At 35.0% G+C, this 57,671-nt stretch carries 55 protein-coding genes and 4 tRNA genes (1 of these 59 running past the window's edge); 23 read left to right on the top strand and 36 right to left on the bottom strand.

The window, feature by feature from the left end; translation table 11 throughout:
• A protein-coding gene (traF, locus tag CQA66_RS00295) for a conjugal transfer protein TraF (protein WP_104762503.1) crosses the window boundary here: on the bottom strand, positions 1–1,255 show its 5' portion. It extends 380 nt beyond the left edge of the window; 1,255 of the gene's 1,635 nt are visible here — the first part of the coding sequence; its start codon is at positions 1,253–1,255; the stop codon falls past the left edge of the window.
• Positions 1,256–1,539: 284 nt separating this feature from the next.
• Here traF and clpP point away from each other — a divergent pair, with 284 nt between their 5' ends.
• Positions 1,540–2,127, top strand: a complete 588-nt coding sequence (gene clpP / locus CQA66_RS00290) for an ATP-dependent Clp endopeptidase proteolytic subunit ClpP (RefSeq protein WP_104762502.1) — start codon at positions 1,540–1,542, stop codon at positions 2,125–2,127.
• Positions 2,128–2,189: 62 nt separating this feature from the next.
• On the top strand, positions 2,190–3,281 hold the full coding sequence (locus CQA66_RS00285; protein ID WP_104762501.1) for a hypothetical protein: 1,092 nt from the start codon (positions 2,190–2,192) through the stop codon (positions 3,279–3,281).
• 43 nt (positions 3,282–3,324) lie between these two features.
• On the opposite strand, the gene rnc is transcribed toward CQA66_RS00285, so the two are convergent.
• Positions 3,325–4,023 carry a ribonuclease III gene (rnc, locus tag CQA66_RS00280; RefSeq protein ID WP_411698549.1) on the bottom strand — a complete coding sequence of 233 codons (699 nt, stop codon included), beginning with the start codon at positions 4,021–4,023 and terminating at the stop codon, positions 3,325–3,327.
• Positions 4,024–4,154: 131 nt separating this feature from the next.
• Between rnc and pyrH the strand changes: the two genes are divergently transcribed.
• Positions 4,155–4,898: a UMP kinase gene (pyrH, locus tag CQA66_RS00275; RefSeq protein ID WP_104762499.1), complete on the top strand. Its 744-nt coding sequence runs from the start codon at positions 4,155–4,157 to the stop codon at positions 4,896–4,898.
• A 109-nt stretch (positions 4,899–5,007) separates the two neighbouring features.
• Here the strand turns inward: pyrH and CQA66_RS00270 are convergent, their stop codons facing one another.
• The 7 genes from CQA66_RS00270 to recR all read right to left on the bottom strand — a co-directional run bounded on the left by CQA66_RS00270 (position 5,008) and on the right by recR (position 10,222).
• Positions 5,008–6,318 carry a hypothetical protein gene (locus tag CQA66_RS00270; RefSeq protein WP_104762498.1) on the bottom strand — a complete coding sequence of 437 codons (1,311 nt, stop codon included), beginning with the start codon at positions 6,316–6,318 and terminating at the stop codon, positions 5,008–5,010.
• Positions 6,319–6,587: 269 nt separating this feature from the next.
• Positions 6,588–6,899: a thioredoxin family protein gene (locus CQA66_RS00265; RefSeq protein WP_104763685.1), complete on the bottom strand. Its 312-nt coding sequence runs from the start codon at positions 6,897–6,899 to the stop codon at positions 6,588–6,590.
• Between the two features lie 223 nt (positions 6,900–7,122).
• A tRNA-Arg gene (locus CQA66_RS00260) sits at positions 7,123–7,199 on the bottom strand.
• A 173-nt stretch (positions 7,200–7,372) separates the two neighbouring features.
• On the bottom strand, positions 7,373–7,765 hold the full coding sequence (gene rpsI, locus CQA66_RS00255; RefSeq protein ID WP_104763686.1) for a 30S ribosomal protein S9: 393 nt from the start codon (positions 7,763–7,765) through the stop codon (positions 7,373–7,375).
• On the bottom strand, positions 7,758–8,225 hold the full coding sequence (gene rplM, locus CQA66_RS00250) for a 50S ribosomal protein L13 (protein ID WP_104763687.1): 468 nt from the start codon (positions 8,223–8,225) through the stop codon (positions 7,758–7,760). The genes rpsI and rplM overlap by 8 nt, the downstream gene beginning before the upstream one ends.
• Positions 8,226–8,315: 90 nt before the next feature.
• Positions 8,316–9,569 (bottom strand): chorismate-binding protein, encoded by a 1,254-nt coding sequence (locus CQA66_RS00245; protein WP_104763688.1) that lies wholly within the window; start codon positions 9,567–9,569, stop codon positions 8,316–8,318.
• A 71-nt stretch (positions 9,570–9,640) separates the two neighbouring features.
• Positions 9,641–10,222, bottom strand: coding sequence for a recombination mediator RecR (gene recR / locus CQA66_RS00240; protein WP_104763689.1), 582 nt, complete (start codon positions 10,220–10,222; stop codon positions 9,641–9,643).
• A 94-nt stretch (positions 10,223–10,316) separates the two neighbouring features.
• On the opposite strand from recR, the gene dnaJ reads away from it, so the two are divergent.
• On the top strand, positions 10,317–11,438 hold the full coding sequence (gene dnaJ / locus CQA66_RS00235) for a molecular chaperone DnaJ (RefSeq protein ID WP_104763690.1): 1,122 nt from the start codon (positions 10,317–10,319) through the stop codon (positions 11,436–11,438).
• A gap of 43 nt (positions 11,439–11,481) precedes the next feature.
• On the opposite strand, the gene CQA66_RS00230 is transcribed toward dnaJ, so the two are convergent.
• Entirely contained in the window at positions 11,482–12,156 is a 675-nt protein-coding gene (locus CQA66_RS00230; protein WP_104763691.1) for a lysophospholipid acyltransferase family protein, read from the bottom strand.
• Between the two features lie 235 nt (positions 12,157–12,391).
• Between CQA66_RS00230 and CQA66_RS00225 the strand changes: the two genes are divergently transcribed.
• Entirely contained in the window at positions 12,392–13,837 is a 1,446-nt protein-coding gene (locus CQA66_RS00225) for a glutamate synthase subunit beta (RefSeq protein WP_104763692.1), read from the top strand.
• A 104-nt stretch (positions 13,838–13,941) separates the two neighbouring features.
• Here the strand turns inward: CQA66_RS00225 and atpC are convergent, their stop codons facing one another.
• The 7 genes from atpC to CQA66_RS00190 are packed head-to-tail and all read right to left on the bottom strand — an operon-like array spanning position 13,942 to position 19,741.
• Entirely contained in the window at positions 13,942–14,322 is a 381-nt protein-coding gene (gene atpC, locus CQA66_RS00220; RefSeq protein WP_104763693.1) for an ATP synthase F1 subunit epsilon, read from the bottom strand.
• 9 nt (positions 14,323–14,331) lie between these two features.
• Entirely contained in the window at positions 14,332–15,741 is a 1,410-nt protein-coding gene (atpD, locus tag CQA66_RS00215) for a F0F1 ATP synthase subunit beta (RefSeq protein ID WP_104763694.1), read from the bottom strand.
• Between the two features lie 29 nt (positions 15,742–15,770).
• Entirely contained in the window at positions 15,771–16,676 is a 906-nt protein-coding gene (gene atpG, locus CQA66_RS00210; RefSeq protein ID WP_104763695.1) for an ATP synthase F1 subunit gamma, read from the bottom strand.
• A gap of 11 nt (positions 16,677–16,687) precedes the next feature.
• Positions 16,688–18,205, bottom strand: a complete 1,518-nt coding sequence (gene atpA, locus CQA66_RS00205; protein WP_104763696.1) for a F0F1 ATP synthase subunit alpha — start codon at positions 18,203–18,205, stop codon at positions 16,688–16,690.
• A gap of 10 nt (positions 18,206–18,215) precedes the next feature.
• Positions 18,216–18,764 carry a F0F1 ATP synthase subunit delta gene (locus tag CQA66_RS00200; RefSeq protein ID WP_104763697.1) on the bottom strand — a complete coding sequence of 183 codons (549 nt, stop codon included), beginning with the start codon at positions 18,762–18,764 and terminating at the stop codon, positions 18,216–18,218.
• Complete coding sequence (locus CQA66_RS00195; RefSeq protein WP_104763732.1) at positions 18,765–19,295, bottom strand: F0F1 ATP synthase subunit B family protein; 531 nt, start codon at positions 19,293–19,295, stop codon at positions 18,765–18,767.
• A 20-nt stretch (positions 19,296–19,315) separates the two neighbouring features.
• On the bottom strand, positions 19,316–19,741 hold the full coding sequence (locus CQA66_RS00190; protein ID WP_104763698.1) for a F0F1 ATP synthase subunit B family protein: 426 nt from the start codon (positions 19,739–19,741) through the stop codon (positions 19,316–19,318).
• Between the two features lie 332 nt (positions 19,742–20,073).
• On the opposite strand from CQA66_RS00190, the gene CQA66_RS00185 reads away from it, so the two are divergent.
• The gene (locus CQA66_RS00185; protein WP_104763699.1) at positions 20,074–21,045 is read left to right on the top strand and encodes a hypothetical protein; all 972 of its coding nucleotides are present in this window, start codon (positions 20,074–20,076) and stop codon (positions 21,043–21,045) included.
• Between the two features lie 12 nt (positions 21,046–21,057).
• Here CQA66_RS00185 and carB read toward each other — a convergent pair whose 3' ends face one another.
• Positions 21,058–24,543, bottom strand: coding sequence for a carbamoyl-phosphate synthase large subunit (gene carB, locus CQA66_RS00180; protein ID WP_104763700.1), 3,486 nt, complete (start codon positions 24,541–24,543; stop codon positions 21,058–21,060).
• Between the two features lie 78 nt (positions 24,544–24,621).
• Positions 24,622–25,032 carry a hypothetical protein gene (locus tag CQA66_RS00175; RefSeq protein ID WP_104763701.1) on the bottom strand — a complete coding sequence of 137 codons (411 nt, stop codon included), beginning with the start codon at positions 25,030–25,032 and terminating at the stop codon, positions 24,622–24,624.
• Positions 25,033–25,200: 168 nt separating this feature from the next.
• On the opposite strand from CQA66_RS00175, the gene CQA66_RS00170 reads away from it, so the two are divergent.
• Positions 25,201–26,271 carry a hypothetical protein gene (locus CQA66_RS00170; RefSeq protein ID WP_104763702.1) on the top strand — a complete coding sequence of 357 codons (1,071 nt, stop codon included), beginning with the start codon at positions 25,201–25,203 and terminating at the stop codon, positions 26,269–26,271.
• Positions 26,272–26,313: 42 nt separating this feature from the next.
• On the opposite strand, the gene murI is transcribed toward CQA66_RS00170, so the two are convergent.
• Positions 26,314–27,081: a glutamate racemase gene (gene murI / locus CQA66_RS00165; RefSeq protein WP_104763703.1), complete on the bottom strand. Its 768-nt coding sequence runs from the start codon at positions 27,079–27,081 to the stop codon at positions 26,314–26,316.
• A 347-nt stretch (positions 27,082–27,428) separates the two neighbouring features.
• On the opposite strand from murI, the gene dnaE reads away from it, so the two are divergent.
• The 6 genes from dnaE (at position 27,429) to CQA66_RS00135 (ending at position 33,540) form a co-directional block, all read left to right on the top strand.
• Positions 27,429–31,211 (top strand): DNA polymerase III subunit alpha, encoded by a 3,783-nt coding sequence (gene dnaE, locus CQA66_RS00160; RefSeq protein WP_411698882.1) that lies wholly within the window; start codon positions 27,429–27,431, stop codon positions 31,209–31,211.
• A 152-nt stretch (positions 31,212–31,363) separates the two neighbouring features.
• A complete protein-coding gene (locus CQA66_RS00155; protein WP_104763705.1) occupies positions 31,364–32,596 on the top strand; it encodes an epoxyqueuosine reductase QueH in 1,233 nt (410 codons plus the stop codon).
• Positions 32,597–32,802: 206 nt separating this feature from the next.
• Positions 32,803–33,141 carry a F0F1 ATP synthase subunit C gene (locus tag CQA66_RS00150; RefSeq protein ID WP_104763706.1) on the top strand — a complete coding sequence of 113 codons (339 nt, stop codon included), beginning with the start codon at positions 32,803–32,805 and terminating at the stop codon, positions 33,139–33,141.
• A gap of 62 nt (positions 33,142–33,203) precedes the next feature.
• Positions 33,204–33,287 (top strand) — tRNA-Leu (locus CQA66_RS00145).
• Between the two features lie 29 nt (positions 33,288–33,316).
• Positions 33,317–33,403: transfer RNA gene (locus CQA66_RS00140), tRNA-Leu, on the top strand.
• A 60-nt stretch (positions 33,404–33,463) separates the two neighbouring features.
• A tRNA-Arg gene (locus CQA66_RS00135) sits at positions 33,464–33,540 on the top strand.
• A 27-nt stretch (positions 33,541–33,567) separates the two neighbouring features.
• Here the strand turns inward: CQA66_RS00135 and CQA66_RS00130 are convergent.
• The 16 genes from CQA66_RS00130 to CQA66_RS00055 form a co-directional block, all read right to left on the bottom strand.
• Entirely contained in the window at positions 33,568–36,051 is a 2,484-nt protein-coding gene (locus CQA66_RS00130; protein WP_104763707.1) for an MMPL family transporter, read from the bottom strand.
• 43 nt (positions 36,052–36,094) lie between these two features.
• On the bottom strand, positions 36,095–36,649 hold the full coding sequence (locus CQA66_RS00125) for a LolA family protein (RefSeq protein WP_104763708.1): 555 nt from the start codon (positions 36,647–36,649) through the stop codon (positions 36,095–36,097).
• Complete coding sequence (locus CQA66_RS00120) at positions 36,639–37,121, bottom strand: acyl-CoA thioesterase (RefSeq protein WP_104763709.1); 483 nt, start codon at positions 37,119–37,121, stop codon at positions 36,639–36,641. Before CQA66_RS00120 ends, CQA66_RS00125 begins: the two co-directional genes overlap by 11 nt.
• On the bottom strand, positions 37,102–38,901 hold the full coding sequence (locus CQA66_RS00115) for a glycosyltransferase family 2 protein (protein WP_104763710.1): 1,800 nt from the start codon (positions 38,899–38,901) through the stop codon (positions 37,102–37,104). Before CQA66_RS00115 ends, CQA66_RS00120 begins: the two co-directional genes overlap by 20 nt.
• Positions 38,898–40,634 carry an AMP-binding protein gene (locus tag CQA66_RS00110; RefSeq protein ID WP_104763711.1) on the bottom strand — a complete coding sequence of 579 codons (1,737 nt, stop codon included), beginning with the start codon at positions 40,632–40,634 and terminating at the stop codon, positions 38,898–38,900. The genes CQA66_RS00115 and CQA66_RS00110 overlap by 4 nt, the downstream gene beginning before the upstream one ends.
• The gene (locus CQA66_RS00105; protein WP_104763712.1) at positions 40,622–41,182 is read right to left on the bottom strand and encodes a COG4648 family protein; all 561 of its coding nucleotides are present in this window, start codon (positions 41,180–41,182) and stop codon (positions 40,622–40,624) included. The genes CQA66_RS00110 and CQA66_RS00105 overlap by 13 nt, the downstream gene beginning before the upstream one ends.
• Before the next feature lie 87 nt (positions 41,183–41,269).
• Complete coding sequence (locus CQA66_RS00100; protein WP_104763713.1) at positions 41,270–41,527, bottom strand: acyl carrier protein; 258 nt, start codon at positions 41,525–41,527, stop codon at positions 41,270–41,272.
• On the bottom strand, positions 41,520–41,783 hold the full coding sequence (locus CQA66_RS00095; RefSeq protein ID WP_104763714.1) for a phosphopantetheine-binding protein: 264 nt from the start codon (positions 41,781–41,783) through the stop codon (positions 41,520–41,522). Before CQA66_RS00095 ends, CQA66_RS00100 begins: the two co-directional genes overlap by 8 nt.
• Positions 41,780–42,535 carry a lysophospholipid acyltransferase family protein gene (locus tag CQA66_RS00090; protein WP_233707794.1) on the bottom strand — a complete coding sequence of 252 codons (756 nt, stop codon included), beginning with the start codon at positions 42,533–42,535 and terminating at the stop codon, positions 41,780–41,782. The genes CQA66_RS00095 and CQA66_RS00090 overlap by 4 nt, the downstream gene beginning before the upstream one ends.
• A 19-nt stretch (positions 42,536–42,554) precedes the next feature.
• Positions 42,555–43,358, bottom strand: coding sequence for a beta-ketoacyl synthase chain length factor (locus tag CQA66_RS00085; RefSeq protein WP_104763715.1), 804 nt, complete (start codon positions 43,356–43,358; stop codon positions 42,555–42,557).
• Positions 43,359–43,420: 62 nt separating this feature from the next.
• Positions 43,421–44,638: a beta-ketoacyl-ACP synthase gene (locus CQA66_RS00080; RefSeq protein WP_324843352.1), complete on the bottom strand. Its 1,218-nt coding sequence runs from the start codon at positions 44,636–44,638 to the stop codon at positions 43,421–43,423.
• Positions 44,632–45,363 (bottom strand): 3-oxoacyl-ACP reductase FabG, encoded by a 732-nt coding sequence (gene fabG / locus CQA66_RS00075; RefSeq protein WP_104763717.1) that lies wholly within the window; start codon positions 45,361–45,363, stop codon positions 44,632–44,634. The genes CQA66_RS00080 and fabG overlap by 7 nt, the downstream gene beginning before the upstream one ends.
• 79 nt (positions 45,364–45,442) lie before the next feature.
• A complete protein-coding gene (locus tag CQA66_RS00070) occupies positions 45,443–45,973 on the bottom strand; it encodes a hotdog family protein (protein ID WP_104763718.1) in 531 nt (176 codons plus the stop codon).
• Positions 45,973–47,232, bottom strand: coding sequence for a beta-ketoacyl synthase N-terminal-like domain-containing protein (locus CQA66_RS00065; protein WP_104763719.1), 1,260 nt, complete (start codon positions 47,230–47,232; stop codon positions 45,973–45,975). Before CQA66_RS00065 ends, CQA66_RS00070 begins: the two co-directional genes overlap by 1 nt.
• Positions 47,225–47,740: a hypothetical protein gene (locus CQA66_RS00060; protein WP_104763720.1), complete on the bottom strand. Its 516-nt coding sequence runs from the start codon at positions 47,738–47,740 to the stop codon at positions 47,225–47,227. Before CQA66_RS00060 ends, CQA66_RS00065 begins: the two co-directional genes overlap by 8 nt.
• The gene (locus CQA66_RS00055; protein WP_199770436.1) at positions 47,728–48,975 is read right to left on the bottom strand and encodes an NAD(P)/FAD-dependent oxidoreductase; all 1,248 of its coding nucleotides are present in this window, start codon (positions 48,973–48,975) and stop codon (positions 47,728–47,730) included. The genes CQA66_RS00060 and CQA66_RS00055 overlap by 13 nt, the downstream gene beginning before the upstream one ends.
• 283 nt (positions 48,976–49,258) lie before the next feature.
• Here CQA66_RS00055 and CQA66_RS00050 point away from each other — a divergent pair, with 283 nt between their 5' ends.
• From CQA66_RS00050 to CQA66_RS00005, 10 genes are all read left to right on the top strand, one after another.
• Positions 49,259–50,632 (top strand): CCA tRNA nucleotidyltransferase, encoded by a 1,374-nt coding sequence (locus CQA66_RS00050; protein ID WP_104763722.1) that lies wholly within the window; start codon positions 49,259–49,261, stop codon positions 50,630–50,632.
• A gap of 81 nt (positions 50,633–50,713) precedes the next feature.
• Positions 50,714–51,748 (top strand): hypothetical protein, encoded by a 1,035-nt coding sequence (locus CQA66_RS00045; RefSeq protein WP_115582511.1) that lies wholly within the window; start codon positions 50,714–50,716, stop codon positions 51,746–51,748.
• Positions 51,749–51,763: 15 nt separating this feature from the next.
• Positions 51,764–52,690: a formyltransferase family protein gene (locus CQA66_RS00040; protein WP_104763724.1), complete on the top strand. Its 927-nt coding sequence runs from the start codon at positions 51,764–51,766 to the stop codon at positions 52,688–52,690.
• 99 nt (positions 52,691–52,789) lie between these two features.
• On the top strand, positions 52,790–53,638 hold the full coding sequence (locus CQA66_RS00035; RefSeq protein WP_104763725.1) for a hypothetical protein: 849 nt from the start codon (positions 52,790–52,792) through the stop codon (positions 53,636–53,638).
• A 10-nt stretch (positions 53,639–53,648) separates the two neighbouring features.
• Positions 53,649–53,942, top strand: coding sequence for a hypothetical protein (locus CQA66_RS00030; protein ID WP_104763726.1), 294 nt, complete (start codon positions 53,649–53,651; stop codon positions 53,940–53,942).
• Positions 53,943–53,953: 11 nt separating this feature from the next.
• A complete protein-coding gene (locus tag CQA66_RS00025; RefSeq protein WP_104763727.1) occupies positions 53,954–54,754 on the top strand; it encodes an SDR family NAD(P)-dependent oxidoreductase in 801 nt (266 codons plus the stop codon).
• Positions 54,747–56,300, top strand: coding sequence for an ANL family adenylate-forming protein (locus CQA66_RS00020; RefSeq protein ID WP_104763728.1), 1,554 nt, complete (start codon positions 54,747–54,749; stop codon positions 56,298–56,300). The genes CQA66_RS00025 and CQA66_RS00020 overlap by 8 nt, the downstream gene beginning before the upstream one ends.
• Entirely contained in the window at positions 56,293–56,940 is a 648-nt protein-coding gene (locus tag CQA66_RS00015; RefSeq protein WP_115582510.1) for an acyltransferase, read from the top strand. Before CQA66_RS00020 ends, CQA66_RS00015 begins: the two co-directional genes overlap by 8 nt.
• Before the next feature lie 137 nt (positions 56,941–57,077).
• A complete protein-coding gene (locus tag CQA66_RS00010; RefSeq protein WP_104763730.1) occupies positions 57,078–57,296 on the top strand; it encodes a hypothetical protein in 219 nt (72 codons plus the stop codon).
• The gene (locus tag CQA66_RS00005) at positions 57,293–57,568 is read left to right on the top strand and encodes a type II toxin-antitoxin system YafQ family toxin (RefSeq protein ID WP_104763731.1); all 276 of its coding nucleotides are present in this window, start codon (positions 57,293–57,295) and stop codon (positions 57,566–57,568) included. Before CQA66_RS00010 ends, CQA66_RS00005 begins: the two co-directional genes overlap by 4 nt.
• The last annotated feature ends 103 nt before the right edge of the window (positions 57,569–57,671 follow it).

The following is a 57,671-nucleotide window of genomic DNA, read 5'->3' as shown; positions in this document are numbered from 1 at the left end:
AATTAATATTTTTAACAACAAACCCCAATGAAAACTCTTTATCTTCTGCTATTTTATATCCGTAAAGTGCCCCTATGTCAAATCCTATATTGGTATCATATTGAATATTATTAGCAAAGTCTCCAAATTTAAATGCTAATTTTTTACCCAAATATTGTTCATGATAAAGACTTGTGCCTAGCATTACTTTAAAGGCTACACCAATACTTAGATTTGATTTATTGATTGTATTTCTATAAGCGTAGCCTATCGGTAGTTCTGTAACACTAAATATTGAACTTGCAATTTTATGCGCATTACCATCTTCGATTGATTGTAAAAGGGAATATTTCTCATATTCATCTTTTGAAGAGGTTTTTATAGTGTAGCCATCATTGCTGATTGCTAATTCATAGTAATCATTTGAATCGCCAAAGATAAGTCGCATTTTATTTGTGTCGCCGACCAATGAAACACCAGCTTGGGCAGTATTAAAAAGTCCTAAGGCAATACTACCAAATTTTTCATTCATAATTTTGTTTGAAAATTGGAACACAATGCCATTTTGACTTCGTACGTTCATATTATTGTTTTTCAAAACTTCAAAAAGAGTATTTAAGTCTTTCATAGCCGAATCGAGTGCTCCGTTACTGCCAGATTTAATAGTCGCTTGTGTAATTTTGCCATTTGCAATATCAAAGTTATTCCAATCTACTGATTTTGCAAAATCATTAAAAAGATCTTTTTGTTCTTGAGACATGTTCGAATGTTGAATTGCATTGTTAAGCTCGTTTGCAAGCTGTGAGTGGTTTGTATTTCCTTGATGTTGCGCTTGATATTGTGTCCATAGCTTGTCTAAGTTTGTTTCATTGTTTTGTTTGGTTACGTTTTGTAGTGCCTGAACAAGAGAGGACTTAAGATTGTCTGTTTGTGCAGCATTTGGTTGATTGGTGGTTGTCTTAGAGCCACCAGCTAGTTGACTACCAACACTTGCAAGCGAATCGAATATTTTTGCAAAATCAAGATTTGTGAGTTTGTCCAGATTGGATTGCTCGATACCTATACCAACACTATATCCGATTCTAGTTTTAGAATCTGCAGCAATCAAAGCAGGATTATAGTAAAGTCCAAAAGGACTTTTAAGAGCGACTCCAGCACCGCCCATCGATGCGGATAAATTCCCCATTGTACCAAACTCCATAGCATGGACTATTGTAAGACTACTCAACAAACCAATAATGAACGGTAATCTAACCTTATAACCCGAGACTTTCATTTATGCGTATCTTTTGTTTATTTTTCATAATAATGCCTTCAAACACTAATGTAATATTATGTAGTATTGTAGCGAGATAATAAAATAACAGGCTACTTTATTATACAAGATTCTAAATATCGAGTCAAGGAATAATTTTATAAAGATTTTTATTATAAATTATTGATTTTTAAATCCAAACCATTCCTAATATTTTCTTGGTATTTGGTTATAATTATAACTTTAGCTTATTTTCAAGACTACAGAAAAGAGTCTTTATTATTTTATTTCAAAGGAGATAATTTATGAATTATATTCCCTATGTTATCGAAAAAACTGGCCGCGGGGAACGTAGCTATGATATTTATTCAAGGCTATTAAAAGATAGAATCATCATGCTTAGTGGCGAGATTGATGATGGGATTGCTAGTTCAATTGTAGCGCAACTCTTGTTTTTAGAATCAGAGGATTCTCAAAAAGACGTTTTTCTTTATATCAATTCACCAGGCGGAAGCGTTACTAGCGGCTTTAGTATTTATGACACCATGAATTATATTAAGGCGGATGTTTGTACAATATGTGTAGGGCAAGCAGCATCTATGGGAGCATTTTTGTTGAGTTGCGGAGCAAAAGGCAAGAGATACGCTTTACCTCACTCACGAATTATGATACATCAACCATTAGGAGGGGCAAAAGGGCAGGCAACAGATATTGAAATTCAAGCAAAAGAAATTTTGCGATTAAAGGAGATTATTAATGATATTTTGGCAAAAAATACAGGACAAAGTATCAAAAGAATTTCGCAAGATTGTGAGAGGGATTTTTATATGAGTGCCGATGAGGCAGCGAAATATGGAATTATTGATGAAGTAATGATTAGACAACCACATTAGTGATTTGAGCTGATATTTTGGTGAGTTTGCTCATAGATTTAAAATAGAGTAAGGATAGTTTTATGTCACGATTTAGTATCACAAAAATAGTTCTGATGGGTATTTTTTATGTTGTTAGCAGTGCTGTAGCCCTTACAAAAAGCAATGCTTTGAATTTTATGGAAAGAAGTTTAAAACAAACATTCGGGAAATATAAATATATGAATTATCATTGTCAAGGGGATTCTGTTGTTGCAGCCTGCATGTTTCAGCCTATAGGCAATGAAGAATTGCAAATTAATAATTTAGTTTTAGAAACAACATTTCTAGGAGAAGATAAAGCCCTACAAAAAATTTCAGGTACATTCCAATCATCTTGGATTTCACGTACTAATTTATTTCAGATTCTTCCTGGGACTTCATCTTTTGCCTGTGAAATGTCTCGTTCATTGCATAATGAGAGTTTAGACTTTATAGATCATTGCACTATTAAAACAGCTAGGGCAACGATAATAGTTCAAGCGAAGTATTTTATAACTTCACCTGCTTATCGCTATGGTGGCGTTGACGTGGCAATGTCGCATTATGAAAAAGATTTTGATAATGTTTTGAACCGTTTAGAAATCTTAAACAATACAAGTGAATATGAAGAAAAGATAGATGAATATTCTCTTGTAAATGATTTACAAAAACAGCAAAAGGTCTTTAATGATTTGAGACAATATAATTTTGGAATCAAAGAAATTAGAATCGACATACGTACTTCTAAGTTAGCAGAATCTGTCTTTGATGTGTTTAGTAGGGGATATTATGATCCGCATTCTTTCAATTTTGATGATAGTGCGCATAAAAATACTGGACTTTCTCAATTATATTATGCGCAATTAGAGAGTCTTATAGCTGCAATTATCCGAGATATAGCAGAGAACCCTTCTCTTAGCAATGAACTTAAAAAAAATCTGTATAAGATAGTAACTGATACAGGTAAAATGTTTGATATTTACTCACATAAGAGAAGTATCAAATTGCTTATACGTCCTATTAATAGTCGCCCTATTAACATTGGTGAAAAGTTTTTTATGTTTCGGGATTTGTTAGAAGATAATTATAGAGATAAATATCTCTATAATTTTATTAACGAATATGATATACGTCTTGTTCCAACTTGGGAGTGATTCCTTTTGCTTTTGTTATTTACCCATTAAATGAAATGTAGCTTCATATTTTAGTTTGGTTGTTAGTGAAAATTTCTAAGGCAATTTTTGCCGCTCTTTGTTGCGCATTTTTTTTACTATGTCCACTTGCTTTAGCCATGCTCTCCCCATTGATTATTACTTCAACCATAAATGTTTTTTCGTGGTCTGGTCCTTCTTCATTGATAATACGATAATCTGGAATACATGTTAAAACTTCTTGTGTGTATTCTTGTAGAGCAGATTTGTAGTCCTCAAACAGCATTTTTTCATTGATTTCAAATTCTTGCTGCATAAGTGGGTAAAAAACACGTTTTAATTCTTCTATACCAGATTCTAAATAAATAACACCCATAATCGCTTCGAAAGTATCACTAAGAATACTTGGTCTATTTCTGCCACCATTATTTTCTTGAGAAGTAGAAAGTAGAACGTATTCGCCTAAATTAATAGCACGTGCTAGTTTAAAAAATGCCACTTCACTTACCAAACTGGCGCGCATTTTAGAAAGACTACCTTCTGATTTATCCTTGAAATGATGGAATAAAAATTCTCCCACAATTAAGTCTAAAACTGCATCTCCTAAAAATTCTAATCTTTCATTATTGTAGGGCTTTTTTAATGATTTATGTGTTAGAGATTCTTTCAATAAGCTGGTATTTTTGAAAATGTAATTAAGTTTTTTTTGCAATTTATCTATATTGCGTTGATAGGAATCCAAAATTATCTCCTTAGCTATAAATGAATCTATTGAAATTCTCAAATTGTAGCAAAAAATATAAAATTACTTTTTTGTTATAAATTTATATAAATAAAAAAATTATAATTTGTTAAATTAATAGTGAGGTTTAGATAATGCAGATTGATAATTATCAAGATATAGAATCAAGCAAGAGGAGACGAGTATTAATTAAATTTTCAGGTGAAGCATTATCTGGCGAGAATGGTTTCGGAATCGATTTGGATATTCTTAAGTTTATCGCCCAAGAGATTAAGGGACTTTATGATAAGGGGCTAGAGATTGGTATAGTGGTCGGTGGCGGCAATATTATTCGCGGTGTAACTGCGGCACAAGGCGGATTAATCAAAAGAACAAGCGGAGATTATATGGGAATGCTTGCTACAGTAATTAACGCTGTTGCGATTCAAGAGGCATTGGAAAGTTTAGGATTGGACGTTCGTGTGCAAAGTGGTATAGATATTACAGAAGTATGCGAGAGCTATATTTACAGGCGAGCAATGAGACATTTGGAAAAAGGAAGGATTGTTATTTTTGGTGCTGGCACAGGGAATCCGTATTTCACTACAGATACAGCAGCGGTGTTACGTGCTATTGAAATTGAAGCAGAGGTTATTGTGAAAGCTACTAAAGTGAATGGAGTATACGATAGGGATCCTTGTAAATTTCAAGATGCTAAATTACTTGATAAACTAAGTTATGATGATGCGTTGAGAGAACATATTAGTGTTATGGATGATACAGCCATAGCGTTAGCAAAAGATAATAAGTTGCCAATTATAGTTTGCAATATGTTTAAAGCTGGACATTTGATAGATGTTTTAGTGTATAAAAAAGGCGAATTTTCTCTTGTAAAATAACTATTATCTTTATATAATGAAACGTGTCTGCAAACCTCAATATAAGAAGCTTGCATTTTGCGCTAGATCCCAATTTTATTTTTAGTGATTTTTTAATTAACTAATGGAATTAGTAAGAGAGCTTGCCAAATAACATAAAGCCATGATTGCCTGCGATAGGTGCTACACTAGAGGAAGCAAACGAATACCCCGCACCTATATCAAAACCTAGTGATGAACTTGCATTATCGAGTCTTTTTTGTCTATATGCTTTATATAGTCCAACCAAGCTTACTTCACTATATGTGCCAGCACCAAGCAATACATGAGCTTCAAATAGTCTATGCTCCATTTTGCTAAAAATATACATAGTTAAAGTGTTGCCTACACCATACTGTGCGCCATTAAGGAATTTACCATAAAATCTAATTCTATCATTGATAGTAAAGAATCTTGCATTAGTATTACCAAATATGCCTCTAAATCCGATTCCCATAGAGATGGAATAATCTATATATCTTTTTCCTTCATTATTGGTGCGCCATCGCGTGTATTTAATCTCTTCATCGATGATAAAAAATCCCAAGAAGTCATCGGCTAGTGTATTTGGCATTGTTCCGTTTCCATATTGGAATATCGCATTTCCTCCAGTAATAGATTGCCATGCCTCATTGATGTTAAAGCCAAATCTCGCTTTGATTCCTGCTTGAAGAAGTGGGTCGAATTTTATTGTGGTTGTTGGATTTGTTGCTGGGGCTTTAGTATTTAGGAGTATCCATGGAGCAAAGAAGATTCTGTGTTCACCTTTACCTATTGCTTTATCATAATCTGCTCCGAAGACAAACACTTCTCCCCCTAATTTAACTTTCCCGCTACTAAAGTAGGGTGCTAGTTGTGCTAAATCAGAGCCTATTCTACCTGGTAAAAAGCCATTATCTAAAAATGAATTAATATAACTAAACCACATGCGGAATGGTGAGCTATTATTTGGAATCCATTGTATGCTTATACCTTGTAATGGTCCATTAATAAAATCAGTAGATCTAATAATGGTTTTTCCCATATCTATATTATAACGTCCTGCAACTAATTTAAAGCCCCCCTTATGATAGGATATATAAATGTCGGATACGTCTCCATTGGAATTTATTCCTGCGTTTTGAAATGGAAAAAGAGTCCAGACATTCCAAATACCCACCGCACCCATTCCTACATTCCAATGAGTACCTAATTCAAAGTCTGCCATGATATGTGCATTGAGTCCAAAAAGTCCGGGCGCATTGCTATTGCCTATAAATTGTCCATTATTACCAAAATATCCTAGACTTAACCTCCCATGTGTTGTTAAATTAACCTTATCGTCTGCAGCTAGAGCTTGCTGTAAGTAGGTTGCCATACCTATGGCTGTTGTAATAAGTAGTTTGCGTATTGTATATGACATGCTAGCTCCTAATAATATAAATATATAACCGTAAAAATTTTCTAATTCTAAAATTGTTATAAGATTTATTGTTGTTTTATCAAGTCAATAACATTTAAATTTAGAATTTAATAGAGATAATAAAAATATAATTATAATGATATTTTTATGAATTTTGTCAAAAATATACAATTTAACCTTTTAATAGGTTATATAAGATTATATATTTCAGTATATAATCATTTGATTTATGCAAGTAGCTATGGAGTTTGAGTGGTAGATAAAAGATTCTATCCAAGAAGTCCTTGGATCTCTTTTTCAATGATCGCACGAGTATGTGGTTCAACTAACCGTTGCCCGACTTCTTCACCGTTCTTGTAAAAGATAAGGGTAGGAATTCTCTGTATGTTGAGAGTGTCTTTTAATTGTTCTTCTTTACTAAAATCCACAGTAAAAAATTGAATATCCTTATACTCATTTTCTAACGCGTTCATAATGGGTTCGATACGTCTGCAATCTGGACACCAAGCTGCGCCTATATCCACTACCGCTATACCTGTTGCTATGGAATCGAAATATGTTCCTTGTGTTAGTTCTCTCATTATTATCCTTTTTGTTTTTATGGTTGAGAGATTCTAAGCTATTTTTATAAATAACTAAGCAATATTGAGTTCGGTGTTTAATATATTTGACTTTTAAATCTGTAAGAAAGGAATATACTATTGCAAGCGCGTAAAGATATTTTATATTTTAGAAATTATAAATAATCCAATCAAATTAAATAATCGATTAAGGAGTTAATAGGAATTGTCAGATAAATGAGAATGGCGTGCTCGGAGGGACTCAAACCCCCGACCTACAGGACCGCAACCTGTTGCTCTATTCAACTGAGCTACGAGCACAACGATGATATAGTATAACTAAAAAATGTTAATTATCGTTAAATGTCTGGAATTCCCATCAGGACAGCAAGTGTACCTAAATAGAAACTTTTGACGTTTTGTTGTGTGATAAAAAATCGAAAAATCTATATAATATTCCCTGAAAATTAGAATAAATACCATCAAAGATCTGATTATCGTTTTGAAAATTGAGGACTACGTCTTGCCTTTCTTTTACCATATTTCTTACGTTCTACGATTCTTGAATCTCGAGTGAGCAATCCAGCATCTTTTAATGTTTTTCTGAAAGATTCTCTATCGAGATTATTTAAGGCTTTTGCAATACCATTTCTTAATGCTTCTGCTTGTGCAGAATATCCTCCTCCAAGAGTTGTAGCATGAATATCAACAGACTTATCTTGATTAGTTAACATTAACGGCTGCATAACTTTCATTTTAATAGAATCGTGTCCGCCTAACCATTCATTTAAACTTAAACCGTTTATAATAAGTTTCCCTGTACCTATATTCAAATAAACCTTTGCTATGGCTGTTTTTCTTTTGCCTGTTGCATAAACTCTATTCATTATTATCCTTTATTGAATCTTTATTTAAGGCAGCGTTAGAATCTGCTACTTGTGCTGTATGAGGATGGTTCTCACTAACATAAACTTTGAGTTTTTTAAGCATTGCTTTACCTAATTTTGTTTTGGGTAACATACCCCTAACTGCAAGTCTATAAAGCTTTTCAGGTTGTTTTTCCAACATTTCACTTAATGTTTTAGATTTTGTACTACCAAAGTAACCAGAATGCGTAAAATATTTTTTATCTTCTAGTTTATTGTTGCCATTGAAAATTGCCGCTTTAGCATTGACAATAATGACAAAATCACCACAATCTAAGTGTGGGGTAAAGCAAGGTTTATGTTTACCTCGCAGTAAAATGGCTATTTCTGCTATGAGTCTACCAAACACCTTGTCTTTGGCATCAATTACAATCCAATCACGTGTTATTTCACTCTGTTTTGGCGTTTTTGTTATTTCCATAATAAAACCTTAATTGTTTTTTTAAAAAACGAGATTATAGACATTTATTTATTAAACTTAGCTGAAATTAAGCTATATTTTATATTGGCGTCATACTTTTGTGAGAAAAGCACATTTGAGTTGTAGCTCTTGTATTTCTTGTTCTAATTTAGAATCCCAGATTATTCCGCTTCCTACACCATATCGATAGTATTTTTCATTTGTATATTTTATGAGTGTGCGGATTGGAATACTAAAGATAATTTTTTTATTAGACACGACTCCCATGGCACCACAATAAATTCCTCTATTACGTTGTTCTAGTCTCTGTATAATCTCTAACGTTTTTAGTTTTGGAGCACCAGTAATAGAGCCGCAAGGAAAAAGTGAAAGAAAAATATCTAAGAGTTGAAAGGATCTTGGTAATTTTGCTTGTATTGTAGAAATCATCTGGTGTAATGTAGTGTAACTATGGATCGCAAAAAGCTTTTTTACTTTCACTTTTTTGATATTGTTGATACGACTTAAATCATTACGTAACAAATCAACAATCATAACATTTTCGCTGCGATTTTTACTATCTTGTTGTAGTTGTTTTTTGAGTTTTTTATCACTCTTTTTGTTGATTCGAAAGCTGTGTTTTGAATCTTTTTTTGTTCCTCTTTGTATAGTGCCTTTCATGGGTTGCGTTGTGATATGCCGCCGTTTAATGGAGAAGAAAAGTTCAGGAGAAAAAGAAAGCAAGGTGAGAAACTCATTATGGAAAAATGCTTTGTAGGGAGCATTTTGTTTGCTACAAAGAGATTGAAAGAGTCTTAAGTCAGAATGAATATTTGTATGCAATTGTTTGTTTTGATTGTGATATAAATAAATAGGATTCATTGTGTCGATATTGCTTTGTGATAATGGAGTAGGACGTAGAATCATTTCTTGCGTATAGTTTACTTGGTAAGTGTCTCCTTTTGCAATAGAATCTTTTATTGAGAAAAAGTCCGTTTGATAGGTTTTTAAGTCAATATTCTTGATTATTTGTAAGTTTATTGATTGTTTATCGAGAGGTTGACTTTGCTTAAAAAATGTTTTTGGAATCTTTTGACGTTTTGCAAATAATTTAAAATAAGCAATTGGTTCTAGCCTTTTTTGTTGTATTTGGTTTATGTTTTCATAAACTTGAGTAAAGAGATCCTTACCATAAGTTTGCATGAGAACACCTGCTTCATAAGAAAAATATCCTAAAAAATATCCATTTGCTTGTGTATCAATATGATGTTGTAGTATTGCAAAGCATGTTAATAATTCTTGATAGTTAAAAGCAGTAATCGTTTTAAGATGACACGAATAAATATATTCGCCATAGATATACATGAGATTTGTCCTTAACAGAATGGATTAAGAAGTTGAGTAATTTGAGTATATGGCTTAGTGATTTTGAAAGTTTACAAATTGATGCGAGAACTAAAGGCTCGTGCTAGAGAAAAATGGTCAATATTGTCCAAACTTACATTAGAAGGCACGCCTTGAGCGATTCTACTAAAGATAAGTTCTAGATTTTCTAATTGTTCTTGAATAAACATAATTAAAATATCATTTTGCAATGACGGGCTAAAAGCAAAAATAACTTCTTTTATTGCTTCATTGTGGATTCTTTTAATTAGTGTATCAAAGTTATAGTTTTGATAATTTTCTATTACACAGTAGACTCCACTAAATTCACCTATATCTTCAATTAAAAAAACATCTTTGGGATGAGATACAATACATAAAGAACCATTCTTACGAACAGAATCTGTGCAGATATGGCAGATTTCTCCATGACTTAATGCGCCGCAAACACCACATTTCTGCACATCTATAATACAATCATGGATAGCTTGAGATACTTGTAACCCTAGAGGAGCATTTTCTATTGCTAGAGTATATGCCATTTTTCTAGCACTTTTTTTGCCTATGCTTGGAAGTTTTTCTAATGCTTTTACAAGGGCATCAAAACTAAATAATTGATGTTGATAATTTTTCATGCCGATGATTCTAGCAAAATTTTTATGTGATTTTATTAAATTGTTTTTCTTTCACTATAATAGCAAGATTCTATTTTAAAGTAAGGAGATACTTTTGTCTTCATTGGACATGGATTATTATGAAATCCTTGAGGTAAGCAGAGATGCAGATCATGAAACTATCAAGAAGTCTTTTAGAAAATTGGCACTTAAGTACCATCCAGATAGAAATCCCAATAATGCAGAGGCTGAAGAGAATTTTAAAAAGATTAATGAAGCTTATGAAGTGTTGAGCAATAGTGAGAGAAGGGCAATTTACGATAGATATGGCAAAGAAGGGTTACAATCTCAAGGATTTTCACGGAGTAGCGGCGGTTTTGGCGATATTTTTGGCTCTATTTTTGAAGATTTTTTTAATATGGGCAATACGCGTGGAGAGCAAGAGCATTATGCTTTTGATTTAGATTATGCTTTGCCTCTTACATTAACGTTTAAAGAAGCCATTTTTGGTTGTCAAAAAACAGTAAAAACTAAATATAAAAGTTATTGTAAGGCATGTAATGGCACAGGTGCTAAAGAAGGTAAGTTACAAGATTGTACCAAATGTAATGGTAGGGGACGTATTGTTATGCAGCAGTCTATTATCCAAATGCAGGTTGCTTGTCCAAGTTGTCAAGGAACGGGTAGGATTGTTGTACAAAGATGCAATGAGTGTCATGGAAATTGCTACGAAACGATTAATGAGGAGCTTGTTCTCAATGTAAGAGCAGGTATTGATGACGGGCATCAACTCATTTTTCGCGGTAAGGGAAATGAAGTGAAAAGAGGTATGCGAGGGGATTTGTATTTTCAGGTTCATGTACAAAAAGATTCGCATTTTATTCGACATGGAAACGATTTGCATCTCGAGGTTCCCGTATTTTTCACTACAATTATTTTGGGTGGTAGAATCGAAATCCCAACACTTACAGGAAAAGTGGAACTTAATATTCCTGTGAATACTCCAGATGGTTATCAGTTTGTCTTTTCTAATGAGGGTGTACAAGATTTAAATAGCACAAAAAAGGGGAGATTAATTGCCCAAATTCGCATTGCTTACCCACAAGATATTAACGAGGAGCAGAGAGGGTTGGTTTTGAAGTTACAAGAAAGTTTTGGAGACAACAGCAAACCATATAAGGGGTTTATTGATGAATGTTTTGATAAAGTTAAAAATTGGCTAAATAAAAAGAAATAATGATATGAATATTTTCATCCCTTTTATTACGAAAAATATTGAACTATAAGTCAATAGCCTGCATACTTTCTCTAAGCTTATTCCTTGCCTCTTCCAAATTTATAGTTGGTGATAAAAAAAGCGGTTCACCAATATAATAATCAATACTTGTGAATGGTTTTGGAATACAAAATTTGTCCCACGTGTTTAATTCCCAATATCGCTTTGGTGAAATTTTACATGGACAAATTCCAATGCCACTTTTAATTCCCATTAGCAATATTCCATTTGCAATGCTTTTATAGGGTCCTCTTGGTCCATCTGGTGTTACCGCTACATCCTGTCCATTTTTTAATGCTCGTATAGCTGTTATCAGTGCTTTTGTGCCACCTTTATCTATGCCCGTGCTTCCTCTGATTGCTTGCAAACCAAACGAATGGAAATACTTCTCAATAATGATACCGTCATTATGCGCCGACGTTATAAAGCTCATATTAGGTTTTTTACGTACTTTTGCGTAAAGATAAGGCATCATAAGGAAATTGCCGTGCCATAAACATGCAATGAAGTTTTGTTCTTTTGCATAATTGGAAATATGGAATCTATTTGTGCAGGTGAAGTAGAGGATTTTAGAGATAAAATACATAATTTTTGGGAGATTGTTCCATGCAAATTCTCTGCGAATGTCCCTATGAATATTATTTCTTAACCATTCGATAGGCTTGTTGATTTTGTTCATTGCTTAATAGATCCTTATTCTAAAGTGATTCGAAAGTATGGTTTTAATTTTACTATAAAAGCCGATGAGAATTCATTTAAGTTAAACACGCAAGCATTAAAGTAAGTTTCTGCAAGCTTTTCTTAATGAATTTGTTATAATTAAGTATAGTAGTTTTTAAGTAGTTTGGCAGTCATAGTAATTATAATTTATTAGTTAAATTATAATTATTCTTATAATAGTACAAGGAGATAATATGGCAAATCCAACAGGTTTTATGGATTATAGGCGAGAGGAGATTATTTCACTCTCGCCAAAAGAAAGAACAAAAACTAATCATGAGTTTCATAAACTTCTCGATTCTAAAAAACAGGAAATTCAAGCGAGTCGGTGTATGCAATGTGGCGTACCTTTTTGTCAAGCAGGGGTAACCATTAAAGGGCAAATTATAGGTTGCTCGAATCTCAATCTGATTCCAGAGTGGAATGATTTGTTGGCACGTGGTTTGTGGGAATTAGCGTATAGACGACTTTCTTTGACAATGCCATTTCCAGAAATTACAGGCAGAATTTGTCCAGCACCTTGTGAGAATTCTTGTGTTTGTACAGCCAATGGTGAGCCAGTAACCATTAAAGATAATGAGTTGGCACTTGCAGAATATGCGTTTAAGAATAATTTAGTGGTACCGAGAAAGATTGGTCGCAATGGAGCAAAAATTGCAATTATTGGTAGTGGTCCAGCAGGGCTTGCTTGTGCAAATACTCTTAATCTTTTGGGTTATGAAGTTAGTGTTTATGAGCGTGACGATCGAGTAGGGGGATTACTTATGTATGGCATACCTGATGTTAAACTAGAAAAGTGGGTGATAGAGCGACGTGTGCAAGTGATGAAAGAAGAAGGCATTATGTTCTACACCAATCATAATATAGAATCTAGCAAGGATTTTTCTTCGCTTGTTGAAAAATATGATAGTGTGGTGATTGCTATTGGAGCCAGAAAGCCAAGAGAGCTTGAAATTGAAGGTGATAATTTGGAGGGCATCTATAATGCACTTGATTTTTTAATGGCTAATACAAAGTCAATTTTAGATTCCAAGCCCAATAAACTCAATGCTAAAAATAAACATTTTGTTGTCATAGGTAGTGGGGATACAAGTACAGATTGTATCGCTGTTGCATTACGGCAAGGCGCAAAAAGCATTACGCGATTAGAACGTTCGCCTAGCAAACCCTTAAAAAGAGAAAGTTCCAATCCATGGCCAGAACATCCAATTGTCTTGCAAACTGATTATGGAGTTGAGGAATTTATTGCAATGTATAACAGCGATCCAAGGAAATTCAGCACTACACCTAAAGCATTTATAGGCAATAAGCATTTACAGGCAATAGTAACAACAAAACTGCAATGGAATATAATCAAAGGAAAAAAGAAAAGCACAGAGATATTGCAGAGCAATGAAACTATTCAAGCTGATATGGTTTTAAAAGCTATGGGATTTAGTGGTTGCGAGGATAATGTTGATGAAGTTTTTGGTGTGGAAATGCAGGGAAACAACATTATGCATACAAATTTCAAAACTTCAAGAGATAAGGTATATGTTTGCGGTGATTGTAAAGTAGGTGCTAGTCTTGTTGTTACTGCAATAAAAGAAGGCAGAGAATGTGCTAATGTAATACATTCTAATATCTTAAGGAATAAATAACTTCATATCTATGTGAATGAATATTGTAATGAAATATATTTATAAAAGAAAGCCTGTTCAAATAAATATCAATTAAATTGAGAGTATTTAACGGTATAAAGCACTTATTGAATTTCTTCAAGTCGACGTAGTGCCGTCGCTATTATTAGTGTATCACTAGAAGCTTCTCGTAATAATTGTTTTGCTTGTTCTAAGGCTTTAGCTACCTGTGAATTATTATCGTTTGTATGAACACAAACAGCACCATCTGCCAAGACTGTTACTTTATTCCCAGAAACTTCTACATATCCCCAATTGATTGCAACGAGGTCGTGATGAACTTCAGAACGAATATCTATTACACCTGTTTGTAATAAAGCAAGCATATCATAGTGTCCGGGCAAAATACCAAACTCACCATTTTTCCCCGGAAGATATACAGCGTTTGCTTTACCTTTAAAGATTTCACCATATGGAGTAACAATATCTAGTTGAAAATTTTCCATTATCTTTCCTTATTTACTTTGTTTCATATCCTCTGCCTTTTGGATTGCTTCTTGAATATTTCCTACCATATAGAAAGCATTTTCAGGAATATGGTCGTATTTACCTTCTAATATTCCCTGAAAACCTTCTAACGTTTCCTGTAAACTAACGTATTTTCCAGAACTTCCAGTAAAGACTTCGGCGACGAAAAAAGGTTGAGATAAAAATTTCTCAATTTTTCTTGCCCTCTCAACAGTTCTTTTATCCTCTTCTGATAATTCATCCATACCAAGTAGGGCAATAATGTCTTGCAGATCTTTATATTTTTGTAAAACTTCCTGAATGCCAGTTGCTATTTTATAGTGTTCTTCGCCAACAACTTGTGGATCAAGAATTCTTGAGGTAGATTCAAGAGGATCCACTGCAGGATAAATACCTTTTTCTGCAATTTTTCTATTTAAAACTGTGGTTGCATCAAGGTGAGAAAATACAGATGCTGGAGCAGGATCCGTTAAGTCATCTGCTGGAACATAAACAGCTTGAACAGAAGTAATCGATCCTTTGTTGGTAGAAGTAATACGCTCTTGTAGCTTTCCCATTTCGCTCGCAAGTGTAGGCTGATAACCAACTGCAGAAGGAATTCTACCTAGGAGAGCGGACATTTCAGCACCAGATTGCGCATAACGAAAAATATTATCAATAAACATTAATACATCAAGCCCTTTTTCATCTCTAAAATATTCAGCCATTGTTAAACCCGTAAAAGCAATTCTATTTCTTGCTCCTGGTGGTTCATTCATTTGCCCGTAACATAATGCTACTTTATCTAGTACGCCACTTTCTTTCATTTCATGGTATAGATCGTTCCCTTCTCTTGTTCTTTCTCCAACACCAGCAAATACAGAATAGCCACTATGTTTGTAGGCAACATTATGAATAAGTTCCATAATAACTACGGTTTTGCCGACGCCTGCACCACCAAACAGCCCAACTTTACCACCTTTTGAATAAGGGGCAAGTAAATCGATCACTTTAATACCTGTTTCAAACATCTCTGTCTTTGTGCTTTGATTATCAAAACTGGGAGATTCTCTATGAATTGGCCATTTTAATGCGGAATTTACTGGCTCACCGTTATCTACAACTTCACCAATAACATTAAAGATTCTTCCTAATACTTCTTCACCTACAGGAACTTCAATCATTGTACCGCGCGCTATAACTTTTTGTCCTCTTGTTAAGCCTTCTGTCATGTCCATTGCGATAGCACGAACTATATTATCCCCTAAATGTGCAGCAACTTCTAAGACAAGATTCTTTGTTTCTTGGTCAAATTCGTATGTAACATCAAGAGCCTCATTGATTTGCGGCAAATATTTTTCAAATTCAACGTCTACTACAGGTCCCATAACCTGTGTAATTTTACCTATTTTATTCATAAAAATAAACTCCTTAATAAGTAATTTAATTATTTCATTGCTTCAGCACCTGCATTAATTTCAACTAATTCGGTAGTAATAGCTTGCTGTCTTGCTTTGTTGTAGGAAATAGTTAACGCTTTAACCAATTCGGTAGCGTTATTGGTAGCTGTATCCATAGCCTGCATTCTAGCACTATGTTCAGCAGCTAAAGAATCTACTAGAGCATAATACATATTATACTCTACATATTTTTTAGCTAATTCATCTAAAATAATGTTTTCTTCATCTTCGGGCGAAATATTTAACACGTTATCCGTTTTATTATCTGCTTGTATAATATCCATATCTGGGACAAGTGGCAATATTTTTATTGTTTTTAATTGTTGCGATATTAGATTTTTAAACCCATTATACACAATTATAACTTCTTGCGTTTTATTATCAAGAAAATCATTTACTGCTGCATTAATAAAATCACTTGAACGTTCATAATTTGGAGAAGAGCTCAAATCAATGATATTGTCCTCTAATGTAATATTATTAAAAGTAAAGAAAGCATTACCTTTTTTACCTATACAACGAAATCGGACTTGAACTTGCCGTTTTTGATAATCATTGCGCAATCGCAAAACTTCTTTCATTGTAACGCTATTGAATCCGCCACATAATCCTTTATCAGCTGTTATAAAAACAATGTCGACTACCTTAACATTTCGAGAATCTGTGTTATGAAAGAATTTACTATTTATGTTGGTTAATCCATTTAGTTTGATTCTTTTCATCATGTCATAAAAAACTTCATTCAGTTTATCTGCAAATGTTCTGGCTCGTTTTGCCATTTCTTCTACTTTTTTAAGCTTAGAAGTTGATACCAGCTTCATTGCTCGCGTAGTTTTTTTGGTATTGTTGACACTTGATATTTTCTTTCTGATTTCTTTTAACCCATTACCCATGTGTAACTCACTTATATTGCAAAACTCGACTGAAATTCATTGAGTGCATTATTAAGAGCAGATTCCAATTCTTTATCTAAAGCTTTTTTAGAAGCGATGTCTTGAAATATTTGAGGATATTTTGTTTCGATAAACGGATAAAGTTGCTTTTCGAATTCTACTACTTTATTAGCTGGAATATCATCTAAAAATCCCTTTGCTCCTGCATAAATTATTGTGACTTGTTTCTCGATTGCCAGCGGACTGTATGGACCTTGTTTAAGAACCTCTACCATTTTTTGCCCTCTTTCTAGTTGTTTGCGACTAGATTCGTCAAGATCGGAGGCAAACTGTGCAAATGCTTGTAGTTCTCTAAATTGAGCAAGATCAAGACGTAGTGTGCCTGCTACCTGTTTTGTTGCTTTAATTTGTGCTGCTCCTCCGACACGAGATACTGATAAACCGACATTAATAGCCGGACGAATACCAGAATAAAATAGATCTGTTTCAAGGAAAATTTGTCCGTCTGTTATGGAAATAACATTGGTAGGAATATATGCAGAAACATCACCTGCCTGTGTTTCAATAATGGGGAGAGCAGTTAAAGATCCAGCACCAAGTTCATCACTTAATTTTGCCGCTCGTTCCAAGAGTCTTGAATGAATATAAAATACATCCCCTGGGAATGCTTCTCTGCCAGGTGGTCTTCTAAGGATAAGACTCATTTCTCGATAAGCAACTGCATGCTTAGTTAGATCGTCATAAATAATTAAAGCATGTTTCCCATTGTCTCGAAAATATTCTCCAATTGTTACGCCGGAATATGGTGCGAGATATTGCATTGCCGCACTTGAACTTGCAGATGCATTGACGATTACAGTGTATTCCATTGCTCCGTGCTCTTCAAGCTTGCGCACAACTTGTGCTACCGTTGATTCTTTTTGTCCAATAGCAACATAAATACAATAAACATCTTGCCCTTTTTGGTTGATTATAGTGTCGATTGCAACGGTTGTCTTACCTGTTTGTCTATCGCCGATAATTAATTCTCTTTGCCCTCTACCAATCGGCACAAGGGCATCAATTGCCTTGATTCCCGTTTGCAGCGGCTCATGTACGCTTTTTCTTTCCATAATACCTGGTGCTTTTTGTTCAATAAAACGATGTTGGATTGACGGGAATTCACCTTTTCCGTCAAGAGGTTCACCTAATGTATTAACTACACGACCAATTACTCCTTCCCCAACAGGAATTTTCATCAATCGTTTCAATCTCTTAACCGTCGTTCCTTCTTTAATGCCCTTACCGGAGCCTAGTATAACAACACCAACGCTGCCTTCTTCCAAATTAAGTGCCAAACCCCGTTCGCCAGTGTCAAACTCTACCATTTCATACGACATTACATCATTTAATCCGTATACTTTGGCTACTCCATCAGCATAACTGGTAACTCTACCTACTTGGTTAATATCAATATGTAAGTCGAAATTCTCAATCTTTTCTTTTATAATTGAACTTATTTCTTCAGGTTTCAATTTTGCTGTAATCATGTCTTTCCTTTTAAAATGCTTTTAAGATAAAGTCTTGCAATTCTTTAATAAAATTATTTTTCAAGAATACAATTTCAATCCCTAGATCGGGTACATTTAAGCGTATGCCATCAATGTGAAAGTCAATCTCTTGAAAAATTTCGAGAGATACATGTAACTTTTTTTCTAAATTAGTTTTGATTTTTTGTAGAGTATCATTGCTAATTTGTTCATTGCTGTATAGGGTTGCTAGGTAAATATTTCTCTTGTAATCTATTATTTTTTTGAGTTCAGTAGATATTGCAGGAATAAGAGATAATCTACTATTTTCTGCTAGTACGGCTAAGAATCTTTGTGATTTTGAATCTAACTTTTGATTTAACGAGTGGATTAGAGAATACAAAAGATTCAGCTTATCTTCTTTTGAGACAATCGGTGAGTTGATGATTTCATAGAATCTATATAGTGTAAAAGCCGATTCAAGAGATGAATAGACGTTGTAAATTTCAGTAAGCTGTTCTATATTAGAACAAGCTGCTAGTGCTCTTGCATATTTCTTGGCTATGATTATTTCTTGCATTTATGCTACCTTTTTTTCTAATATCTTGATGTAATCATTGCTCGTTAGCGAAATCTTTTGACTAGAGAATATTTCTTCTAATACTTCTTGAATAATTTCTTTTTGCAATAAACGGGCTTGTACTTGCATCGATTCTTCATTATTTTTGATAAGATAAGCGATTTGTTCTTTTGTCTTTTCTTCTATTTCTCTCTTGGAGAGTAAGGCTTCTTTTTTTGCTACTTCTATAATTTCTTTTGCTTTTTGATTAGCTTCTTTTAAACGTAGTTGTGCTTGCTCTTTTTTACTTCTAGATTCCTTGATTTTGCTTTGAGATTCTGAAAGTTTATTGGCGATGTCTCGACTACGAGAGGACAATATATTTTTTAACTTATCAGCAACTAAATACCAGAGCAGCAAAACAAATATTACAAAATTGATAAGCCTTTCTAATATATCTGTTTTAGAAATATCTATCACACCATCATGCCCACCTGCAAACACTAAATTTGTTAATCCAAATAAACTAAAAACAACCATCATCAATTTCATTATAAAACCTTTTATCATAGTTAGACATTCCTTATTTTTGTTAGCAATAAGGATTCCATGCCAGTTAAATTCGTCTTTATTTCGTCTTTCATTTGATGTTTCTGTTCTATAAGCTTTGCAACAAACACTTCCATTTTTTCTCTATTTTCTAGCTGTATTTGCTCAATTTTCTTGTTGGCATGCTCTTTTGCTTCTTGTATGGTTTTGCTTTTAAGATTGCAAGCTTCTATTTTGGCTTCGGATAAAATCTTGTGTATTTGAAGTTGAATTTCTTCTAGCTCTTTGTCATCTTGACTAGCAAGTGCTAAATCATTTGATATTTTTGCATTCCTCTGATCAATATAAAATATAATAGGTTGGAATACCAATCTATTTAATAAAAACATCGTGATTAGGAATACTATAAATACAACTAGCATAACTTGGGGATTAGGCGTTATCTCCATTGTAACCTCCATAAATGAACTAAAATATAGTACAATTAAATAACAATAACGAAAATATTTTGTTAAGAATTTGTAATTATCATGTAATTATTGGCTAAAAATTTATATTTCAATATTCCCTAAAACTATTGAGGCGCAAATTGAATACATTAAAGTAATTAAAGCCAAAATCTTAAATAACAATATTATAGCAAATTATTTTAAGAAGTGTTTTTAAAAATTTAAATTTTTATGTAAAAATAATAAAAAATTTATAATAATCTATTCAAAGTTATAAGCTTCTTATTTGTGGTATAAAAATCAGAATCAGAGATTTTATTTGGAGGCAATCAATGCATGATGATGTAGTAATAAAGGAATATCTCAAGTTCCATGGTGTAGAGAATGTTCTTGATTTGGAGTTTGAAGAGTTAAAAGAAAAATATGAACAAGTCGTTCGCGATGGTGTGTCTTATTATCGAGATATTTTATATAGTGATGATGTCGATGCGGAGATTTTAGATATCGGGAAAAAAGACACAGTGGAAGCACTCAAAAAAATAGAAAATACAGAAGAGCTTTATAGTAAACTGCATGAATTTTTGTATCGCTATGTTCCTACTGACCTAATCGCGCTTATGTCAGAATTGAAAATGCCTGTTTCATATAATAGACTGCGTAAAATTGTTGCAATTGTTCATGCAATGGTGCAAGATGAGATTTTAGATACTATTAAGTTTGATTTGCATACTTTCCCACAACAAGAGCGCGAAACACTTATCGCTTATTATGAAAACCAACGCGATGATATTATGATGCTTCAAAAACTTCATGCTAAATATAAAAGCATGGGTATGCTAGAATATCTGCGTGATACTGCCGAAACAAAGCTTGTTATTATGCAGACTTTTCTACCGCGTGATTTGGAGTCTGAATATAAACCTTTTTATGATAATAGTAAAGAAAAACAGACTCTTATTTCTAAAATACTTGAAATTAGCGGAATCTACACAAAGCAAGAATTATTCAACATGCAAATAGCACAGTTGCAAGTTACATATCAAGAGATTATGGAGCAAGTATTACAAAAAGAAAGAGAACAGAAATTGATGAAAAAATATATTGAAATTTTTGAAGATTCTGCAGGAATTACAGAATATGACTTTAAACTACATTGTCATGAAATGCAAGCCAATCTACCTAGCGAAATTATTAATGAAGTAATTAATCACTTTATGACACGCAACCATTTTATTGCCAATAAGATTAATAATGTGTTTTCAGGCAAGAATATCAATCAAGCACCGCAGGCTTTGGATATGTGATATAGTCCTTTATTATTGCAAAGCTAAATAATCTTGCAGGGCTTGTATTGTTATGCTAGCCACCGATTTGGTATCACTATGAATCAATGAAGCTTTTGATCGGTTATTTATAGAATCTTTTTCTCTTATTGCTTGCATAGCCGTAGCAGCACTTTTTGCGCCAGATATTGTCGTGAAATATGGAATGTTTGCGCGTAGTACCGCTTGATGTATTAAGCTTGTATCAAGTTTTGTTTTGCTATTGCTTGTGTTAATGACCATTGCAATTTCATGATTGGTTATCATGTCGTTAATATGCGGACGACCTTCACTAACTTTCAATACAGAAATAGCAGGTATGCCCGCTTCGACTATTATCTTGTGTGTCCCCAAAGTTGCAACGATTTGAAATCCCATGTCATAAAATGCTTGTGCGATTTTTGCGGCATATTTTTTGTCGTTATTACGTAGTGAAATGAAAATTTTACCAGTTAATGGGAGAGGATTTTTAGAAGCTAGCTGACTTTTTGCAAAGCTCATGCCAAAGTTATTGCCAATACCCATTACTTCGCCTGTACTTTTCATTTCCGGTCCGAGGAGTAAATCTGCGCCAGGTAATTTATTAAATGGAAAAACAGATTCTTTAATGCAAACATATTGTAATGTTTTTGGTTTGAGAATAGACGATGAGAAATCGACTTTTTGATAATTATCATAGAATCTTAAGGCTTCTTCTAAAATGCTGTTTGGCTGTGATTCTATCTGCATGTTTGTGATGTCTTGTGTTGTCTGAATATTTTGGTTATGAGAAATTGTTTTTTGCAAAGCATGATGCCACATCACTCTAGTAGCAACTTTTGCTAAAGGTACTCCTGTAGCTTTACTAACGAAAGGTACGGTGCGGCTGGCTCTAGGATTCACTTCAATTAAATAGAGCTTATTGTTAAGAATAGCATATTGTATGTTCATTAACCCAATCACACCGAGTTTGGTGGCAATCTTGACGGTTGTTTCTGCAATTTCATCAAGCATTGTTTGTGCTACATTTATTGCTGGAAGGGAACTCGCACTATCGCCGCTGTGTATGCCAGCTTCTTCAATATGCTCCATGATTCCACCAATATAAACATTTACACCATCACTTACGCAATCTACATCAAATTCACTTGCTTGCTCTAAGAATTTATCGATTAATATCGGCGCACTATCACTCACTGCAATAACCTCATCCATATAAGCCTTAAGTTCTTTATCGTCATAGACGATTCGCATTGCACGTCCGCCTAATACGTAGCTTGGACGTACAAGTACAGGGAATCCAATTTTATTGGCAACGGCGAAAGCCTGCTCCTTCTCATAAGCAATGCCATTTTGAGGTTGATTTAACCCTAATTCATTAACAAACTGCGCAAATTTTTCTCTATCTTCGGCTATGTCAATCGCTTTGACTGAAGTACCAATAATATTTGCATTAATTTTATGTAACGAGTGAGCAAGTTTGAGGGGAGTTTGTCCTCCGAAATGCACAATAATGCCATCTGGTTGTTCTTTTTCAATTACAGCAAAAACATGTTCAAAGTCGATTGGTTCAAAATATAATATATCACTCGTATCATAATCAGTGCTAACTGTTTCAGGGTTGCAGTTATACATAATACTTTGAATCCCTAAGTCTTTGAGCGCAAAACTTGCATGTACGCAGCAGTAATCAAATTCAATGCCTTGACCAATACGGTTGGGTCCCCCACCGATAATTAAAATTTTTGGTTGCTTAGATTTGAGAGGATTGCATGATTCTAATGATTGTAAAGAATCTTTATCTTTTGGTATTATTTGTATGTGTTCAATATCTATATGTTCATAATTACCAATGGTAGAATAAAAATAGGGTGTTAAGCTCGGAAATTCTCCCGCACAAGTATCGACTTCATTGTAGTGATGTATTACGCCAAGATTCACACGTGTTTGGTAGATTTCAGATTCACTTACTTCTACATTTTCGTTGATTTTAAGCCAATAGGCGATCATTTTATCGCTGAAACCATAACTTTTAATCTTACGCATAAGGGAAGCGTTGCTAAGGATTGTTGTAGTGATGTCGTTTTCTGCTTCGATAATCTTGTGTATTTCATTTAAGAACCATTTATCAATTTTGCAAAGTTCATACATTTCGTCAATGTTGATACCAAGCCCAAAGCCTTCTGCAATATAAAGAAGTCTGTTGGCATTAGGACGTCGGATTTCTCTTCTAATGAGTTCTAAGTCTGTGCAGATTCTATTAAATCCAAAAAGTCCTGTTTCAAGACTGCATATTGCCTTTTGTAAGGATTCTTTGAATGTTCCGCCGATTGCCATAACTTCGCCAATGGATTTCATACCCGTAGTAAGTGTAGAATCTGCTTTAGGGAATTTCTCAAAAGTAAATCTCGGAATCTTTGTAACAATATAGTCAATGCTTGGCTCAAAGCTAGCAGGTGTGCCAGTGATGTCGTTTTTAATTTCATCGAGAGTAAAACCTACAGCGAGCATTGTTGCAACTTTAGCAATTGGGTATCCTGTGGCTTTAGAAGCAAGAGCAGAGCTACGGGATACACGTGGATTCATTTCGATAACTGTCATTCTACCATTTTGGGGATTGATTGCAAACTGCACATTGCTTCCACCCGTATCTACTCCGATTTCACGTAATATTTTAAAGCTTGCATCGCGCATACGTTGATATTCTTTATCTGTAAGCGTAAGGGCTGGAGCAATCGTAATAGAATCTCCTGTATGTACACCCATAGGGTCAAGATTCTCAATAGAACACACAATGATACAATTATCATTTTTATCACGAATGACTTCCATCTCATATTCTTTCCAGCCAAGTAGCGATTCTTCAATAAGTATTTCATTGATTGGGCTTACTTCTAGTCCGTTTTTTGCCATTGTTTTAAATTCATCAATATTATAAGCTACGCCACTGCCGCCACCTGCAAGGGTGTAGCTTGCACGAATGATAACTGGGAATCCAATTTCTTTTGCTGCACGTATTGCGTCTTCTTCTGTATAGGCATAGCGAGATTTGGGCAAGTCCATGCCGATTCTAAGCATTGCTTCTTTGAAAGCTTGTCTATCCTCCCCCTTTTTAATTGCTTCTGGCTTTGCTCCAAGAAAGATAACGTTTCGCAGCATACCTTTTTCGTGCATACTCATTGCAACATTGAGTGCCGTTTGTCCTCCCATCGTGGGTAAAATTGCATCAACATTCTCTTTGGCAATAATATTGGCGATGATTTCTTCGGTGATAGGTTCAATATAGGTTCTATCCGCAAAATCTGGATCGGTCATAATAGTTGCTGGATTGGAGTTAATAAGTACTACTTTATATCCTAAAGATTTAAGTGTTTTAGCTGCTTGCGTGCCTGAATAGTCAAACTCACAAGCTTGACCTATGACAATTGGACCTGAACCAATAAGCAGAACCGTGTGAATATCAGTACGTTTTTTATTGGGAAATGATTTAGAGTGTTGCATAGCTATGCCTTTGTATTATTAAGCCGAATTTAGCGCAGTGAATAAGTGTTTAATGTTATTGATTACTGCGATTATACTTTATTTTTTGATTTTTTTAATCTTTTGCAGATAGGTATTTTCATTAATGGGTTTTATGATTTCTTGTTTGAAAGCCTTGCCTATTTGTGAATCTCCACTTAAGCTACGTATATAGAGAGTGTATTGTTTTTCAAGATTCATAGATAATTCAAAAGCTTGTTTGCTTTTTAAATCTAAAAATTTGTAGCCTATTAAATTACCCGAAAGATTTCCCACTATCGGCTCTCCGCCTTGTATAATAAGTGTCTTTCCGTTGTGTTTGTCAGTTTGGTTATAAGTAACATGAGTGCAGGTTGTGCTCCCTGTTGGACACTTTGAACCAATCCATATAAGATAACTTTCACTTTCAAATGCTGCTCCACCAAAAGCTTGTACTAAAGAGAATATGAGCAATAATATGATTCTTGACATTAACGTCCTTTTGTAGGATTCAAAAGTAAGACTTTAATGATAGCATAAAAACATTAGATGAAATTTCCGTCCATTGCTTAAATTAGTAATTGAAAATTTAACAGCATGAACATAAGGATCTTTGTAAAAAAGTGATAGAATAGTATTCATGTTAGTAAGGAGTTGTTAATGAACAAACTAGCGCGCATTATAATTATTGTAGGTGCAGTTATTATTGTATCTCTCTTAATTATGATACCTATCCTCTCAAAAATGGTAACAAAATCCATACAAGAGCACCTTAATAATGGTATGGAGCAAATACGATCTCATATTTCTGAATCAGATGATAATTTTGGAATACAACAAATTGAGTATTCTCCTTTTGAATGCAGTGGTATTAGCGACTATGAATGTCGTAGTCAATTTATTACGTTGTATACTAATGATGAGACAGCGCATGATAGCGAACATCATGGGTATGTGAAATTTTCAGATATTTCTTTAAAAAGCAGAGATGTCAGCGATAAGAATACGTTTTCTTTTAATGTTTCTACATCGATTAGTTATCCTTCTATCGATACGTTTTTTGGGGATTCTAACAGTAATTCAGTTATAGCTTTTTTGAATCATAGTGCAGATGCTTTATTGCCTAACACATTGCGATGTCAACAGAATTATTCGCACCATACCTTAGACACTCAAGATTCAAAAATTGTTACAGCCAATAATGCTTGTCAATTAGAATCTGAAATTTTTAACACAAAAATTGAAATTAAAAATCTCTTCTCTCCCAATATCGATAAACCACATATTTTAGGTGTTATTTATGCGATAGTTATGGCAATCAATGGCGATACAAGTAACCCCCAACTGCAACCACAAAATATTCCTCATGAATTAGATTCCATAGCAATTACTCTGGAATCTAAGAAAACTTTTAAAGATTTTTTGAAAAGTAATACTAAATTTACAGATCAACAAAAAGAAGTTTTACAGCAGCAATTTGACGGCAATATTACCTTTGTTTATCTTAGTGCCCCGATATTTTTGTCAAAATTTTTTGGCAATCAAGGAAAAGAAATTGCTAAGGCTTTTGGCGATATAATGCAGGGCAAAAAGAAGAAGCTTTCTTTAAGTTTCATTCTCAAAGATGCACCGAAGTTTCAACCTTTACAAACTTTTCAAAATATGGATACTTTACAGTGGCTTAGATACTTAGGTGAAAATTATGTTATAACGCTTAACACAGAGGATTGAATTAACAATTCAAATTTTGAACAAGATTCTAGAAACAATAGATTAGCTTTGATAGCTGCCATCTCGCAGCCATTCTTTTGCTGTCGCTTTTAGTTTAGCAACATTATCACTTGCAAAGAACTCTATAAAATTACGATTATTTCGAGTGATGTGAAATTCTTGTTGCAAAAATCTTGCAATGGCTTCACCTGAATGTACAAATAACGTGCTTGGTCCGAAGTGTTTACGTAAGGGTTGCAATAGCAATGGAAAATGCGTGCAACCAAGGATAACAGCCTGTGGGTTAAGTGAAGGATGGAAATAGTGCCTGAATGTGGATTCTATAATCTCCCCTTCAAAAATATGCTCCTCTACTAAACTGACAAAAAGATTTGTAGCGATACTTATCACATTGTTATAGCCTATTTGTCGTAAATGCTTCTCATAATTACCCGAAGCTATGGTGGCTTGTGTGGCTAATACAAGAATATTAGAATCTTTAGGAATCTTTTTTTGTAACAATGCGTTAATACCAGATTCAATAACACCTATAATTGGAATTTGCGCTTGTTGTTGCATGGCAGTGAGTGCATGTGCCGAAGCGGTATTGCAAGCAACAATGAGCAAATCAATAGCAAAATGCTCAAAGAACTTTAATGCTTCTAATGAAAATTTAATAATAGTCTGCGTATCTTTATTTCCATAAGGAACACGCGCTGTGTCGCCATAGTAAATGATATGTTCGAATCCTATTTCTTCAATCAAGCTTTTTAAGACCGTTAAACCACCAGCACCGCTATCGAAAATCCCAATTTTCTTAATTGTTTGCATAAAATCCCCAGAAAGTTGTTTTCGCATTCAATGATTGTATCATAGCTTGTAGGGTTTTGATTGGGATTATTTCTAGCCATTTTGCCTTTATGCCAGACTAATCTTTGACGCTCGGGCTTGTTATGAGTGTAGGAAATGTTGGATTGTGATTTCCTAATTATTAAGACTTTATGTAGAATCTGCAAATTTGGCTTTCAAAATATTTGAGGTAATTTTAGTTTAGTTTTACTTTTTCTTTAGTAAGATTCTACACGCAAATATTTGCAAAATAATTTGCGATTCAGGATTACAAAATGAGCACACCCCCTCCAACTTATCATGTTGCGCAACAGCAAGAAGATTTGAATTTGGATTCGAAGATTCCCTTTACGCATTTGCATTTGCATACAGAATATTCTTTGCTTGATGGTGTTAATAAGCTAGATTTGCTTGCTAAAAAAGTCAAAGAATTAGGTATGAATAGTGTAGCTATTACCGATCATGGCAATATGTTTGGTGCGATAGAATTTTATAAAACCATGAAAAAAAATGGCGTTAAACCAATCATTGGCATTGAAGCATATATTCATAATAAAGAGCAGATTGATAACAAAGACCCTAATGCCCCAAAGTTTCATGTGTGCCTTTATGCAAAAGATGAGAACGGGTATAAGAATCTCATGTATCTTTCTTCACAAAGCTTTATACAAGGATTCTATCGCACATCAAGGATCAATAAAAAGATTTTAAGAGAGCACTCTCAAGGATTGATATGTTCTTCGGCGTGCTTGAGTGGCGAGATTGCTTGGAATCTCAATCTTAATCCCAACATGAAACATGAATCTCGAGAAAAACGTATCATACAAGGCGCAAAGGGATATGAAGGGGCGAAAGAGGTAGCTTTGGAGTATCAGGATATTTTTGGCGAGGATTTTTATATTGAGATTATGAGGCATGGCGTAGGAGATCAATTATATATCGACAAAAGCCTTATTCGACTTAGTCTTGAGACAGGCATTAAGCTTATTGCTACAAACGATACGCATTATAGTACAAAAAGCGATGCTGACATGCAAGAAGCCGCCATGATGATAGCCACAGGTAAGAATATTAATGATAGTTCAAGATTGCGACATACTGTCTCTGAATTTTACATAAAGAGTCCAGAAGAAATGGCAGAACTTTTTGCTGATATTCCAGATGCCGTTGCAAATACACAAGAGATTGTAAAAAAGTGTAATCTTGTTATTGATTTAAAAAATGATAGAAATCCTCCTACTCCACCAACCTTTAAGTTTGCCAAGGAGTATGCACAAAAGGAAAATTTATCAATAGATAATGAGGCAGAATATTTTGCTTATAAATGTAGAGAGGGGTTACAGAAAAGGTTGCAGCAAGTTCCAGAATCTAAACATGCTATTTATTATGAGCGGTTGCAGAGAGAAATTGATATTATCACACAAATGAGATTTCCGGGATACATGCTGATTGTATGGGACTTTATACGTTATGCTAAATCCAATAAGATTCCAGTGGGTCCAGGACGAGGCAGTGCTGCTGGAAGTTTAGTTGCTTATTGCTTGGAGATTACAGACTTAGATCCTATTAAATATGATTTGTTATTTGAGAGATTCCTTAATCCTGAGCGGGTTTCCATGCCAGATATTGATACAGATTTTTGTCAAAGAAGACGTTCCGAAATGTTTGCTTATATGCGCAAACAATATGGAGTTTATAATGTAGCGCAAGTTATTACCTTTGGTAAAATGTTGGCAAGAGGTGTTATTCGTGATGTAGCTAGAATCTACTGCATGCCAATTCAGGAGGCAGATAAATTTGCTAAGCTGATTCCATCGAAATTAGGTATTACTTTACAAGGTTACACAGATAAGAATGGAAAATTTATAGAGGGGGCTTATGAATTAGAACCAAAGATTCAAGAGCTAATACAAAGAGATTCGCTTGCTAAGAAAGTGTGGGATATGGCATTACGATTAGAGAAGCTCAATCGTAATGCGGGTAAACATGCAGCGGCTCTTGTTGTAGATTCCAATCAAGAGTTATGGCATAAAGTTCCTTTATATGTTAGTGAGCGCACTAAGGGAGTTGTCGTTACACAATATTCCATGAAATATTTAGAGCCAGTGGATTTGATAAAGTTTGACTTTTTGGGGTTAAAAACGCTTACAGTTATTCAGGATACATTAAATATTATTAAAGATACTAGCGGCATTGATGTTAATTTATCTGTTCTTGATGTCAACGATGCAAAAGTTTATAAAACCCTATGCAGCGGTAATACACTTGGAATATTTCAATTAGAATCTAATGGTATGCAAGAAATGAATCGCAAGTTGCAACCCAGCGGTATCAATGATGCTATCGCTTTGTTAGCACTATTTCGTCCAGGTCCAATGGAAAGCGGAATGACAAATGACTATATTGAAAGGAAGCATGGCAGAGCAGAAGTTACCTACCCATTTAAAGAGTTGGAGCCTATTTTGGAATCAACATTTGGCGTGATTGTTTATCAAGAGCAAGTAATGCAGATTGTACAAGTAATTGGAGGATTTTCTCTTGGGGAAGCAGACCTTATACGACGTGCTATGGGGAAGAAAGATGTCGAAATCATGGCGCAAAACCGTACAAAATTTGCCAATGGCGCAGAGAAAAATGGGTTTAATAGGGAGAAAGCAGAGGAGCTTTTTGATCAGATTGCTAAGTTTGCCGAATATGGATTTAATAAGTCGCATTCGGCGGCTTATGGAATCTTGACATTTCAAACCGCCTATTTAAAGACTTATTTCGAACATGAATTTATGGCGGCAATACTTACAAGTGAGAGTCATAAAGTTGAGGCTGTTGCGAAATATATTGATGAAGTGAAAAGTATGGGAATCGAGGTTTTACCTCCACATATTAATACTTCAAAGATAGATTTCTCTGTCATTATTGATAAAGACAATCAAAAGAAAATTGTTTTTGGGTTAGGTGCTATTAAAGGTGCAGGTGAAGGTCCATTACAAATCATTGTTGATAATCGCTCCAAAAATGGTGCTTATCTTAGTATGGAAGATTTTATTGCGAGGGTTGATTTTAATCGTTTAACAAAGAGGATATTAGAGCCATTGGTGAAAAGCGGTAGTCTTGATAATTTGGGATATACGCGTGCGACTATCTTGCAAAGTATTGATTACCTTTGTGATATGGGGAGAAATGTTTCAAGACAAAGAGCAGATATTAATGCAGGTTTATTTGGTGTAGATGCCTTTCGTCCCACTCTAAAGCTTAAGATTATTCCTGAATTAGATTCTAAATTGCTTTTAGAGTATGAATATGAAAGTTTGGGAATCTATCTTAGTGGGCATCCTCTCGATCACTTTCGGGATGAGATTAATGCGATTGAAAATGTTGCTAAAATTGCAGATCTTGAAGGATTGAAAGACGGTTCTAATGTTCTAATTTTGGGTAAATTAGAAGAAATACAAAGGAAAATGAGCAAGAATAATAAGGCTTATGGTATTAGTAAAATTATGGATTTTACTGGCAAGCAGCCACTTACTTTTTTTGAAGATCAATTAAAGATTCTGGATACTATGGATTTACAAAATCCTGTAGGAATTATGGGGAAATTGGACAAAATAGAAGATGTTACACAAGATGAAGACGGCAGTGTTCATGTTGAATATAAAATAAGCATTAGAGTCTATGAAATTCTCAATCTTGCAGAATGTAAAGAAACCAAAGTTACATTGCAAAAAGACAAAAAAGCAAAAAAATCACATCTGGGCAAAGAATCTTTGTCTAAAGATTCTATAGCGCATAAGAAATATAAAATTGAAGATAAGTTTGAATCTGCTATGCCTAGCCAGATAAATGACATCGAACCACTTGATTTAAAAGCGGATATGGATGCTAAGGATTCGTGTTTGTGTGCATTACTTGATAGCTTGCCTAATGAAGAACAGATAACTTATATAGCAAAAGTTGCTAAAGAATATAGCGGTAATGCAAAGCTTGCAATAGGGCTTCGAGATACAGTGAATAAAAAGGCTATTATTTTTGAGAGTAATCTTAGAGTGAGTGCAAGTATCAAGTCAAAAATAGAAACGATAATGCCGCAGGTTACATGGCAATATATTCAAGAATAATGCGTTGTATGATGGTTTATGTGTAAGCCAAATAAGGAGTTAATATGCAGGGTTTGGATTTGGGCTTATTAGTTTTTTTAATTTTCGTTGTTGTTATAGGTTTAACAAGTTATCTTGTTTTTGCCTATAAAAAATAAAGTAAGGAAATAACAATGTTAGTGCATATATGTTGCAGTGTAGACAGTCATTATTTCTTAAATGAGCTACATAAAGTTTATCCAGATGAGAATCTTGTAGGATTTTTTTATAATCCCAATATTCATCCTAAAGAAGAACATGATTTACGGTTACAAGATGTTAGGCGAAGCTGCAATATGCTAAATATTGATTTAATTGAAGGGGATTATGATGTATCTTCTTGGAGGCATAGTGTTCGAGGTTTGGAAAATGAGCCAGAAAAAGGCAGTAGATGCAATGTATGTTTTGATACGCGCTTGATTAAAACAGCCGAACTTGCTAAGGAGCTTAATATTTCAAAATTTACTACAACATTACTTAGTAGCCCTATGAAGGAGCAACAAGTATTATATCAACAAGGAGATGTCATTGCGAAGCAAAATAATCTTGAATTTATTAAGATTAATGTTCGTGCAAATGGAGGTGTGAATAAGCAAAATGAGCTTGCAAAGCAAGATAATCTTTATAGACAGAATTACTGCGGTTGTCAATTTGCTCTTAAGGCGCAACGTAATAATCAGCAGAAATTATCTCTTGAAATGATAAGCAACGTTACTAGGCAAGTTATGCCGGGGAGTATTGAAGCTAGACATCATGTTTTTAATAAACGAGATGTGTTAGAAAAGTCTGGTAAAGGTTACGTACTTACACAAAAGAAACATCTTGTTTGGAGACTATTGTATGCACAAATACTTCATAAAAAAGAAGTTATTCCTTCCTATATTGTTGCTAGATCTAGCAACAAGAATCGTGCAAAAAGTGGAAATATTTTGTGGGTAAAGCAACAATTAACCAATATTCATGTTCTCTATGATTTGGGAAGTTTTGCAGATAATATTTTTCACAATACAGTGCGGTCTTTTACTGATTTAATGATAACAAAACAGCAGGAATATAATCAAAACTTTGATTTGCTTATTGGTTATTCTAAGCGCGATGATAGTATATTTATTGATATAGCTATGCTTAATTTTTTATTAAACAAAACCTATAAGAATGTTCAGTCTTTGGCGAAAAGTCCACCAAGCTATCAGGAAGAGCTAAGATTGCGGCACTGCCTTTGCGGGATAGAAAGTGTTAATCCTATTATTATCCTTGATTCTAAAATTCCTCATGATATTATTATTCATGTCAACAGTACATTTCAAGAAGAAAACATTTATGATGTAATAGAGGAATATGCTGATTGTGCAGTAAAGTTTGAATAAATCAAAATATGCAGAGAGATATTTAAGTCCATTATTTAAGCATAGTGCTGGTTTAGTATTCTAATTACGAATAGTCCTAGTCATGAACTTTTTGTAATTTTTAAACTTTAAGTTATTTTTATGGTTTTTTAGTGTAAAATCGTTCTTTGTTTTAGCAAGTAGGGGTACATATCCGAAAGCAGACATATATTATTTTAGGAGCAACTATGAAAAAAATTTCATTAGTATTTTTTGCCTGCCTAGCATTTGCTTTGGCAGATGAAGGTAGTATTAGAGGGCAGGAATTTATTGCTGCATTGTCAATTGTTGGTGCTGTAATTGGGCTTGGTATTGCCGCTTTAGGTGGTGGTATAGGTATGGGGCACACTGCTGCTGCTGCTATTTCTGGTACGGCAAGGAATCCTGCTCTGGGTTCTAAACTGCAAGCTACCATGTTTATTGCAATCGCGTTGATTGAAGCACAGGTTATTTATACTTTGGTATTTGCTATTATTGCTATATTTGTAAATCCTTTTATTGATCCTAGTGTATTTCAGTTTAGTTAGACTTTAATTGTGTCTGTATCAAATTTTCTGGGAATTCTAATCCCAGCCTAAACCGATTTTTTGCGCTGGTGGTGGAATGGTAGACACACCATCTTGAGGGGGTGGCGGAGCGATCCGTGTGAGTTCAAGTCTCACTCAGCGCACCATTTTCAAGTTTTTCTTTATATTGTGCTATGCCGGAGTGGTGAAACTGGTAGACGCGCTAGACTCAAAATCTAGTAAGGGAAACCTTGTGTCGGTTCGAGTCCGACCTTCGGCACCATTCTATTCTACTTTCATATTCTTTAGTCTTTGTGCTAATTTTTACTTTATTATTTTATAAGTCCTGATAGCTCAGTTGGATAGAGCGTAAGATTCCTAATCTTAAGGTCATGGGTTCAAATCCCTTTCGGGACACCAACCTTCTCGAATTAATACTATGTATTATTATAATATTGATGAATCTTTGTTTATGCTTATACATATCGCAAATATAGCACAGAAAAGCATTGTTAAGCTTGTGCTTAAGCCAAAAGTGAAAATAGCGTAAGTACTGCTTGTAGCAAGTAAAGAGAAAGAAACGATACTCGTTAGACTAGCGAGCAGTATACCCGTAACACGTTGATGCAGGTGAATATGAGTATTAAAGGCTATTAACATATAGTCAATGCCTACTGCTCCTGCTAAAATAAGTCCAAAGATTACAAATATATTATATTGAATACCCATTATAAAAAATATAAAAAGTGTCAACATATTAGCGAGCAACACAAAAAATACTATTTTGCTACCCTTTAATAAGCCGAAAAATAGCGATAGAATCACCCATGCTATGAGATAAGCAGAAAGTTTTAATATAAGAGCATTTTTCTTAATGGCACTAAATTCGGAATTTAATAGTTCTACAATATTAATTACTCGCATGTGGAAGGATTCCAAGATAGTAAAAAATTCTTGATTTTTTACAACGTTTTTGAGAAATATAATGCTTAGATAATCTTTGCGATTGGAAAGGTTTGATTCTGTGAAATTAGATTCTCTGTTAAATTGTGAATGATTGATGGACGAAGAAATATCCTGCGGAATGATAAATTGCTGGAATTTTTCCCTTAGATGACTTTGCAATATATCTTCCACAGTAATAAGAGGCATAGCAATAAGTTTATGAAGAGCATCTTGTAAAAGTTGCTTATTGACACCCAAGCTTTTATAATTGTCATAAAAATTTGGATTATCATAGAGTATCTTTAAAGAATTTTGAAGCGTTTGCTGTTCTAATGGAGTAAGAAAAAATTTAGTGATTCCGTCATAATCACTTATGAGATTCTTCTGTTGTAAAATCTGCAAAACATTCCGCTGTATATCTAAAAAATGACAAGAAACTTTATGAGAATATTCTTGTATTCTGCACATTGCAGAGTCGCATAAAGGAGATTGACATTCACATGGCGATGAAAGGTTAGCAAGAGTTGTAATTTGTTTGTCAGAGTAACATGGTAAGTTTTTGGAATCTATAATCAGAATATCTGTGTTTTGCGTATTCCCCATGATTGCAAAGAATCTTTTACTTTCTTGCAAAAGATGATCTGGCAAGCTAGAATAGTCTCTGATATTATCTTCAAATGACGTATGAATAAAAGCTATCGCGCCAATAAGTCCGCATGTTATTACTATGATACACAATGGTTTAAAAAGTGTGCTTGTACAATATTTTGCGCAAGTTATAGTGTGCATTACCGATGTTTGAAAGATTCTTTGAGAATAGAAGGAATGTTTTGAGAAAAATATAGGGAGTAAGAAATAAGTTGCAAGGGAAGCCCCCAGCAGTGTAAAAATCGAAAGAACTGCAATTTCATGCAAGAATCGCATAGGAGAGAGGAGAAATAACGCATAACCAAAACTTGTAATGCTTACACTAAGTAGGAAAAATTTTCTAATTACATGGATGTTAGAATCCCCGATCATTTTCTTGTCATTGAGGCTTAACCAATGTATAGGGAAATCTAGCACTAAACCCACCAGGCTCGTGCTGATTACAAGACTTAAAAGATGCACTTCTTGCAGGAAGAAAAAAACCGCACTTAGACCACATAGAAAACTAAACCCTATCACAAACACAAGATAAAAAATCCGCAACGAAGAGAACGCAAGAAGAAGGATAAGAGCAACTACAATAAGAGACATGCCGCCCATATAAAGGCTTTCTTTGTTTCCCTCTCTCTTGGCATAGCTTGAGAAAAGTGAGTTTGAATAGATAATTATGTCAATATTCTGCGCCTTTGCCTCATTTTTGATTGTTTCGTAAAATTGCAGCAGCATTGTAGAGTCGAAGTTTTCTTTTAATTTTGCATTGGCAAAATAATAGATTCCTTCTGGACTTTCTTTGTATAGCCTTTGTTTGTATACATCAATCTGTAGTCCGTTGGGATTATTTATCAGACTTGAATGGCTTGCTAGATTCAATAAGTCAGCTGAAACGGGTAATAAGCGAAAAACAAAAGGGTTGAAGAGCCCTTGTATTTGGTTGTGTAGAAAATCTTGCGCATTGGTAAGAATCTTTGTATAGGTTTGATAATCAAGAGTGGCTAAAAGCAATGTTTGAAACGTTGCTAAAAAATCTTGTTGCTGTTTTTGTGTGTATTGCGGAGAGATATATAGCTCTGTAAAAAGTTTATATGATTGATTAAGCGATTCTATACGCAAGAGAAAGTCAGAATCATTGCTTAGAAATAGCATTTCTGATTCCATATTTTTTTGAATTTGCTGTAAGGCTTGTTGGTTGGAGTAGGGTAATTCTACTTGTAAGAGTTTAAAAATATTGCTTTGAATCTTATCAACATGCAGAATAATGAAAACTATCATAATAATAGAAAGCGCGAGAAATATAATTGGGATTAGAGTCTTTTGGATTCTATTAATAATTTTCTTCATGGTATTTTGAGCATTTGGATTAATGGTTTTGTGTTTAGTAACATTACGCCTTGTTAGTGCTTGTCTGTGTTGCTATTTGATAAAAAACATTACGTGTTGTATCGCCATTTTTTTCTTCTAAGATGATTTGATGAATGGTTTTTGCTCCAGAAATTTTTATGCTTGTAAAGATTTTTTGTAGCCATATATTTTTAGGCTGCAAAGTAAGTTCCCATTGCGTTTTATCGCCTTGTAAATTCATCGTGAAATTCTTTTGTAGATTGTCTATATTAAATGTGATAATATCAAGAAACAATCCTTTATCATAATTTTTTGTTTGTTGTATCCATTGTGAATCTTTATATTCAAAAATTCCTTGTTGATTAATTTTTATATGACTTTGTATAGGTTTATGAACATTCCAGTAGAGTGTTTGCTGTTTGATTTGGAAGCTCCCCTCGCTTGTTAATTCATTAGGGAATCCAACAATGCTTTTATGTTGTGTAAATTTTCCTTGAATATTTTCTTGTTTTAATTCTTGTAAATCATGGAGTCCAAAACCAAATAAAGGCAAAATCAAAGAAAATATGATGAATAAAATCTGTAACCTATAACACATTGATATTCCTTTTCTTGTTTTGTATGGCAGATTCAATAGCCTGTCGCAAGATTTTTGGTAAGCAAAAACAAGTTTCTTGAGATTCTAACAATACAGCAACTTGACTGCTATGGGCGAGAAATAATTTTTGTCCCTCTAAGTTTTTAAAGACGTATTGAAATCTTAAGAAGCTTTCCCACTCAAGTAGTCCTACTTCAACATTGAATTTTTGATTGAATTGCAGTGGTTTGATGTATTTCATATCTATTTTGACGACAGGCAGTACGAAACCATTATAGCGCATTGTTGTATAAGTGCAATCAAGAGATTCCAAGAATCTACATCGCGCGCTTTCAAGATATTTAACATAATTGCCATGCCATACCACTCCCATAGAATCTACATCAAAAAATTCAGTTTGCAATGTATAGGTTTGAGTGAGGATAGCCTTTGATTGCAAAAATAAGTTTTGATTATTTCTTTGATTCTTCATTGCGATTCTCCCAAAAATCAAAAAAATTAAACCATTCTTTAGGATTTGCGATAACTTTTTGTTCTAATGCCTTGATATATTGTTGCAAAAGAAAATCAATATATTCTTCACGATTATTTTTTGTGATAAGGTGCTTATAAGTATCACTTTGATAATTTAACGGTTGCAATTCAAGGCGAAAACGTCCATTATATTTTTCGCACCAAAGCATACTGATTTTGGTTTGTAAGATATATGCAAGCAGGAATGCTCCTTGAGGAAAGTAGCAGGGTTTTCCCAAAAATTGCACTTGTTTATTCCTCGCGGTTTGGAGAGAGATTCTATCCCCCATAATCCCTATATGCTCTCCGTTGTCGATGATGTTTTGTAGTTGTATCATTGTTTCCATTGTGAAATCTTCAATATAGAGAATCTTTAGGGCATTTTGAGAAATTGTATTAATCAGCTCCATAAAAGCCATTGCATTTTTTTTATACATAATGACGTTGATATTCGCAATATCTTTCTTGTTTGAGAGAGCTCTTGCGATTTCCACATTACCGAAGTGGCTTGTAAGAATGATTTGTCCTTTAGATTTCTTAAGGGAATCTGTTTTGTTTGTTAATTGCTCGTTTATAAAGCTTAAGTTAATAATATCTAGATCATTATATGTGATTTTACCTTTCCATACAGCGATTTTATCGCAAATGGATTCCGCAAAAGCGCGGAAATTATGATAAGCACTTACAGGTGGTATGCCCGCATAACTTTGTAGATTATTATAGAAAGAAGTGATGTTTTTTCTTTCTTCTCTTAAAAAAAGGAAAAATATGAGGCTAACCGAATTTATGCAGAATCGAAGCACAGGTTGAGGAAGCATCAAAGTTCCTTTCAATGTAATATTCAGCCAGAATCTTCCCGCTTTTTCTCGTCTTTGATACCATTGTAATGGCGCGCGATTGGTTGCAGTTTCTTGCATCATAATAACTTCTTTGCTTGTTTGTTCCTTAGAATCTCTTAGTTTTTTTGTAATTTTTTGTATGATAAAAATAGGTAAAAGAAAAAAATGTTTAGCGTGCATTTTGCTAATATAGATATTGTCTCGCAATCCCCTAAAATGTGAAACTTGATTTGTTGCATAATGTACTTGTACGCCGACCCAGCGCATTTGAATATTTGCTTTGGCACTAAGCACAAGGATTTCTATATCAAAATCCATTGCGTTACTTTGACAAATAGGCAATAAAGCAAGAGTAGCCAGTAGGGGATAGATTCTATACCCGCACATAGCGTCTTTGATGTGGTAACTTAAGGTATTGATTGTTACCCAAAGGTTTGTGAGCCGTCTTCCGTATAGTCTTGCTTTTGGTGCACTTTTGTCATAGATTGGGTAAGCACAGATAAGATTGTCTGGGTATTGTTTGCTTAAGGCAAGAAAATCCGTGATTCTGTCTAAATCATGCTGCATATCGGCATCAATCTGAAAAGCATGCGTGAAACCTAAATAGTGGGCAATGCGAAACCCGTCTTTGAGTGCCGCGCCTTTGCCACCATTTGTTGCTCGAGTATAAATTTGTAATTGTTTCTTGTTGCACGGCTTGTTTGCTTTATTGTTATGGGGGTACAAAGAGTCAATTGATTCTATATAATCTGCTTGCAAGGTTTGCAAAACTTGCTTTGAATCTTGATTAGAGCCGTCATCAATTAGCAATATAGAAAGATTATATGCGCAAAGCGTTTCTACAAGCTCTATGATTTTTGCAGGATGATTGTAATAAGGAATGAGAAAAAGCATTTTCATGAGGGCAACTTAAAATGTGTTGGACAAAAATTATGTATCGCATGGTGGCTAAGTAGCATTCTTCCGCTAGCGCATATTGCTTTGTCAGTCTTGAGTGAAAAATAGAGTTTGTTATTCTTATATTCCAATGTGATGAAAATCCATTCAGACGGTCGCAAGAACGTGCTAAATTTTACATTTTCAATCTCTATAATATCTTGCGTATGAATATTTAGATGTTTTGCTAAGTCATACACAAAGCCCAATTCTATGAAGCCGGGCACGAGGGGAAAGGTATGAAAATGCCCAGAGAAATAAAAGAGCGATGGACCAATGTAGGCTTTTGCATGTACTGTTGTATCGTCTTGACTAAGTAATATAAAAGTAGGTGTGATATGAGAATCTAATGCTAAAAGAAAATCTTGATAAGTAATTTTGCCTTGACTATTAAAGGGCAGTGTGTCGCAAATACTAAAATAACGTACTGCATTGCCAAAATGAGGTTTAAGGAAACCTTTAATTGTATCGCTTAACCCCTTTTTACCATATTGTCTAAAATAGGTTTCGCCCTCTTTGCTAAGAACGAGTAATGCACTTAGTCGATTTTGTCCCTTTCGTAAGCCTACATAGCTTTGCTGGATATATTCATGCGAGTTGAGCGTTTGTTCTATGGAATCAAGGCTGATACGTTTATCGTGGAGTTTTAGGATTCTATCCTTTCTGCCTAGAAGTGTTATTTTCCCATTTGATTCTATGGTAGCGCAGTCCTTGCTGTGAAAAGCAGACGCTTGTCTTGTGCATTCATTGTTGTTTTGATTGCACCAAGGAGAAGCGATAACCAAACAATTATTTTCATCGAGGCTAAGAGTAACTTCAGGGAAAGCAAAGAATCCGTTTCCTGTATTTTTTGCGATAATGCCCGTTTCACTGCTCCCATAGATTTCTATGATTTTGCTATGCAGTCCTAAACGTTCCTTAATAGAATCTTCGAGTTTTGCTCCAGCACAGAAGAGTATTTTGAGAGATTGTTTAACATTTCTTTGTTCGTGCATACTTAAACTAGATAAAAAAGAGGGGGAAGAGCAAAAGATGAGATTCGGTATGGCCGTTTGATGATTTTGTATGTAATGTAAGACATATTCAGGCGCACTAAAACTCTGCGAATACATTGTTGCACCACTTACTAATGGCAGAAAGATTCTAAAAGTCAGACCGTAAAGATGCGCATGCGAAATGCTAGCCATAATTATATCATTTGGCTGAATCTGAAATTCTTGTTGCAAGACTCTTGCTTCATATAGCATTTGCTGAAAGGTTTTTGTGATATTTGTAGGTTCTCCGCTGCTTCCGGAAGTTTGCAAAGTGAAGCAAGAATCATTGAGGGCAGATTCTAATTGTTTTGGAGAGTAATGTGTGTTGCTAGCTTGAGTAGCGCAAGAAAGTGCCAAGAAACTCGCGTCATCAAGCACGAATTGTTCTAAGGATTCTTCTTGTTTGGATTGCGTTGCCGGAAGGAAGACTTTTGTTGTAAGTGTCAAACTCGCAAAGAAAGCTATAAAAAAGTTGTATGTATCGCTCAAAGTTATTGCAATGGATTGTGTTGTGGTATTTTTGTGGGCATAAAAGTCTTGTAGGGCATGCTGCAAGACGAAAGCAAAATTACTAATTTCGCTAGAGAGTTGTAGGAAATCTTTGCGGATACAAGAATGATGAGAATCTAGCTGTATATCAAAATGGGGATTTAGGCTTCGCATCCGTTCTCCTTAATTTGCAGTATATATTTGCGGTAAATGATTTCGCTTAATAAAAAGATTCCAATGAGTATGTAAGAGAGTATTCCACAATAAAAAGTCCAGAATCTCTTATCCGTTACGAAAGCTAAAATACCTGCTATACAGCCATTCATGAAGAAAAAATAACACCAAAGCACGGTAAGTTTACGCGTGTAGAGAATCGCTTTTTCGCTAAGATTAGCCGCTCGCATTCTTGCAAATCTTGTAATAATTGCTTCTTCTTTGAGACTGAATAGAAACGTTATGAAGAGCAATAGATTAATAAACACAGGATATAAAAACGTTAGGAATTGCGCATGTAGAATTGTTATTGCAACAAAAAACAAAGTGATACATGCAGCGATGATTCTTTGTTGCGTATCTGTTGCGCGCAGTATATTGATGCACCAAAATACAGCCATTACAAGCCCAATAGATTCTAAATCTGTATAAAAATATAAGATAAACGGATACAAAAGACTTGCTGTTATAAAGCATAGCTGAAAGAGATTCGCTATGTAACGTGTCATGCAGGGTGAATCCTTATGAGTGAATGCGATGAAGGTTCATTGGCTGATATTTGTGGCCCATGTGTATTCTCTTTATGTTCTTTAGAATCAAGACTTTGTTATTGTATGTAGTTGTTTGGCTACGATATTGACAATATCTTCTAGCGTGCGAACTTCTTTGAAGTCGCTTGCCTGCATTGTGTATCCTGTTTGTTTCTTGATGTAGTCCATTAAGTCGATCGCATCAATGCTATCAATTTCTAAATCATCATAGATTTTCGCGTGCAATGTAATTTTACTTTCATCGACTTCAAAGAGTTCTATCAGTGCTTTTTGTAAGATTGCAAAAATTTCATTTTTATCCATTGATTGTCCTTTGTTCCGCAATGAATTGTGTTAAAGTTTCAACGTTATGAAAAATTGCCTTTAAGTCCATTGTTTTTGAATCAAGTGTGATGTTGTATTTTTTTTGTATTAAGATTCCTAATTCAAGGGCATCCACGCTATCTAATCCTAAGCCTTCGTTAAAAAGCGGAGAATCTGATTGAATATCGCTAGGTTTTATATCAGGCAAATTCAAGCCAGAGATAATAAGCTCTTTAATTTCTTCTTCTAAATTCATAAAAATTCCTTTTGGTAGAGTTGTGTGAGATAATTGTGTAACTTACGTACACGCAAAGGATTGGTCATATCGCTATAAAAATCTTGCAAAAAAATATCATTGTTCGCAATGAGTTGATAGTGAATATTTTTTGCCGTATTATACCATTTAGAGTCCTTTTGTAAGCTTTTAGGCTGCATTTTGATGAAAATTGGAGTAAGTTTTTTTGCGCTAGCAATTGCAATATAGGAGGCTGCCTTATGGAAAATGATTTGCTCTTGCGTCCTTGTACCTTCGGGGAAAATTAGCAGACTTTCACCATTTGCTAGAACTTTAATACTCTGCTCCAAGAGCTTTTCTTGATTGCCATTAGCAATATAACCGCTTGTTGCAATAGCCGCAAATAAAAAGATGTTTTTACGCAAATCGTTTTTGACGATACAATTTACTCTTCTGATTGTCGCAAGCAGCAAAACAACATCGAGCAATGAAGGATGATTAGCAATAATGATTCTAGAATCCCCGATACGTGGCTTACCAATAAGATTCTCAAAGTTCCGCAATTCATAATGCAGAATCTTTAATGATTGACAGAGATAGAGAAAGAATTTCCATGAATAATGTACTAAATCCCTACATAGATTCTGTATCCCTTGTATTTTATGCAATCTACAAAGCATAATAGGGATAAAAATACAATTACCAAGCAGACAGAGTATGCCAAAAAGAGCGAAAAATACTCCAATAGATAGGCTTTGTATTATCTTGCGCAATGTGTATCCTTGCAGTGAATCAATGAATCAGCTCATGATTCCATAAAAGATTGCCATCATCGATTTGATAAGCCATAGGAAGCGCGCTATGTTTGCTATTATGTAATGCAATCAAAAAGGATAATTCGCTAAGCATTTCAGGAAAGAGCTTGTGGCATTGTTTAGATTGCTCATAACTAATCGTACAATTTAACATACTATTTGGGTGATTGGCAAGCGCGATATGCAAAATAGTCATGAAATAGGATTCAGAGGTATGTTGTGAAGTTGCATCGGTGTTTGGCAGTGTGGTATTGAGTTTTTCATAATAGCTAAGAATAAGGGCTTCTTGATTGGGAAAGCTATGGTTGGATTGATAATCACATAGTGTGATATAGGCATTTAGTAGGGCGTATTCTAGGCAGTTACTCGAGATAGCAGTAATTTCATTGTAGTTTTGTGTTGCTATGGCAACAAGTGCCGGAGTGGCATTGAGTACTGAGAGTGAGAAAGTTGTAGGAGAGACGAGATTCTCTTTTGCGAGAGAATGTAACATGGCAAAACAGCGATTAATTTCTCCTGTTGGAGAGTGAAAAACAATAAGGGGCTTTTGTATGTGCTGAAATCTTGGCAGGAGAGTGAAAGCGCACTTAGCGGCGTTATTTAATCTACGTCGTTCTAATGCAGGGATATGCGCTAAGTCAAAATCTTGTTTGTAATTTTCTAGAATTGTAGATTCTATGCAATTATCATAAAGTGCCTTATCAAAATGCGGAGCGATAATGCTCTCATGCTGCAAGATATTAAGAACAAAGCTATTTGTTTGTTCAGAAGATTCTCTCATGACATTCTCCCGTAATAGCGAATAGAAATTTTGTTACTTTATTAGCCATCTTTCATAGAATATTACGTTTTTTTAAAAATAAGAGAAGTATTTATTCCACCAAAAGCAAAATTATTATTCATTACATAGTCTGTTTTTAAATGTATTTCATCTGTGAGATAACGTAACTTCGCGCATTCTTTATCTATTTGCTTAAGATTAATCGTTGGGAAAAATCTTTCTTCATTCATCATTGCGATACATGCGATACTTTCAATCCCACCGCAAGCACCAAGCGTATGCCCTAAGTAGCTTTTTAATGAGCTAATGTGTATCTTGTCTCCAAAGACTGCCTGTGTCGCAAGAGATTCTGTAATATCTCCCCATTTTGTTGCCGTAGCATGCGCATTGACGTATTGTATTTTGTTGCTTTGTAAATTTGCATCTTTTAGAGCTAGAATCATGCTTTGCTTCATCGTTTCGCTTTGCGGACGCGTGATATGTGCACCATCGCATGTAGAACCAAAGCCTACAATTTCCGCTAAAGGCGCAACTTTTCGTCTTTGAATACTTGCTTCACTCTCTAAAATCAAATATCCTGCCCCTTCTCCTACGACTAAGCCATCTCGATGTTCATCAAAGGGCGCGGGAGTGAGCTTAGGAGTATCGTTTTTTTGACTAGCTGCATAGAGGAAGTTAAAAGTATAGGCTTCGCTTGGACATAGCTCCTCTGCTCCTCCCGCAATCATTATATCTATTTTGCCTGATTGGATTGCTTCATAGGCATAGCCGATAGCGTGTGAAGCGGAAGTGCAAGCAGATGAGGTAGGGATAATACGTCCTTTTAGCGAATAGAAAAGGGCAATGTTTGCAGCTGTGGTATGTGGCATGTATTTAATATAAGTATTCGCGTTGCAAGTATTGGGGAGTCCTAAGAAGAGCTTTGCGAGCTGCAAAGTTGCATCAGTGCTTCCTGTGCTCGAACCACTTGCAACACCAGTTCGCCCATCTTGCAAACTAGAATCTCCTAGCAGATTTGCGCTTTGCAAGGCTAAACCAGCGGCTTCTACACTATATTGCGCTACTTTACCGAGACTTCGTTTTTGTTTTCTGCTCCATTCACTTGGCGGAACGTAGTTAAGAATCGGGGCAGCGAGATAGCAAGTTAGATTCTCATATTGCTTCCATTCGGGTATGAGTTGTACTGCATTTTGTTTCTGTATGAATCCATGCCGAAGATCTGCCCATGATTTTCCAAATGCAGTTACCATTCCATACCCGCTTACAAAAACTCTCAACACAATCCTCCATTGACACCGATAACTTGTTTAGTAATATAGCTTGCCGCATCACTAAGTAAAAATTCTACGAGTGGCGATACTTCTTCTGCACGTCCGAATCGTTTTGCAGGAATGAGTCGTAGAATTTCATCTACGGGCAGGTTGCTGTTTGTCATATCAGTTTTAATCAGACCCGGAGCTATAACGTTAACTGTGATATTGCGACTTGCAAGCTCAATAGCTAGCGATTTTGCTGCTCCAATAAGCCCTGCTTTGCTCGCGCTGTAATTGCTTTGCCCTCTATTGCCAATAATACCAGAAACAGAGCTCATAACAATTATACGTCCTTGTTTTTTACGAATCATTGGCATTAAGCAGGGTTGCAAGACATTGTAAAATCCGTTGAGGTTAGTCTCAATGACATTTTTCCAATCTTGCTCCTCTAATGCGACAAAAGTATTATCGTGAGTGATACCCGCATTCAGTACGATTCCATAGAGTGTTTGCGAATGATTATTGAGGTTTGTCATAAATTCTTTAAGGACTTCTTGACATTGTGCTGTGTTGGCAATATCAAAGATGAGTTTTTTGGCTTGCAGCTCTAAGCATAGGGATTGCAGTGCGTAAGAATCTGTTCTGCCATGTAGTATAACTTCATAGCCGCTCGCATGTAATTTCTTAGCAATAGCGGCACCGATTCCACGTGATGAACCTGTAATGAAAACTTTGCGTCTTGTTTCTATCATATTGCGCCTTGATATTTAGAATCTCATGTGATTTGACTCTGAAAATGTGCCAATCTTGTAGAGAAGCTCGCTATCGTTGTTAACGAACTTCTGTATCGTAGAGCTTTTGCTCTATAAATTCTTCGTTTGGATTAAGAATACTAAGTTTTGCTTTTGCAGCAAGTTCAAGATTCTGATGAAAGGAGACGGGCGAATCTTGAATCTGTGCATTACGTATCTTTTCGCAAAAAATCTCACATTCATACACGCCAAAACCGTTTGCATCTTGCAAAGAGAGATTTGCTTTTGTTATAAGCGTGTCGCCGATGTGCGCCGTGTGCCGATACATTACGAAATTACGAATACCCAATATGAAACCAAGCTTTGAGCTTTGATTGGTAGCAAGCAAGCCTCGCAAGATTCCAAGACTTTGCGCCATAAGCTCTATGCCTTGATACATAGCGAATGTTCCATTTTGCAGAAACACATTATCCTGTGTGATATGCGTTTTTGTCCAAATCGACTGCGTATCATATTGCAATACAGAATGGATAAGAATCATCTCTCCACTATGCGGTAAAAGATTCTTAATAGTTCTTTCTTTGATGCCCTGTTTGAAATCGCTTGACACTATTGTTCCTCATTAGAAGCACTTATTAGTAAAATACTATTATCCCCCCCGAACGCAAAGGAAGTAGAAAGTGTGTGTTTTACTGTAATTTTTTGTGTGTTATTGGCGAAGTTAAGCATAGTCGGCAGAGAGGCTTTTGTGTTAGCAATGTGTGGAGGTAAAAAAGTCTTACCATCTTTGTTTTTTAGGCTTTCTATAATAAGCATGGCGCAAACACCAGCTTCAATAGCTCCAGATGCCCCCAACGTATGACCTATCATAGGTTTAATTGTGCTGCAAGGAGTATTGGCAAAAGATTGAGAAAGGAGTTCTGATTCCATAGAATCATTTGCTTGTGTGCCTGTTCCGTGTAGGTTAATATAATCAATGTCTTGGGCTTGCAAACCAGAGCTTTGAAGAAGTGAATCAATTATTGCTTGAAATTTTTTATTGTCTAATTTTGGGTTGGTAATATGAAAGGCGTCATTATTGCTTGCATAGCCTTGTAATTCGACAAGAAATTTTTGTTTGAGATTGCTTGAGAGTTGTTTATAAAGATTCTGATGTATTAGGAGAAAAAGCCCAGCACCTTCGCCAATATTAATTCCTTTGCTTTCGCTAAAAGGCTCGCTAGGATTCTGACTAAGAATATCAAGTGCCGCAAAACCATTGATTGTAAGCGCGTTAAGACTATCTACTCCACCAGCAATAACTATATCGCAAAGCTCGCATTTCAGCAATCTTGATGCCTGTATAAGTGCCTTTGCGCCCGAAGTACAAGCACTTGATACTCCAAAATTTAATGCTTGTAAATTCAAGTATTGATTCAGAAAAAAACAAGGATTATACAGAGCATTTCGTCCTTTGTTGTAAGTGAATTTCGTAGAATCTTTAGAGGCTTGTGATGTCGTAACGAATGTTTGCTCTGCGTTTGGTTTTGTAGAATCATAGTGAGATTGGATAGCTGTATAATTTTCTCCTATGCCTGTTGTTGTATTGCCAATAACTATCCCCCATCTCGCTCGTTTGCATTCTTTACGCAATGTATAGATCATCTCTTTGATTGCATGGAGTGCAGTGAATAAAATTCTATTGGTACGTGTTTGGAGGAAAATAGGAGTATCTCGTGGTAACGATTGCAATGTTGTAATTTTGCCTAAGCAATAACATTTCGTGCTGTATTGTCTGCAGACTTGTAAGAATCTTTTACCTGCTAGTAGATTTTTCATGACTTCATAAGTAGTTGTTCCCGCGCTGCAAACAAGAGATGGATTACTCATGTAGATTCTCAATTTCTTGTACCTTAATTGTAATATTCTTCAAGGATATTATTTCTTCTTTTTTCTGTTTTTCTATAAGTGTAAGGATACTCAAAAAAAGTATATTGTAATATTGTTTTGGTGGTAAAAATTTTTTATTTATAAATTTTCCCTGTTTAAATTCCTTAAGGGCAAGAGGTGTGCCAAGCAAGTCAAAAAGAGCAAAAATATAAGTTTTATCTTGATGAAAGATGTGTAGAATTTGTGTTTGTATATTCTTGTTTTCTCGTACTTCTAGTGTAAAAGTCTTGTGTGTAAAAGGCAAAGCTTCTTTTTTGGAATAATCAGGATAATGTGTTGCACATCCCATGTAGCACAATGCAATGTAGCAAAAGATTACACAAGCTTGTGTAATCTTTTTTGAACTTTGCGATAACAAAAGGTAATGTTTAGGGCGCGTAGGGAATATTACAAATGTTAAGGAATAGTAATGGGCTATCCCGCGTAATATATGAATTATTTTTTGCAATATTGTTCCAATATTTGTAATGATGATTGAGATTTGGTTATATATGGATTATTTATGTCCCATACATAACCAGCGAGGATAGAGCCCATTTGTCTTTTAACTTCGTAGTTTTCATTTTGTGTGTAAATGATACGTTGTAAGCTTCCGTCATACCAGCTTTGTATATAGGCTCTAAAGGTATTGATTCCAAGCATAAGTGGCTTTGTGTATTCTTTTTCTAAATTGATTATTTCATTATTAAAAATTTTTATAGTCAACGCGCTCGCCAATCTTGCAGAATACATTGCAATAGCGACACCAGAGCTAAATACTGGATCTAAAAACTCTCCTGCGTTACCCAGTATTATAAATCTTTCGCCATAGAATCGTTTGATATTTTTGGAATACGCGCTGATATTTTGCACAGGCATGTCCCAAGTTGCACGACTCAATAGTCTTTTGAGTAAAGGGGCATGATAAATATATTTTTTCAGAATCTTTTCTGCCGTAAACGTGTGATTATCTTTGTCAAGTAGTTGCGGAGAGCCCACAACACCAATGCTACATCTTCCATTTGAAAAAGGAATGAGCCAAGACCATATTTCATGGTTTTCTGGGTGGGTAGTGATAAGAATCTTATTTCTGTCATAGAGTGGTTCAGTGATATTGTCTTGTATATGTGTGAAATAAGCCTTTCTTGTGGAGAGATTTGATGGTGTTTCTAGGTTAAGCAACCGTGCAATGACTCTACCATATCCGCTTGCATCAAGGATAAATTTTGTTTTGATGGTTTGTTTGTTGCTAAGTTGGACTTGCACGTAGTCATCATGTATTCCTTTTCCTTCTGTATTTTCTGGGAATATTATTTGTTGTACGCTTGTTCCAAATAGCACTAGAATCCCTTGTTTGATTGCTTCATTGATTAGTAATTCATCAAAATCTGCTCTTTGCACTTGAAAAGTTGTTCCGTATCCCGCCGCGCTCTTGTCGCAGAAGTTAAAGTAGCGATACTTGTCTTTGAAACTAAAAGCTGCGCCATTTTTAAATTGAAAGCCATATTGTTTAACAGCCTTTAGAAACCCAGCTTCTTCTAAAATTTCCATACAAACAGGGAGTAAACTTTCGCCAATAACAAATCGCGGAAAATGCTCTTTCTCAACTACAAGAATCTTAAGATTCCCTTGTTTATGTAAGAGCGCGCTTGCAATAGCACCGCTAGGACCTGCTCCGATTATTAATACGTCAATTTCTTTCACTTTGGAATCCATAGATAGAATACATGTCAAGAGAATTTTAGCAAAATTCCTCCTTGTTTCTTTATAGAGTGATTGGTGTTGGTTTTGATTCTATGAAAATCCCTGTTGTGTTTATTGCTGTATTATTTGAATGATAAAGGATTATTTGGTGGTACTTGTGATGAATTTATTTAGATTGTTTATGCAGTGTTTTGTTACATATTTTGTGATTTGTGAAATTGCAACGCGTATATACAAATCAGAGCACAACAATCCTTAAAGCTAAGATAACGATACAAACATTATGTTGCTCTCCTCTTCTGTTGTAATAAAACTTCCTAGCCCTGTGTTAGGTATTTTGCAAATTTTGGATTCACATGGTTTTGAGACATGTCTTGTCGGTGGATGCGTACGTGATATACTCTCTGCAATCTTGCAAAAAAGGTCTATTTTGCCAAAAGATTGGGATATTGCTACAAGTGCTACACCCAATAAGGTTTTAGAGATTTTTAGCCGTTATGATTCGTATTTTAAAGTTATACCCATTGGAATACAGCATGGTACCTTGAGGATTTTGCCATTATTGTGTGAAAATGCACAAGTTATTGAGATAACAACTTACCGAATAGAGGGGAAGTATAGCGATAAAAGGAAACCAGATAGTGTTTTTTTTACTACGGATTTACGAAAGGATTTAGCGCGAAGAGATTTTCGCATGAATGCGATTGCCTGTTCTTTGAAAAATCATGAAATATTTGCCCTTGATAATCCACAAGAGTATTATCATTGCGCGATGCAGATTCGTGATTATTATGGAGGGATTCGTTCACTCCAACAGCGGCAAATTGTTTGCGTAGGCAATCCAGCACAAAGGTTTGAGGAAGATGCCCTAAGAATCATGAGAGCTTTACGTTTTAGCGCAGTTTTAGAGCCTCATTTTTGTATTGAATTTCACACACAAGAAGCTCTTAGAATGTATAAAGACAATCTTTGCTCCATTGCTAAGGAGAGGATTCAGTCCGAATATAATGCCATGCTGCTTGGCGACTATATTACGGATATAGCTTTATGTTACAGAGAAGTTTTTGCTGTGATTTATCCCGAGATTCTTTCTCTATCTTCTGCGCAGTATCAAGTCAATATGTCAGCATTGCAATATGCTCCGTTTGTCTTATCCGTTCGATTAGCAATTTTTTTTCATAGTCTTTCAAAAGAAGACGTGGCTGCCGCACTAAAAAGAATGCGTTATGATAAAAAGACACTCTCCCACACACTTGCTCTTGTAGCGTTGCAGCAAGATTCATTGCCACTTACAAGAATGGCAATCAAGGAAATGTTATTCAGGGTTGGCGAAGTGATTTTTACTCAATATATTCAAGTTCACATTGCTTTAGCAAAAGCACAAAATGCAGAAGTTTTAGTACAATCTTTGTCGGAGATAGAGACTATATATCGCGATATTATAGAACGTAGGGAATGCTTTTTGTTAGGCGATCTCACTATAACAGGTGATGATATTGTAACGATGTTGCGGGAAAAACAAATATTTGATAAGCGACAAGTAGGCGCGGTTTTACAACAAGTTCTTTATTTTGCAATGTCAGAAAACCTTTGTTGCAACGTAGATTCTCGTTCGATGCTACTGATGAAAGCGCAAGGTATTGTTGATTCTCTATAAACTAAATAACTTCGCCAATAAGTTTATCGCGACTACTTGCAATGTGTTATAATAAACACACAACGGAAGCAAGAGGTGATAATGTTGCCATTGTCCTATACACAAATACAGCACGTATTTACTACAATTAAATCTCGTTCTCAACAAATTGTTACTAACTATTTCTTTAATACCCAAGAGAATCTTTTTTTGTATTATCAGGATTCCGATGCCTGTATTTTCCTCCAAAAGCAAAATGACTTTTATCGTTTATATTTTATAGGTAGCGAACAAGCTTACATAGAATATTTATTGCAAACACTAACAATACCCTTTCGTGTAATTTTAGAGAATGTTACAACTAATCAGGCTTTGTCTCTATCTACTTGGCATTATGAAACTACTTATGTCAGATTAGCAAAAACCTTGCGATTATCTTCTGATAGCACAATGGATTCTTCACGATATGTTGCAACTCTGCAGGCAGAGCATTTATTGAGGTTATTATGCAGAGACTTTAATAAATATTTTGATTATTTGCCTTCTGTGGCTGCCTTACAAAGGCGTATAGATTCAAAACATGTGCTTTGTATCACGCGAGAGAATAAGCTAGCTTTAGGCGATATTTCACAGAGCATTTTGGGTTATCTTGTGTTTATCCCTAAAGGCAAAAGTGCCTACTTAAATTTTATTGCAAATTATGGTGGCAAAACAAGTCTTCTAACATTGTGGAATGTTTTTTATACTTGTTTAAGTAAGTTTAGGATAGGATCGCTACATTTATGGTGCAACATACATAATCAGAAGGCAATGCGTATGTATACAAAGGAGAGTTTTATGCCAAGTGGATTGCAGAATATTATTTATTCTAAAAATCTCTTTGCGAAGAAAATTTGCTTTTGGACTCCTTATGTAGCTTGTTTGCCTAGCGATATACATTCTCTTTCCCCATTATATTCCATTAATCTCTATTTAAGAAATACGGGGGGGGGGGGGCAACTACCCTTCTTGAATATCCTTTTCGATATATATTACTCTATAAAATCTATTGTTTTCTGTATTGTATCGCATTGTGTCATTGTAGTTTTATTCTGTTTCCTCTTTTATTTCATTATTGCTTACGTATTTTTCCCATGAAACAAAGAGCCTAATATGATTTTTGAGCAAATTATTATTATTGGCAGTGGAACTATTGCTAGCAATATTCTGGAATCCTTACTTCGTTATCAGCCTTATTTATTCACTATTTCTTATCGCGCACATAGTCTTTCTTCCTTGCAGCACATAGCGAAAAAGCATGCTATTCCTTATTTGCACTTTCATTCTTCGCAAGAACTAGATATGTTTTTTGCCACACTTTCCGCTCACACGCTTATTATTAGCGCGAATAATCATTATCTCTTTAAAGAGAGCGCATTATGCAAAGCGAATCTAAAAATCATTAATTTTCATAATGCTCTTTTACCGAATCATAAGGGAGTTAACGCCCCTGTATGGAGTATTTATCAGCAGGACAACAAGAGCGGGATTACTTGGCATATTGTCAATAATCAAATTGATAGCGGCGATATTCTTATCCAAAAAGAGCTAGAATTATCCTCTGATATGACTTCGTTGTTTCTCTTTCGAGTGTTGATGAATCTTGGATTTCAAGCATTTGTAGAATTGCAAGAAGATTTGCTTTTATGGAATCTTACTCCGCAACCTATGTTGCAAAGCAATGATAAACCTCATAAAGCTAGAGATTTACCCAATAGCGGTTTTTTAGATGTTACTTGGCATGAGAAGCAAATGAGTGCTTTTTTGCGCAGTATGGACGCTTTCAATGTATTGCCAAAGCCTCGCTTAAGCATTCAAAATCACGTCTTTGTTATTATGAAATATTGGCTCAACAAAGATAAATTAGCCAAACTAGCCACACAAGAAACAATGTTATTGCAGATTGGAAATATCACTTTAGCCCTTTGTTTGGAATCTCAAAGCAGTATTAAAGAGAATAATGTAGCTCTTGCAAATTGTGCTCATATATTATCACCGCGTTATGATACGGGGGGGGGGGGCAGATACCCCTATAAATAGCTTTTTACTATTAGAGAAAAATAAATCTCTCTATTCTTTTAGTACTTGCTATACATTTCATAGTTGTTTGTCTGGGCATACAGCGATGAAGGAAGTAGCATGAGCCAGAATCCGCCCGTAACAATAGTTGATTCTATGCAAGTGCAAACTCTTTGTAATCAGTTAATGACAGGGAATTTTATTACCAATTATTTTTGTCATTTGCATTTTACAAATGTCCCCGCTTTTCTTACAGAAGATTGCCTCATTTTCTTGCTTGCGCAATGCAATGAACATAAGCGATTCTATAAAGCTTATTTTGTTACTCAAAACATAAATTCCCTTCAAAGTTTACTACCCTTTCTTACTCTGCTTAGCCAGATCTTTTATCGAGAGACATTACCCATTGTTTTTGAAGTGATTGTGAAAGGCGTTATCTTGCAGTCATTGCAAAAGATTTTCCTTGCGCATTGCCGCTCCTATTCGTTATATGAGAGATTACGTGTGAATATTAGGGATTTACAATCTCCTTTACGTTGCGACGTAGCGAATCATATTCATTTTGCAACCCTAGACGATAAGGAAGCAGTATACAATTTGCTCTATCAGACTTTTGACGCGTATCGTGATAATCTTCCTAATCAACATCAAATTATAGAATATATCAACAACAAGCAAGTTTTATGCAGTAAGTCATGCGCTGAAAATAACCTACAAAGTCTCCTTATATGGACTACTCAAGGTAAGGTATCACATTTTAATTATCTTATCAATACTGCGAAATCCCCCTTTACTATGCCGCAGCTCATACAAAGGTATTACCAGATTATTCAAGAGCAGGGTATAAAACAAGTTTATTTGTGGGTGGATGTTCTCGTGAATGCGCGATTGCGACAATTCTATATACAACGTTATGGGTATCGCTCTGATAATACTTTTAATCATATTTTTATTTTCATACCAAATTAAGGATTGAATCATGAATCAAGACGTTATTACAAAGTGCATTTATGAATGCTTGCAGAATCTAGCTGATGAGTTAGACAATCAAGAGTTGGCAAACCCTACTTTGCATACTAAGATTTACGGGAATGAAGGCAATTTGGATTCTCTTGCTTTGGTGAGTTTCATTGCGGATTTAGAATCTCTTTTGCACGAGACGTTAGATAGAGAAGTTATATTGGCTAACGAGAGGGCAATGAGCGCGACAAATTCTCCGTTTAGAGATGTTGAAACGCTTTGTAATTATATTCTTATGCTTATTAATGATTAGCAGGATAACCCATGAATCAAGTCCCATCTTCCCATCAAGAATCTAGCTTGCATTTCATTAAGGACAAAGTGTTTATTGTTACTGGCACGAGAAAAGGCATCGGAAAGGCATTAAGCGAATACTATCTTTCGCGTGGCGGTATCGTGTGTGGTTGCGCGCGCAAACATGCAAGTATAACGCATAATAATTACAGGCATTTTTGTGTTGATGTGCATAATGAAAAGGCAGTTACAGCAATGGTTAGGAGTGTGAAAAAAGAATTTGGGCAAATCGATATTCTTTTAAATAATGCAGGTATAGCCTCAATGAATCATATTCTGACTACACCCTATAAGACAATGCAGGATATTTTTGCAACCAATGTTTTTGGCTCTTTTCTCTTTTTACGTGAAGTTGCTAAGAGTATGTCGCAGAGTTATAAGAAGATTTCGCGGGATTCTACTATGCGGAATGCAGAAGTGTGGCAGATGCCTTTTAGAATCGTAAACTTCGCCACCATTGCGACTGCTTTGCGATTAGAGGGCGAGGCAGCGTATTCGGCGAGTAAAGCGGCTATTATCAATCTAACGCAAATATGTGCCAAAGAATTAAGTTCCTTTGGCATTACAGTCAATGCTATTGCACCTACCCCAGTTTCAACTGATTTAATTAAAAATGTTCCGATTGAGAAACTCAATGCGCTTGTAGCCTCACAAGCTATTAAGAGATTTGGACAAATAGCGGATATAGCCAATAGCATAGATTTCTTTATTCACCCAAGAAGTGATTTTATTACCGGGCAGATTCTGTATTTGGGAGGTGTCAATGCCTAATAATGAACGTTATTGCTCATTTTCACATTCTTTTTTGCAAAAAATCGCAACTTACCACAATCGCAATGCACTTATTTATCAGAGAGATGGTAGAACGTATCGTTATGATGAGCTTTTATCGTGTGTGCAAAGACAAATCGCATTATTAGATTCCTTCTCTCAAAATTCTGTCCAAGAATCTATAGATTCTAAACCAAGCGATTATGTGGAATCTCGTCAAGAGCATTTTTCACAAGCAAGCACAGGCATACAACAAGGGAGCATTTTAGCTATTATTGGTGATTTTACTCTTGAGTGTATCGCTATGCTTCTCGCAGCATTAGAAAAGAGATTAATTGTTGTCCCGCTTATAGAAGATGCGCAAATAGATTCTAAATTGCAGCAAGCGCAAGTGGAATATGTTTATCATAATGGAATCTTAAAAGCTCGTACTAGTGATGATTGCGTAGATAGTAAGCATTCTATTCTTATGCGATTAATACGAGAGGGTAGCAGCGGGCTTATCCTTTTCTCAAGCGGTAGCACAGGTAAGCCTAAGGCAATCGCGCATAATCTTTCTTCTCTTGCAGATTCTTATTGTGGTAGGAGACAAAAGGACATGTCTGTTTTGCTTTTCTTAATGTTTGATCATATTGGGGGATTGCATACGCTTTTGCATGTGTTGAGTGTAGGGGCTTGTGGCATTGTTTTGAGTAATCGCAAAGATTTATATTTGCTGGCTAAAGCGGTTGAAATGTATCGAGTTTCACTTTTGCCTGCTAGTCCGAGCTTGCTAAATCTCTTGCTTGTAAGCGGCGCTTATAAGCAGATTGATATGAGTTCTTTGCGATTTATTACTTATGGCACAGAGAGCATGCCTGATTCTTTGTTAGCAAAGCTAAAGCTTGCTTTTCCTAAAGCACGATTTCATCAGACTTTTGGTACAAGCGAAGTGGGTATTATGCAGACGACTAGTAAAAACAATGCGTTTAAGCTCGAGGGTGTTGCTTATAAAATAATAGATAAACAACTTTATATTAAATCGAGTACGCAGAGCTTGGGCTACTTAAATGCAGACAATAACGTATTTGATAACGAAGGATATTTTGCAACAGGAGATTTAGTTGAGCAAGTACAAATACATAATGAAGAATACTTACGTGTCATAGGTAGGGCAAAAGAAGTCATTAACATAGGAGGAGAGAAGCTCATACCACAAGAGGTTGAAGGGGTATTATTGCAGATTCCTTTTATCAAGGATTGTTTAGTTTATGGTGAGTTAAGCCATATCACAGGACAGATTGTGTGTGCAAAAATCGTGCTAGATAGGCAGTTTTTAGAATCTCTTTATTGCGAGGATTCAAACAATTCATCTTGGCAATCACTTCTATCCTGTGGTGGCGATAATATAGCGGGATTTCAGCCTAACGTCCGAGAGATAAAAAAGGCATTGCGACTATTTTGTCAAGACAAAATAGCAAGCTTTAAAATCCCAAGTAAGATAGAAATCGTGGAATCTCTAGCAATTAGTCAGAGATTCAAGAAAATAAGGAATAACCATGTCTAGTTTTTATAGTAGAGAAGAGTTGTTGCATTTAGGGTTGCAAGAGTATGGTGAAAATGTGCTTATTAGTCGCAAGGCGAGCTTATACAACGTGTCTGATATTCGCATTGGTAGTCATGTTCGTATAGATGATTTTGTGATTCTAAGCGGGAAAATAACTATTCATAATTTCGTGCATATCGGTGCGTTTAGCGTGTTAATAGGTGGTAATGAGGGGATAGAAATACAAGATTTCACAGGTGTTTCTCTTGGTTGTAAGATTCTTAGTAGCTCTGATGACTTTAGTGGCAATACATTAAGTAATCCTATGATTCCAAAAGAATTTAAAAATGTTCAGTCTGTGAAAATAACTCTACAAAAGCATGCTTTGTTAGGAAGTGGAAGCGTTGTTTTACCCAATAGTGGCGGGCTAGCTCAAGGGGTAAGCGTGGGTGCTTTAAGTCTTGTTACTCGTCCTACAAAGCCTTTTGGAATCTATTTCGGCAATCCAGCGAAACGCATTTTAGAGAGAGAAAAAAATCTACTTGTTTTAGAGAAGCAGTTTCTTGCAAAGTTAGATTCTATAAATCTTACACAAGACACAATTAATACTAGAGTAGCGAATAATCTACGGGGGGGGGGGGGGCAACGATTAGTAGGTTAGATTACGCAATGCTGCATAATTTCTTTTTTATTGTAGAGCTTTACCTTGTCATGTCTTAGGCTAAAGCCGAAATCTCATTTAATGGATTCTAAAGCCCTTACAAATCTGCTATAATGCCTAAAAATAAAGGAGGCAAAATGACTCTAGTGATTGAAAATGCAAATGAAAATTTAAAAAAAGCAATCCAAGCAATCGTAAAATTAAGCGATGCAAAAGTTAAAGTAAAACAAACCTCTAAACTCTCATCACGCAAAAAACCATCTTGGCTAAAGGAAGCAAAAGATATGCAAAAAAATCCCAAAAATTATAAGACTTACACTGATGTTGATATGATGTTTAAAGATATTTTGCAATGAAATATCAAGTGCGCTATTCTAAAGCATTTAAAAAAGGTTTAAAAAAACTTAAAAACAATCAAGAAATCCTAGAACTCACAAAGGCAGTAATTATCAAACTTGCAAACGATGAGACTTTAGAACCAAAATACAAAGACCACAAGCTAAGCGGAGAATATGAGGGATTTAGAGAATGCCACATATTGCCTAATCTGCTCTTAATCTACCAAAAGCAAGAATCTCTCTTGATTCTTAGCTGTATCGCGCTAGGCTCGCATAGTGAAGTATTTTGAAAGTGGCAAGCTATGCAAATTAAAGAACTTTTAGAATTCCTGAAATATGAAGAAGTAGAGTTTAAGCCTTTGCAAGAAATTTGCTATTTGAGAGCTGGGGACA

Origin of the sequence: Helicobacter aurati, assembly GCF_003364265.1 — a bacterium.
Taxonomy (GTDB): Bacteria; Campylobacterota; Campylobacteria; order Campylobacterales; family Helicobacteraceae; genus Helicobacter_A; species Helicobacter_A aurati.
Note: the sequence above shows the minus strand (reverse complement) of the source record. Positions and strands in the feature narration are given on the sequence as shown.

Excerpts from the sequence above, each read along its gene's own strand:
- CQA66_RS00285 (WP_104762501.1), top strand. The coding sequence starts at position 2,190 with ATGTCACGATTTAGTATCACAAAAATAGTTCTGATGGGTATTTTTTAT.
- CQA66_RS00045 (WP_115582511.1), top strand. The coding sequence starts at position 50,714 with ATGTTGCCATTGTCCTATACACAAATACAGCACGTATTTACTACAATT.
- CQA66_RS00195 (WP_104763732.1), bottom strand. The coding sequence starts at position 19,295 with ATGAAATTGATGATGGTTGTTTTTAGTTTATTTGGATTAACAAATTTA.
- CQA66_RS00120 (WP_104763709.1), bottom strand. The coding sequence starts at position 37,121 with ATGAAGAATCAAAGAAATAATCAAAACTTATTTTTGCAATCAAAGGCT.
- CQA66_RS00190 (WP_104763698.1), bottom strand. The coding sequence starts at position 19,741 with ATGGAGATAACGCCTAATCCCCAAGTTATGCTAGTTGTATTTATAGTA.
- rplM (WP_104763687.1), bottom strand. The coding sequence starts at position 8,225 with ATGGAAATAACAAAAACGCCAAAACAGAGTGAAATAACACGTGATTGG.
- CQA66_RS00270 (WP_104762498.1), bottom strand. The coding sequence starts at position 6,318 with ATGTCATATACAATACGCAAACTACTTATTACAACAGCCATAGGTATG.
- CQA66_RS00150 (WP_104763706.1), top strand. The coding sequence starts at position 32,803 with ATGAAAAAAATTTCATTAGTATTTTTTGCCTGCCTAGCATTTGCTTTG.
- atpG (WP_104763695.1), bottom strand. The coding sequence starts at position 16,676 with ATGGGTAATGGGTTAAAAGAAATCAGAAAGAAAATATCAAGTGTCAAC.
- CQA66_RS00065 (WP_104763719.1), bottom strand. The coding sequence starts at position 47,232 with ATGAGTAATCCATCTCTTGTTTGCAGCGCGGGAACAACTACTTATGAA.
- CQA66_RS00200 (WP_104763697.1), bottom strand. The coding sequence starts at position 18,764 with ATGCAAGAAATAATCATAGCCAAGAAATATGCAAGAGCACTAGCAGCT.
- CQA66_RS00230 (WP_104763691.1), bottom strand. The coding sequence starts at position 12,156 with ATGAACAAAATCAACAAGCCTATCGAATGGTTAAGAAATAATATTCAT.
- CQA66_RS00125 (WP_104763708.1), bottom strand. The coding sequence starts at position 36,649 with ATGTGTTATAGGTTACAGATTTTATTCATCATATTTTCTTTGATTTTG.
- CQA66_RS00100 (WP_104763713.1), bottom strand. The coding sequence starts at position 41,527 with ATGGATAAAAATGAAATTTTTGCAATCTTACAAAAAGCACTGATAGAA.
- CQA66_RS00170 (WP_104763702.1), top strand. The coding sequence starts at position 25,201 with ATGAACAAACTAGCGCGCATTATAATTATTGTAGGTGCAGTTATTATT.
- atpA (WP_104763696.1), bottom strand. The coding sequence starts at position 18,205 with ATGATTACAGCAAAATTGAAACCTGAAGAAATAAGTTCAATTATAAAA.
- CQA66_RS00085 (WP_104763715.1), bottom strand. The coding sequence starts at position 43,358 with ATGAGAGAATCTTCTGAACAAACAAATAGCTTTGTTCTTAATATCTTG.
- CQA66_RS00175 (WP_104763701.1), bottom strand. The coding sequence starts at position 25,032 with ATGTCAAGAATCATATTATTGCTCATATTCTCTTTAGTACAAGCTTTT.
- rpsI (WP_104763686.1), bottom strand. The coding sequence starts at position 7,765 with ATGAATAGAGTTTATGCAACAGGCAAAAGAAAAACAGCCATAGCAAAG.
- CQA66_RS00030 (WP_104763726.1), top strand. The coding sequence starts at position 53,649 with ATGAATCAAGACGTTATTACAAAGTGCATTTATGAATGCTTGCAGAAT.
- CQA66_RS00225 (WP_104763692.1), top strand. The coding sequence starts at position 12,392 with ATGGCAAATCCAACAGGTTTTATGGATTATAGGCGAGAGGAGATTATT.
- CQA66_RS00020 (WP_104763728.1), top strand. The coding sequence starts at position 54,747 with ATGCCTAATAATGAACGTTATTGCTCATTTTCACATTCTTTTTTGCAA.
- clpP (WP_104762502.1), top strand. The coding sequence starts at position 1,540 with ATGAATTATATTCCCTATGTTATCGAAAAAACTGGCCGCGGGGAACGT.
- CQA66_RS00040 (WP_104763724.1), top strand. The coding sequence starts at position 51,764 with ATGATTTTTGAGCAAATTATTATTATTGGCAGTGGAACTATTGCTAGC.
- CQA66_RS00130 (WP_104763707.1), bottom strand. The coding sequence starts at position 36,051 with ATGAAGAAAATTATTAATAGAATCCAAAAGACTCTAATCCCAATTATA.
- CQA66_RS00010 (WP_104763730.1), top strand. The coding sequence starts at position 57,078 with ATGACTCTAGTGATTGAAAATGCAAATGAAAATTTAAAAAAAGCAATC.
- CQA66_RS00005 (WP_104763731.1), top strand. The coding sequence starts at position 57,293 with ATGAAATATCAAGTGCGCTATTCTAAAGCATTTAAAAAAGGTTTAAAA.
- CQA66_RS00105 (WP_104763712.1), bottom strand. The coding sequence starts at position 41,182 with ATGACACGTTACATAGCGAATCTCTTTCAGCTATGCTTTATAACAGCA.
- recR (WP_104763689.1), bottom strand. The coding sequence starts at position 10,222 with ATGAAAAATTATCAACATCAATTATTTAGTTTTGATGCCCTTGTAAAA.
- CQA66_RS00110 (WP_104763711.1), bottom strand. The coding sequence starts at position 40,634 with ATGCGAAGCCTAAATCCCCATTTTGATATACAGCTAGATTCTCATCAT.
- CQA66_RS00035 (WP_104763725.1), top strand. The coding sequence starts at position 52,790 with ATGAGCCAGAATCCGCCCGTAACAATAGTTGATTCTATGCAAGTGCAA.
- fabG (WP_104763717.1), bottom strand. The coding sequence starts at position 45,363 with ATGATAGAAACAAGACGCAAAGTTTTCATTACAGGTTCATCACGTGGA.
- CQA66_RS00095 (WP_104763714.1), bottom strand. The coding sequence starts at position 41,783 with ATGAATTTAGAAGAAGAAATTAAAGAGCTTATTATCTCTGGCTTGAAT.
- CQA66_RS00050 (WP_104763722.1), top strand. The coding sequence starts at position 49,259 with ATGTTGCTCTCCTCTTCTGTTGTAATAAAACTTCCTAGCCCTGTGTTA.
- CQA66_RS00025 (WP_104763727.1), top strand. The coding sequence starts at position 53,954 with ATGAATCAAGTCCCATCTTCCCATCAAGAATCTAGCTTGCATTTCATT.
- CQA66_RS00015 (WP_115582510.1), top strand. The coding sequence starts at position 56,293 with ATGTCTAGTTTTTATAGTAGAGAAGAGTTGTTGCATTTAGGGTTGCAA.
- murI (WP_104763703.1), bottom strand. The coding sequence starts at position 27,081 with ATGCAAACAATTAAGAAAATTGGGATTTTCGATAGCGGTGCTGGTGGT.
- CQA66_RS00245 (WP_104763688.1), bottom strand. The coding sequence starts at position 9,569 with ATGTATATCTATGGCGAATATATTTATTCGTGTCATCTTAAAACGATT.
- CQA66_RS00265 (WP_104763685.1), bottom strand. The coding sequence starts at position 6,899 with ATGAGAGAACTAACACAAGGAACATATTTCGATTCCATAGCAACAGGT.
- atpD (WP_104763694.1), bottom strand. The coding sequence starts at position 15,741 with ATGAATAAAATAGGTAAAATTACACAGGTTATGGGACCTGTAGTAGAC.
- CQA66_RS00185 (WP_104763699.1), top strand. The coding sequence starts at position 20,074 with ATGCATGATGATGTAGTAATAAAGGAATATCTCAAGTTCCATGGTGTA.
- CQA66_RS00115 (WP_104763710.1), bottom strand. The coding sequence starts at position 38,901 with ATGAAAATGCTTTTTCTCATTCCTTATTACAATCATCCTGCAAAAATC.
- atpC (WP_104763693.1), bottom strand. The coding sequence starts at position 14,322 with ATGGAAAATTTTCAACTAGATATTGTTACTCCATATGGTGAAATCTTT.
- carB (WP_104763700.1), bottom strand. The coding sequence starts at position 24,543 with ATGCAACACTCTAAATCATTTCCCAATAAAAAACGTACTGATATTCAC.
- CQA66_RS00155 (WP_104763705.1), top strand. The coding sequence starts at position 31,364 with ATGTTAGTGCATATATGTTGCAGTGTAGACAGTCATTATTTCTTAAAT.
- pyrH (WP_104762499.1), top strand. The coding sequence starts at position 4,155 with ATGCAGATTGATAATTATCAAGATATAGAATCAAGCAAGAGGAGACGA.